Origin of the sequence: Streptomyces sp. NPDC047315 (assembly GCF_040643215.1) — a bacterium.
Taxonomy (GTDB): domain Bacteria; phylum Actinomycetota; class Actinomycetes; order Streptomycetales; family Streptomycetaceae; genus Streptomyces.
In genome coordinates this window covers 1-57,523 of sequence record NZ_JBEYTZ010000032.1, presented here as the reverse complement: position 1 = coordinate 57,523, position 57,523 = coordinate 1, and the positions used below count along the sequence as shown (strand labels likewise).

Here is a 57,523-nt window from a genome sequence, read left to right as displayed (position 1 = left end):
CGTTGGGCGCGGTGATGCGAAAGGTGAAGTACGCCTTGTCCGAAGGGTGGTCGTTGGAGGGGAAGACGCGGTGGCCGGCGTCGGCCTGGTTCGCCATCGCGAGGCCGTCGGCGGTGCGCACCCAGCCACCGGTGCTGGCCTGGCCGCCGGGGTCGCTGGTGTGTCGGACCGTCACGCGCATCCGGGTGCCGGGCTCCAGGGTCCGGTCGGGCTGTACGACCAGGTCCTCCTGGACCGAGGCGAAGTCCGCCGGCCGGCCGTTGACCTCCACGGTGTGCACCGTGCCGTGGGTGAAGTCCAGGTTGACGCGCTCCAGTCGGTCCGTGACGCGGGCGTCGATGGTGGTGACCGCTTCGAGCGGCCGGGTGTTGCTGCCGCCGTAGGTGAAGGCGAGGTCGTACGCGACGACGTCGTAGCCGGGGTTGCCCAGCTGGGCGAAGAGCGTGTCGCCGATGCCGAGCGCAACCGGCTCGGGCGGCGGGAGGGCCGCGGCGACGAGGGCTGCTGAGACGGCGGCGAGCACCCCGGCACGCAGCGTCCTGCGGGCGGGGCGGCGGATGGTGGGCGGCATGTGCAACCGCTACCCGCGGCGCGCCGCCGGGGTGCGTCGGCGCGCACGGTGCCACCCGAACGAGATCAGCCGGTGGCGGCCGGATGCTGGGTGCGGCTGACGTCGTACACGCCGGCGACGTCCCGCATGGCGCGGATCAACGCGGGAAGCCCGGCGGCGTCGGGCAGTTGCAGGGTGTACGTGTGCCGTACGCGCTGCTGGCTCGGCGGCTCCACGGTGGCGGAGACGATGGCGGCGCCCTCGGTGGCGATGGCCTCGGTGAGGTCGGCGAGCAGCCGGGGGCGGCCGAAGGACTCGGCGACGAGGGTCACCCGACAGCCCGTCGCGTCACCCCACCGCACGGGGACGGGGGCGCGGTCGAGTGACCTCATCCGGGAGACGGCGGGACATTGGTCGCGGTGGACGGTCACCACTCCCCCGCGTACGGAGAAGCCGGTGACGGCGTCCGGCGGCACCGGGGTGCAGCAGCCGGCGAGCCGCACGGTCGCGTCGGCGTCGGGCGGGTCGACCACGATGCTCACGGCGGCGGGGCGGTCGTCGGAGTCGGCAGCATCGGCGGCTTCGGCGGCTTCGGGGTTGAGGGCGGTGAGGGCGGCCCTGCGGGGCGCGGCGGCGGGCGGCTGCGCCAGGTCGGGGTGGGCTTCGACCCAGGCCGTGATGGCGATGCGGGCGGCCGGTGTGCGGGCGTGGTCGAGCCAGTCGGGCGCGGGCCCCGACGCGGCCTCCTGGGCGCCCTTGGGGGCCCCGTCGGCGCCCCTGAGGTCGTCGTCAACGGCGAGGAGCAGGTGCACGGTGTCCCCGTCCTTCAGGACGGTGCCCAGGGACGCGAGGCGTCCGTTGACGCGCGCGCCGATGCAGGAGTGGGCGCCTTCCCCGTACTGGGCGTACGCGGCGTCCACGCAGGAGGCGCCGGCGGGCAGGCCGAGGATGCGGCCGTCGGCGCCGTAGACGGTGATCTCGCGGTCCTGGGCCAGGTCGGCGCGGAGCGAGGTCCAGAAGGCGTCGGAGTCGGGGGTGGCCTGCTGCCACTGGAGGAGGCGGGAGAGCCAGCCGGGGCGGGTGGGGTCGACGCGCTCTCCGTCGGCGTCGGTCGGCGCGGTGCCAGTCGGCCCGGGGCCGGTCGGTCCGCTGCCGGCAGGTTCGGTCCCGGTCGGTCCGGTCGGTCCGGTGTCGGACGGTGCGGTTCCGGACGCTTCGGTTCCGGACGGCTCGGCGGATGCGTAGGGGTTGCCCAGGGCGATCACGCCCGCTTCGGCGACCCGGTGCATCTGGTGCGTACGGATCAGGACTTCGGCGACCGCGCCCTGCGGACCGGCGACGGCCGTGTGCAGCGACTGGTACAGGTTGAACTTGGGGGCGGCGATGAAGTCCTTGAACTCGGAGACCACCGGGGTGAAGCAGGTGTGCAGCTCGCCGAGGACCGCGTAGCAGTCGGCGTCCTCGGTGACCAGGATCAGCAGCCGGCCGAAGTCCGTGCCGCGCAGCCGGCCGCGCTTGGTGCTGACCCGGTGCACGGAGACGAAGTGCCGCGGTCGGATCTGCACCTCGGCGGTGATGCCGGCGTCCTTGAGCACGGCCGCGATCCGCTCGGCCGTGGAGTCGAGGTCGGCGCCTGCCGCGGTGTTCTCGGCGATGAGGACGCGGGTGCGCTCGTACTCGTCGGGCTGGAGGATCGCGAAGACGAGGTCTTCCAGCTCGGTCTTGAGCGCCTGCACTCCGAGGCGTTCGGCCAGCGGGATCAGGACGTCCTGGGTGACCTTGGCGATCCGGACCTGCTTCTCGGGGCGCATCACGCCGAGCGTGCGCATGTTGTGCAGCCGGTCCGCCAGCTTGATCGACATCACCCGTACGTCGTTGCCGGTGGCGACGAGCATTTTGCGGAAGGTCTCGGGCTCGGCCGCCGCGCCGTAGTCCACCTTCTCCAGCTTGGTGACGCCGTCGACCAGATAGCCGACCTCGCTGCCGAACTCCCGTCTGACCTGGTCCAGCGTCACTTCCGTGTCCTCCACGGTGTCGTGGAGGAGAGAGGCGGTCAGGGTGGTGGTCTCCGCGCCCAGTTCGGCGAGGATCAGGGTCACCGCGAGGGGGTGGGTGATGTACGGCTCGCCGCTCTTGCGGAACTGGCCGCGGTGGGACGATTCGGCGAGGAGGTACGCCCGGTGCAGCAGCGTCAGGTCCGCCTCGGGGTGGTGGGCGCGGTGGACGTCGGCGACGTGGCCGATGGCGTCGGGAAGTCGGTCGCGGCCGGCCGGGCCGAGGAGCGCGGCACGCCCCAGCCTGCGGAGGTCGATCCGGGGTCGGCCGCGACGGCGGCTGTGGGCACCGGGGTTGGCGGCCTCTGCACTCATGGGGGGTACCTCCGGGCGGCAATCGACCGGCGGTTGGAGGTGCAGGCGTGCCCTCCGGGCCGGTGCTTGATGCTACCGAGCCCACCACGTGGAGCAGTCCCGCTCTCGCCGAGCGTGAACCGGATCACCCGTTCGAGCGAAGCTCTATCCGACTGTGGTTTCAGCGGGTTCGGCACGTTAGGCACGTTCGGCACGTTTGACGGGTTAGGCGCGTTCGACGGTCGCGAGCAGGGCGGCGGCCAGCCGACCGGTTGCGACGATCACGGCGGGTCCGCTCATCTCGACCTCCCCGTCCGGCCGCTCCGTGATCACCAACCGCCCGCCGGGCAGGTCGACGCGGTACGTGACGGGGACCCCGGTCCGCGCGGGGTCGACGCCGTCCCGGCGCGCCGCCGCGACGGCGACCGCGCAGGCGCCCGTGCCGCAGGAGCGGGTCTCGCCCGAGCCGCGCTCGTGGACGCGCAGGGCGACGTGCCGCTCGCCGCGGTCGACGACGAACTCCACGTTGACCCCGTCGGGGTACACGGCGGCGGGGGCGAAGGCTGGCGCGGAGTACAGGTCGCCGGCGTGGGCGAGGTCGTCGACGAAGGCGACGGCGTGGGGGTTGCCCATGTTCACGTTGCGGGCGGGCCAGCTGCGGCCGTCGACCGTGACGGTGACGGAGTCGTCGGGCAGGGTCGCCCGGCCCATCCGGACCGTGATGTCACCGCCGTGGGGGTCGTGCGCCGGGCCCTTCGCGATGTGAACGCGCTTGACCCCGCCGCGGGTGGCCACGGCCAGGTCGCCGGCGTCGACGTGGCCGGCGTGCTGGAGGTAGCGGGCGAAGACGCGGACGCCGTTGCCGCACATCTCGGCGATCGACCCGTCGGCGTTGCGGTAGTCCATGAACCACTCGGCCTGGTCCGCCATGGACCGCGCTTCGGGGTGGGCCGCGGACCGTACGACGTGCAGCACGCCGTCGCCGCCGATGCCGGCGCGGCGGTCGCACAGCCGGGCCACGACGTCGGCGGGCAGGTCGAGGGCGTTGTCCGGGTCCGGGACGATCACGAAGTCGTTCTCGGTGCCGTGGCCCTTGAGGAAGGCGACCGGCTGCGGCTCGGCGGCCGGGGGACGGAGGCGGGCCGGGTCCTGCGGGGGCGGCGAAGGCTGTGCGGTGGTCACGCCGTCCATCGTACGAGTGACCGGGCGGCGCGGTCGTACGCGTCGGGGACCGGGACGGCGGGGCCCACCGGACCCGTGCCGCGGGCGGCGGCGGGCGCGGGCGCTGCGGCGGGCTCCGCCGGCGCAGACGGGGTCAGCTTGGCCGGCCCAGCTTGGTCGGTTCAGCTTGGTCGGTTCAGCGCAGGCGGGCTACGCGCCAGACGGCCAGCGCGACCAGCAGGAGGCCGAAGCCGACGTAGAGCGCGAGGATCCGCCAGTCGGGCCGCTCGCCCGAGCCGCGCTGCGGCAGCCCCGGCCAGGTGTGCCCCACTCGACGGGCCGCCATCACGCCCCAGCCCGCGGCACAGCAGCTGATCAGCAGGCCGAGCATGGCGACCACGGGGCCGCCGTCGCCGGAGCCGAAGGCCAGCGGGAAGGCGAACATCAGGGATCCGACCGCGGCGAGCATGACGATGGGTGCGAGCTGCCAGATCCGCAGCCTGCGCACGGGGCGCAACTCGACCTCCACCTCGGCCTCGTCGGCGACCAGCTCCTGCTCGTCGGGGCCGTCGGGGCTCAATCCGGGCACGCCCTCAACCGCCCGTGGCTGCTGCTCGGTGCCGTGAGGGCCGGCCTCCATCGCCACGCGCCCTCCCCACTCGGACTCCACGTCAATCGATGCTCGATGATGGCACGGTCGGAGATACCTGAATGACGGGCGTGGCGTCCCGATGCCATCACGTGATCAGGCTGTAACCGCTCGTTCGATCAACGCCAGGGCCCGTCGCGGAAGTTCCCCTCGGTCCTCGACTGCTCCACTGAGCCAATGCACCCTCGGATCCCTCCTGAACCACGAATCCTGACGGCGCGCGAAGCGCTTGGTGGCGCGCACGGTCTCGTCGCGCGCCTCCTGCTCGGTGCACTCTCCCGCGAGCGCCGCGAGGATCTGCTGGTAGCCCAGGGCCCGGGAGGCCGTACGCCCCTCTCTGAGCCCCTGCGCCTCCAGCGCGCGCACCTCGTCGACGAAGCCCGCGTCCCACATGAGGTCCACACGGCGCGCGATGCGCCCGTCGAGCTCGGGACGGGCCACGTCGACGCCGATCTGGACAGTGTCGTACACGGCGTCGTGCCCCGGCAGGTTGGCGGTGAAGGGCCGGCCCGTGATCTCGATCACCTCCAGCGCCCGGACGATGCGACGGCCGTTTCCGGGGAGGATGGCGCGGCCGGCCTCGGGGTCGGCGGCGGCCAGCCTGGCGTGCAGCGCGCCCGGCCCCCGGGCGTCCAGTTCCGCTTCCAGCCGGGCGCGGACGGCCGGGTCGGTGCCGGGGAACTCCAGCGCGTCGATGGCGCCGCGCACGTACAGCCCCGAGCCGCCGACGAGGACCGGGGTGCGGCCCTCGGCCAGGAGGCGGTCGATCTCCGCCCTGGCGAGGCGCTGGTACTCGGCGACGCTCGCGGCCTCGGTGACGTCCCAGACGTCCAGCAGGTGGTGGGGCACGCCGCCGCGCTCGTCGGGCGTCAGCTTGGCGGTGCCGATGTCCATCCCCCGGTATAGCTGCATGGAGTCGGCGTTGACGACCTCCCCGCCCAGGTGCCGGGCGAGGAAGACCCCGAGATCGGACTTTCCGGCCGCGGTGGGGCCGACGACGGCGATGACCCGCGGTGCGGGGGCTGCGCTACTCACCGTCCCAGTCTCCCAAACCCGCGGCGATGTCCCCGAACGAGCGAGGTGACGGCCCGTGCGGGGCTTCGTTGCCTGTTGCGAGGTGGCGAGCGCCGGTCGGCGGACGCCTGTGACCGGTCGTTCCCGGGCGGCGCGAAGGGCGCCCCGGGCGCCGGCGGCCCTCGCCCGCACGAGCAGCTGCCGCACGAGTACCTGATGGAGTTTTCAATGGGTGTTTTTTCATGGTTCAGCCGCAAGCCGAAGGGCTCTTCGGCCGGGTCGTCCTCCGCGGAGGCGCAGCCCCCGTCCGCCGGAGCGGACGGCTCCGGGGAGGAGTCCCCGGCCGCGTCGGAGCCGACCGCAGGACAGCCCTCGGTGACCGGTGCGACCGGCAAGACCGGTGGGACCAGTGAGTCCGGCAAGACGGGTGAGACCGGGGCGACGGAGGATGCCGGGGAGTCCGGCGCCCCGGATGCTCCGGGCGCCGAGGGTGCCGAGGGTGCTTCGGGGGTCCCCGGCGCTGCGGGGGTGGACATCCCCCGTCAGCAGTCGGCGGGGGACGCCGCGGACAGCGAGGCCGGGGAGAGTGCCCGGAAGTAGCCGTACGGACATGTCCCGGAGCAAAACGGGCAGTGGTTTGTCACACTGGATGTCAGCAGTCGCTCACGAGGGAAGGTGGCCCATGGGCCTCATGGACACGCTGAAGGCCAAGCTCGCCCCGGCCAAGGAAAAGGTCTCCGACCTCGCGCAGCAGCATGGGGACAAGATCGAGCACGGTCTGGACAAGGCCGCGAAGGCGGTCGACTCGCGGACCAAGGGCAAGTACAGCGACAAGATCGACACGGGCACTGGCAAGGCCAAGGAAGCACTGGGGCGCATCGCCCACAAGGGCGACGGCGACAACCCGCCGCCGTCCCAGTCTCAGCCCCCGTCTTCGCCTCCGCCGGCCGCCTGAGCCGAAGGCGTACGGCACTATGGCGCCCTGACGACGGATGAGGGCCGCGCGGCACGATGTTGCGCGGCCCTCAAGCGTGTCCGGGGCGGCCAAGGCGTGGGTTAGGGAACGGCCCTCGGTGCGGCGTCCGCCTCATTGCGCCGTCCAGGAGGAGACGAAGTAGCCGACGCCGTAGGGGGCGTCGTCGTACAGCAGCCGCCCGGTGAGCCCGGTCCCTTCGGCGGCCCCGGCGAGCACCTGCCAGGCCGCGCGGCCCGCGGCCTTCAGTTCGTACGCGAGCGAGGCGTCCAGCGCCCGCAGCGCGTCCGGGTCGGCCCCGGCGAGGGCGCGTGCCACGGCGGCGTCGTGGTCGGCGGCGCGTTCGTCCAGGTAGCCCGGTGCCTTCAGGCTCCGGCAGGCGCTCGCGTCGCCCATCGCCAGCAGGGCCACCCGCCCGGCCCGCCCGGCGATCTTCCTGCCGTCCTCGAAGCACTGATCGGGCGTCGCCCGCTCGTCGACTCCGACGCCCTCCACCCGAGTGGCCCAGTGGGCCTCCTGGAGCAGCCAGGCACCGACGGCCAGCGCCGGGGGCAGCTGGGCCTGCCGCGGTTCGGCCGGGGCGGCGGTACCGAGGCGTACGTCGAGGTCGACGCCGAAGCCGCGGAAGGAACCGACGGTTCCGGCAGGGTACGGTCCGGCCGCGTCCGCGGCGGTCGGGCCGACCACCACCAACACCTCGGGCCGGGCCGCCGCGAGCGCCGAGACGGCCCGTGCACAGGCGTCCCTGGCCGCGTCGAGCTCGGGCGCGGCACCCGAGGCGACCTCGGGCACCAGCAGCGGCGGACAGGGGCACACGGCAGCGGCGACAAGCATGATCGGCAGCCTAATGCGGTAGCGCGCTCCTCATGCGCCGTGGCCGGCCGCGCACGGTTCGAACCGGCGGCGCACGGTCCAAAGAAGTACGGCCGCCGGTCCCGTAGCGGTCCCGTAGCCGGGTCAGTGCGCGGCGCAGCCCGGCGTGGAGGCCGCCGGCAGCGGGGCCGGGACGCCGATTGAGGGCAGGCCCAGCATGACGCCGGCGGGCTTCGCCGCCTGCGTCTCGTTCCGCTTCTGCCAGGCGTCGCCCGCGCGCGTACGGCGGACGGCGGACACCTCGCCCTCGGCCAGCAGGTGGTGCGGGGCGGCGTAGGTGATCTCGACCGTGACCACGTCGCCGGGGCGCACCTCCTGGTCCGGCTTGGTGAAGTGGACGAGCCTGTTGTCCTGGGCGCGGCCGGACAGCCGGTGGGTGGCGTCGTCCTTGCGGCCCTCGCCCTCGGCGACCATGACGTCCAGGGTCCGGCCCACCTGCTTCTTGTTCTCCGCCCAGGAGATCTCCTCCTGGAGGGCGACCAGCCGCTCGTACCGCGCCTGGACGACCGCCTTCGGGACCTGCCCGTCCATGGTGGCGGCGGGGGTGCCGGGGCGCTTGGAGTACTGGAAGGTGAAGGCGTTCGCGAAGCGGGCCTCGCGGACGGTGTACAGGGTCTGCTCGAAGTCCTCCTCGGTCTCGCCGGGGAAGCCCACGATGATGTCGGTGGAGATGGCCGCGTGCGGGATGGCCTCGCGCACCTTGTCGATGATCCCGAGGAAACGCTCCTGCCGGTACGAGCGGCGCATCGCCTTGAGGACCGTGTCCGAGCCGGACTGGAGCGGCATGTGGAGCTGGGGCATCACGTTCGGCGTCTCGGCCATCGCGGCGATCACGTCGTCGGTGAAGTCGCGGGGGTGCGGCGAGGTGAAGCGGACGCGCTCCAGCCCCTCGATCCTGCCGCAGGCCCGCAGCAGCTTGCTGAACGCCTCGCGGTCGCCGATGTCGGAGCCGTACGCGTTCACGTTCTGGCCGAGCAGGGTGATCTCGCTGACGCCCTCGGCGACCAGGGCCTCGATCTCCGCGAGGATGTCGCCGGGCCTGCGGTCCTTCTCCTTGCCGCGCAGCGCGGGCACGATGCAGAAGGTGCAGGTGTTGTTGCAGCCGACGGAGATGGAGACCCAGGCCGCGTACGCGGACTCGCGGCGGGTGGGCAGGGTTGAGGGGAACGCCTCCAGGGACTCGGCGATCTCGACCTGCGCCTCCTCCTGGACGCGGGCGCGCTCCAGCAGGATCGGCAGCTTGCCGATGTTGTGGGTGCCGAAGACGACGTCGACCCAGGGCGCGCGGGTGACGATCGTCTCGCGGTCCTTCTGGGCGAGGCAGCCGCCGACGGCGATCTGCATGCCGGGGCGCTGCGCCTTCTTCGGGGCGAGCCGGCCGAGGTTGCCGTAGAGCTTGTTGTCGGCGTTCTCGCGGACCGCGCAGGTGTTGAAGACGACGATGTCGGCGTCGCCGTCGGAGCCCTCGGCCGCCCGGACGTAGCCGGCGTCCTCCAGCAGGCCCGAGAGGCGTTCGGAGTCGTGGACGTTCATCTGACACCCGTAGGTACGGATCTCATAGCTTCGGGTAACGCCCACTTCGTCCACCGCTCCAACCCGGTCACTGCTGCTGGTCATGTCACAAGGGTAAGGCGCGCCAGCGGCGCCACCTTCACGGCTCCGCTGGCCGCCTCGGCCGCCGGAGGCCCCGCCCGGCCGCCCGGCCACGGCCTCGGTCGCCGGGGTGCCGCATCGGAAGCGGACGTTCCCCCTCTGGCGTCTCCTCGCCAGCACCTGGTCATCACGGTGAGTGAACTGGCAGGATCGCAAGCATGTTCATGAGTCGCCTTCGCATCGGCCGTCGCCGCGTGCTGGCCGCCTGCGCGGCGGTCCTCGCGGTGTTCGGAGTGCTGTTGTGGTGGCTGCTGCCGCTCGGGGAGTCCGAGCCCCGCGGGTCGGTCACCTTCAGCACCGGCGTGCGCGACGGCGTCTATCAGCGGTACGGCGATCTGCTGAAGGACGTCCTCGCCGAGGACCTGCCGAAGGTGGACATAGAGCTACGGACGAGCGAGGGCTCCCAGGAGAACCTGGCCCGTGTCGCATCCGGCGAGGCGGACTTCACCATCGCCACCGCGGACGCGGTCGCGAAGTACCAGAGGGACGGCAAGGAGGGCGCGGACAGATTGCGCGGTTGCGCCCGGTTGTACGACGACTACGTGCAGTTGGTGGTCCCCGCCGGGTCGCCCGTGCGGGGGGTGGCGGATCTGCGCGGCAAGCGGGTGGGCGTCGGCCAGAACGGCTCCGGGGTGCGGCTGATCGCCGATCGGCTGCTGGAAGCCGCGGGGCTCGATCCGAAGAAGGACGTCAAGCCCGTGCCGAACGGCATCGACACCGTTCCGCAGCTGCTGGAGGGCGACCACATCGACGCCTTCTTCTGGTCCGGCGGGCTGCCGACGCTCGCGGTCCAGGCCCTGTCCGAGCGCTTTTCGATACGGCTGGTGCCGCTGGAGCGCGATCTGATCGAGAAGGTGCACGCCACCGGCGTCCCGACCAGCCACTACCGGTCGGCCGTGATGCCGCCCGACCTCTATCCGCTGGCGCAGAGCGGCCTTCCGGTGAATTCGATGGCGGTGGCGAATCTGCTGGTGACCACCGAGCGAATAAACCCGGACCTCGTGGAGGGCCTGACCCGGACGGTGATCAAGAGCCGTGACGACATCGGGAACACCGTGCACCCGGCCCAGCTGGTCGATCTGAGGACCGCGATCTACACGGCTCCACTGTCGCTTCACGACGGAGCACGGCGGTACTACCGCTCGGTCAAGCCGTAGCCACAGCCGTAGTCGCAGCGGTAGCCGTAGCCATGACCGCTGGCGCGGTTGTGATCATGACCGGGTCGGTCGAGCGAGGGCCTCGGGCCGAAGGACGCGGGCCGTCAGCGGTGTCAGCGGTGTCAGCGGTGTCAGTCGGCTCCGTGCGCCGCGCCCGGGGGCGGGGTGCGGGGGACGGTGAGGGTGACCCTCAGCCCCTGGGGCTCGTGGTGCTCGTAGGCGATCCGACCGCCGCCGGCGGAGAGGAGGGCGCGGGAGATGGAGAGGCCGAGTCCGGATCCCTTGACGTTCTGGTGTCGGCCGCTGCGCCAGAAGCGGTCGCCGATGCGTGCCAGTTCGTCGTCCGTCAGACCGGGCCCGCCGTCGGTGATCACGATGCTGCACGTGGTGCCGTGGGAGGCCGCCGTCACGGTGACCGACGCTCCTCCGGGGGTGAACTTCACCGCGTTGTCGATCACCGCGTCCAGCGCGCTGGACAGCGCGATCGGGTCCACCCACGCGGTGACCGCGCTTCCGTCGTCGCCGAGGTGGACGCCCTTCTCCTCCGCCACGGGGCGCCAGGCGGCCACGCGTTCGGCGGCCAGTTCGCCGATGTCGGCGAGTTCGAGCGTGGCTGACGAGTGCTCGGCGAGCGCGAGGTCGAGCAGGTCGTCCAGGACCTGGGCGAGTCGGCGGCCCTCGGTGCGGACCGAAGCGATCTCTCGGTTGCCCTCGGGCAGTTCGAGGGCGAGGAGTTCGATCCGCAGCAGCAGGGCGGCGAGCGGGTTGCGCAGTTGGTGCGAGGCGTCGGCGACGAAGGCCCGTTGCTGTTCGAGCACGCCCTCGACGTTGTCGGCCATCTCGTTGAAGGAGCGGGCGAGTCGACGGAGTTCGGGAGGGCCGCTGGCGGCGGCGACCCGGGAGTTGAGCTGGCCGGTCGCTATGTCGTGGGTGGCCGCGTCCAGGACGCGCACCGGCCGCAGCACCCACCCGGTGAGCCGGAAGGCGGCGCCGACGGCGAGCAGCATGGCCGCGCCCTCGCCCGCCGCGATCAGGGCCCAGCCCCGCAGGATGCGCTCGCGCAGGTGGTCGGTGGGCGAGTCGGTGAGCACCACGGCGACGACGTCCCCGTCCCGTACGACGGGTGAGGCGACGACCAGCCGGCCCTTCAGCTGCCAGGGCCAGACCTGGGGCGGGTCCTGGCTGCGCCGGCCCGTGAGCGCCTCGCGGAACGCCTTCTGGCCTTCGCCGGCCGAGGGCACTCCCCACCACTCGGGCGCCTTGGCCATGGCGGAGGTGCCATTGCGGAGGAAGACGCCGACGTTGATGTCGTAGGTGGCGTGGTAGCGGTTGAGTTGGTCTTCGAGGGTGGCGCTGCGTTCGTCCATCGCGGTCGGGGTCTCCGAGACGAACTGCGCGAGCGCCGCGAACCGTACGGTGTCGTCGATCCGGTCGACCACCACCTCCTGCTGCTGCGCGGCGGCGACGCTCACGGCCAGGGGGAAGCCGAGTGCGAGCAGTACGCCCGCCATGAGCACGATGAGCAGCGGGAGGAGGCGGGTACGCACCGGGCGGTCAGCAGGCGGGCTCGACGAGGCGGTAGCCCACGCCGCGCACGGTCTCGATCAGCGCGGGCATCCCCAGCTTGGCGCGCAGGGAGGCCACGTGCACTTCGAGGGTGCGGCCGGTCCCCTCCCAACTGGTGTGCCAGACCTCGCTGATGATCTGTTCCCGGCGGAAGACCACCCCCGGCCGCTGGGCGAGCAGCGCGAGCAGGTCGAACTCCTTGCGGGTCAGCTGGACGACCTCGTCGTCGACGCTGACGCGCCGGGTGGGCAGTTCGATGGTCATCGGGCCGAGTCGAAGCGCGTCGTCGCCGGCGCCGCCCCCGGCCGGGGACGGCTCGTCGCCCGCCGAGGTGCGCCGGGCCACCGCGTGGATGCGCGCCAGCAGTTCGCCGGTGTCGTACGGCTTGACGACGTAGTCGTCGGCGCCGAGGTTGAGGCCGTGGATGCGGGACCGCACGTCAGCGCGGGCCGTCACCATGATCACCGGGGTGGCGGTCAGCTTCCGCAGCTTTCCGCAGACCTGGTAGCCGTCCTGGTCGGGCAGGCCCAGATCGAGCAGGACCACGCCGAAGGGCGGCTTGCCGGGGTGGGCGGTGGGCAGGACGGCGCGCAGCGCCTCCTCGCCGTTGCGTGCGTGCACGACGTCGAACCCGTGCCGGGCGAGGATGTCGGACAGGGCCGCGGCGACGTGGTCGTCGTCCTCGACGAGCAGCAGCCTCATGGCCCCCCTCGGTCAGTGGTCCCGTGACCCGGTCGGTCCGCGATCCCTCAGTTGCTCTTCCCGGTGCACGCCATCGCGTACCCCCGGCATCAAGGCCGATTCTCTGGCAGGGAGTCAAGAGAGATTCGACCCCCGGCCGCTTTCCGTTATCCACCCGGTACGCCGGCGGCCACCGCCCTCACGCATCGTGTCCGCACGAGGCCAGATCGTTATGCTCAATTTCCGCTCAGATGTAATGACGCTGGTCGCACCGCGTCACTACTGTCCTCCCAACCGAGGAGGACGGAGCTGTGGGCCGATGAGCGGAGTGTCTGTGTCCAAGGGTGCCGGGGACGCCGTTCCCGCCCAGGGCGACCTGGTCGTACTGAGCAATGTCAACAAGCACTTCGGTGCGCTGCACGTGCTTCAGGACATCGATCTGACCATCGCCAGGGGTGAGGTCGTGGTGGTCATCGGGCCTTCGGGGTCCGGCAAGTCCACCCTCTGCCGCACCATCAACCGCCTGGAGACGATCGACTCCGGGTCGATCGCCATCGACGGCAAGCCGTTGCCGGCCGAGGGCAAGGAGCTTGCGCGGCTGCGTGCCGACGTGGGCATGGTGTTCCAGTCGTTCAACCTCTTCGCGCACAAGACCGTGCTGGAGAACGTCATGTTGGGCCAGGTCAAGGTCCGCAGGACGGAGAAGGGCGCCGCCGAGAGCAAGGCGCGCGAACTGCTGGACCGGGTCGGCGTCGGCTCGCAGGCCGACAAGTACCCCGCCCAGCTCTCCGGTGGTCAGCAGCAGCGCGTCGCGATCGCCCGCGCCCTGGCGATGGACCCCAAGGTCATCCTCTTCGACGAGCCCACTTCGGCGCTCGACCCGGAGATGATCAACGAGGTGCTGGAGGTCATGCAGCAGCTCGCCCGGGCCGGGATGACGATGGTCGTGGTCACCCACGAGATGGGGTTCGCCCGTTCCGCGGCCAACCGCGTGGTGTTCATGGCCGACGGCAGGATCGTCGAAGAGGCCACGCCCGACGAGTTCTTCAGCAATCCGCGCAGCGATCGGGCCAAGGACTTCCTGTCGAAGATCCTGCACCACTGACGCACGACTGACGCACCACGCCACCTTTTCTGACGCAGCCGGCCCCGCGCCCGCGCTTCCGCGGCGGCGGGCCGGCCGCGCCACCCAAGGACCCGTCGGCCGACACGGCGGTCCGGCGCCCCAGCCACCCCGGCGCCGGACCGTACCGGCCTTCCGTGCCGAACACCGTGCCGGCCGACGCATCGGCTCAACGATCGGCGAACCACGACGCAAGGGATGTTCACCATGAAGCTCCGCAAGGTTTCTGCGGCCGTCGCCACGGTCGTGACCCTCTCGCTGGCCGCGACCGCGTGCGGCGGCAGCGACGACGACTCGGGCAGCGGCGGCGGCAAGATCAAGATCGGGATCAAGTTCGACCAGCCCGGCATCGGTCTGAAGACCCAGGACGGCAAGTACACCGGCTTCGACGTCGACGTCGCCACGTACATCGCCAAGGAACTGGGCTACGAGGCCAAGGACATCGAGTGGAAGCAGACCCCGAGCGCCCAGCGGGAGACGATGCTCGCCAACGGTGACGTGAAGTTCATCGCCGCCAGCTACTCGATCACCGACCAGCGGAAGGAGAAGGTCGACTTCGCCGGCCCGTACCTGCTGGCCCACCAGGACCTGCTCGTCCGCGCCGACGACACCTCGATCACCAAGGCCGAGGACCTCAACGACAAGAAGCTCTGCTCGGTCACCGGCTCCACCTCGGCGCAGAACATCCAGAAGGAGATCGCCCCCAAGGCCGACCTCCACCCCGTCGGCGGCTACTCCGAGTGCCTGACCGGTCTGGAGAACAAGTCCGTCGTTGCGCTGACCACGGACGACTCCATCCTGGCCGGTTACGCCGCCCAGAAGGAGCACCAGGGCAAGTTCAAGCTCGTCGGTCTGAAGCTGAGCAACGAGAACTACGGCATCGGCATCAAGAAGGGCGACAAGGACCTCCAGGACAAGATCAACAAGGCCCTGGAGAAGATGAAGGCGGACAAGTCCTGGGACAAGTTCGTCGCGGCCAACTTCGGCCCGGCGGGCTACAAGAACGAGCCCGCGCCGGAGATCGGCAAGCTCAGCTGAGCCAGCGGTGACGTGCCGCCGGCCCACTCCGGCCGGCGGCCCTGATCCCCTCCTTCCGAACGTTCCGACCAGGAGAGATCGCGGGTCAACGTGTTCGACTTCCTCGATTCCGGGCAGTACGACCTGCTCGACGCGTTCTGGGTGACGGTGAAGCTCACCGTCTACTCGGCAATCGGTTCCCTGATATGGGGAACCCTGCTGGCCGGCATGCGGGTCGGCCCCGTCCCCCTGATGCGGGCCTTCGGCACCGGCTACGTCAACGTCGTCCGCAACACCCCCCTGACGGTCGTCCTCATCATCTGCTCCCTGGGGCTGAACCAGACGTTGGGCGTCAACCTCGGTGCGGACAACTTCAAGGACATCGGCTTCCGGATGGCCGTGCTGGGCCTGGTCGCGTACACCGGCACCTTCGTGTGCGAGGCGCTGCGCTCCGGCATCAACACCGTGCCCGTCGGACAGGCGGAGGCCGCCCGGGCCATGGGGCTCGGCTTCTTCCAGGTACTGACCCTGATCGTGCTGCCCCAGGCGTTCCGCGCGGTCGTCACTCCGCTGGCGAACGTGCTGATCGCCCTCACCAAGAACACCACCGTGGCCTCGGCGATCGGCGTCGCCGAAGCGTCGGCCCTGATGAAGACGATGATCGAGAACGAGGCCGACGCACTGATCGCGGTCTTCGCGGTCTTCGCGTTCGGATTCCTCGTCCTGACCCTGCCCACCGGTCTGGTGCTGGGCTGGGTCGCCAAGCGCGTGGCGGTGAAGCGATGACGTCCGTCCTGTACGACGAGCCCGGCCCGAAGGCGAAGCGGCGCAACGTCCTCTACACCGTCGTCTTCCTGGCGGTGTTGGCCCTGGTGGTCTGGTGGGTGCTGTCCACCATGGCCGACAAGGAGCAGTTGGCGTCCGAGAAGTGGAGTCCGTTCGTCAACGACTCCAAGGTCTGGTCCACCTTCCTGCTGCCCGGGCTCTGGGAGACGGTGAAGGCCGCGGCCATCTCCGTGGTGATCGCCCTTCCGCTCGGCGCCGCGCTCGGCATCGGCCGGCTCTCCGACCACGCCTGGGTGCGGGTCCCCGTCTCCGCCGTGGTCGAGTTCTTCCGCGCCATGCCGGTGCTGCTGCTGATGCTCTTCGCGTACCAGGCGTTCGTGGAGTTCTCCGACCTGGAGTCGGACATCCGACCGCTGTACGCGGTGGTCACGGGTCTGGTGCTGTACAACGCGTCCGTCATCGCCGAGATCGTGCGCGCCGGCATCCTCTCGCTGCCCACCGGGCAGTCGGACGCGGCCAAGGCCATCGGCATGCGCAAGGGCCAGATGATGACGTTCGTCCTGCTGCCGCAGGCGGTCACGGCGATGCTGCCCGCGCTGGTCAGCCAGCTCGTGGTCATCGTGAAGGACACCGCCCTCGGTGGCGCGCTCCTCGGGTTCACCGAACTTCTGTACCAGCACCGGGCGATCACGGCGAACTACGGCGCCAACACGATCGCCACGCTGACGGTCATCTCCCTCCTCTTCATCCTGCTGAACTTCCTGCTGACCTCGTTCGCGAGCTGGCTGGAATCGCGGATACGCCGGGGGAAGAAGAGCACCGGCGCGGTCGTGAACCGGGAGGAGTTGGAAGCGGGCGGCGTCGTCGACGCGAAGCCCTGACGCGGAAGCAGGTCATCCCCGCCCGGGCCGCGATCGACCAGCGGCCCGGGCGTGGCGGAATCCAGGAGGCGGTGGCGCGGCGGCGCCACCGCCTCCTGGTGTCCGGGCACCACCGCCGCGGAGGTCTTGGACCGGCTGCCCCAGGAAGCGTCATCCGCCCCGGTGGCTGACATCCGTCCTACGAACCACCGTTCGGCTCCTCGGGCCTCCCCCGTCCTGCCACACCGCACGCCCCTCCCCCGCATCGGGCTTTCCCGAGCTCAGACGCCCCGCCGCCCCCGTACGGACCAGTGGCCGCCATGCCGCTCCCGGGTCACTTGACGCAGGCACCCCCAATCGGTTGCATACGTTCTGTGATCGCGCACCGGGGCTCCCCCGCACCCATCCCTACGACGACGCCGACGACCTGCTGCACGCCCCTGCGAGCCCGGGGAGCCGCGCCGTGGACCCGGTGATCGTCGTCGGTGCGGGTCCGGTCGGACTGGCACTCGCGCTGGCACTCGCCCAACAGGGCGTGTCGACCGTCGTGCTCGACGAGGGCGGCGGCGGTGACGACCCGCGCCCCGCGCGCACCGCCGTCCTGCGCCCCGACACGGCGGCCCTGGTGGAACGGCTCGGCTGCGCCACCGTCCGTGACGAGGGCGCCCGGTGGACCGGCTGGCGCACGATGCGCCGGAAGCAGGAGTTGCGCCGGCTGCCGCTCGGCGCCGAGACCGTCCCCTCGCCGCTGCACATCCCCCAGCACGCCCTCACTCGCGGGCTGCGCGCCGCAGCCGCGGCCGAGGAGTCGGTGGAACTCGTCGTCGAGAGCCGGGTGGACGCCCTGGAGCAGGACGCCGACGGCGTCACGGTGCACACCCGCGGCCCGAAGGGCACGTGGTGGCGCGGCAGTCACGTGGTCGGCTGCGACGGCGCCCGGTCGACCGTGCGCAAGCTGCTCGGCGTCCGCTTCCCCGGGCGCACCGCCGTCGAGCGGCACGCCGTCGCCACCCTGCGCACCGAACTGCCCTGGCCCGACGAGGTGGTGCTGCACCGTCAGCCGCCGTGGCGCGGCAGCGGCAGCGAGATCACGGCCCGTCCGCTGCCGGACGACGCCTGGCGGCTGGACTGGCTGCTGCCGCCGGACGGCGAACTGGTCACCCCCGACGCCCTGGTGACCCGGGTCCGCGACACCCTCGCGGGCTGGTGCGACGGCAGCACCCCGCCGTACGACCTGCTCGACACCGGCGTGTACACCGTGCACCACCGGCTGGCGCGGCGCTGGCGGGTGGACCGGGCCTTCCTGGCGGGCGACGCGGCGCACCTGGTGGGCGCGCTCGGCACCCAGGGCCTCGACGAAGGGCTGCGGGACGCGGAGAACCTGGCGTGGAAGCTGGCGCACACCTGGCACCACGGCGGATCGCCCGCCCTGCTCGACAGCTACCAGTCCGAGCGCCGGGCCGCGGTCGCCGCCCGACTGCGCGCCGCCGACCACGCCCTGCCGGCGCTGCGCGGCACCAGTGCGCTGCGCGCCTATCTGCCGGGTGCGGCGCGCGGGCACGACGCGCTGCTCACGGAAGCGCATCTGGGGCAGGGGCCCCTCGGGGCGCTCCCGGTGCACGCGCACTCCCCCCTCGCGCCGGAGCACTCCCCCGCCCACGTCCGCACCGCCACGGAGACCGGTGCCGTGGTGGAGGACGTACGGGTGACCACCCCCGACGGGACGAGCGCACGGCTGCGGGACCGGCTGGGCCAAGGGCAGTTGCTGGTCCTGTTGGTCGCCCCCGGCACGGGCGTGTGGGACCGCCGGCACTGGCAGAGCGCCGGTGTGATGCCGAGGCTCGCGGCTGCGGTGTCCGCGCTGCCCGTGCGGGCCGAACTGCTGGTGACGGAGGAGTACCCGGGTGCTTCGGCGCACGCGGTGCTGCTGGTCCGGCCGGACGGCCACCTGGTCGCGGCGTTCGCGGGGGTGCGGCCCGCGGAGTTGTACGCGGCGGCGGACGCGGCCCGCGGCGGTGCGCCGGCCCCGGCCCCAAGTGACCGTACCGCGGACGTCAATTGACCCTCCGGTGAGTAGCGTGGTGTACTCCCGAGCATGACCGGCACCGACGTGCGCCTGTGGCGGAGGGTCCACATGGACTTCCTCCGGTACGCGGGCTGCCTGTGTCGACCGTCCTGCTGACTTCGCTCCCCCGCGTCTGACGTGCGCGGGGACTCCTCGTCATCCGCGCGCCCCGCGGGTCGCTGCGCCGCACCCCTGCGCGCCCTCCAGCGAACTCCCAGGACGGTACTCCGTGTCCCAATCAATTCCGCGTTCCACGCCCCGGGCCACCGCCGCGGCGTCGACGACCGCGACCGCCGCCCCCACCGCCGCCGAGCTGCTCGACTTCGTACGGAGCGCGGCGGCCGACCCCGAACTGATCGCCTCGCTCCCCCTCGATCCGCAGGGCCGCACCTGGGTGCGGCTCGACGGCCCGGGCGGCAGCGAGGCGTGGCTCATCGGCTGGCCGCCCGGCACGGGCACCGGCTGGCACGACCACGCCGAGTCCGTCGGAGCGTTCGCCACCGCGGTGGGCGGGCTGACGGAGCACTCGCTGGCCGTACGGCTTCCGGCCAGCGGGTGGAAGACCCTCGAACTGAGCGAAGGGCTGGACCGCGAGCGACGGCTGGCCTCGGGTCAGGGCCGTGCCTTCGGCCGGCACCACGTCCACGAGGTGCTCAACGAATCGTCCGAGCACGCCGTCTCTGTCCATGCGTACCATCCGCCGCTGCCGCTGATCCGACGGTTCAGCCGCACCGGCCCCGTGCTCCGTCTGGAGCAGGTCGAACGTCCGGAGGACTGGCAGTGACCACACCTTCCCCGTCCGTGCCCGAAGGGGCCGTCGGCATAGACGAGCTCCTGGAGCGGGTCCGCGAGCAGTTGGACCGGGTGGAAGCCCGACGCGCCTTCGACGAGGCTGCGGCCGGCGCCCTCCTGGTGGACACCCGCTACGCGGCCCTGCGCGATCGGGACGGTCTGATCCCGGGCGCTCTGGTCGTGGAGCGCAACGAGCTGGAGTGGCGGCTGGATCCGCAGGGCAGCCACCGCGCGCCCGAGGCGGTCAGCCACGACCTGCGGGTGGTGGTGATCTGCAACGAGGGGTACGCCTCCTCCCTCGCGGCGCTCTCCCTGCGGCAGCTCGGGCTGCACCGTGCGACGGATCTGATCGGCGGCTTCCAGGCGTGGCGGGCGGCGGGCCTTCCCGTCACCACCGGAGCCGCTCCCTCCACCACGGCCGATTCTTCGCCGAACGCCGTGGTGTCCTCCCCGGAGGATTGACGGCGCCCGCCGTGCCTCAGCCTCCGCCGTCCTTCCCGCCCCCGGCGCGAAAAGCGGTGGAGGCCGGCCGGTGGTCACCGCGGCGGGTCACCAGGGCTCCGGCAGATCGTCGAGGTCCTGCTCGCCCTCCTCTTCCAGGGCCTGCCGGACCACCTTGAGCGCCAGACCCTCGCCGTAGCCCTTGCGGGCCAGCATGCCGGCCAGCCGTCGGATGCGCCGGTCGCGGTCGAGCCCGCGGGTGGCCCGCAGCTTACGGGCGACCAGTGCACGGGCGGTCTCCTCCTCGCGCTCCGAGTCGAGCTGGCCCACCGCCTCGTCGACGAGTGCCGGGGCCACTCCCTTCGTCCGCAGCTCACGGGCGAGGGCGCGGCGGGCGAGCCCCCGGCTGTGGTGCCGCGACTCGACCCACGCCTGGGCGAACGCGGTGTCGTTGATCAGCCCCACGTCCTCGAAGCGCGAGAGCACGTCATCGGCCACCTCCGGAGGGATCTCCCTCTTGTGGAGCGCGTCCGCCAGCTGCTTGCGGGTGCGGGGCGTCCCGGTGAGCAGGCGCAGGCAGATCGCCCGCGCCCGCTCAGCCGGGTCCTGGGGCGACAGCTCCTTCTCGGCCCTCGACGAGTCGGCGCTGTCGCCCGGCCATTCGGTGCGCCGGGTCACGCTCAGCCCTTGGTCGCCGCCGCCTTGGCCGTCTTGGCCTTGGTGGCGGGAGCGGGCACCGACTTCGTGTCAGCGGCCGGGGCCGCCGCCGCGCCCGCCGCTTCGCCGCCGGACTCGCCGGCAGCGGCCTCGGGCCGAACGCCCACGCCCAGCTTGTCCTTGATCTTCTTCTCGATCTCGTTGGCCAGGTCGGGGTTGTCCTTGAGGAAGTTGCGCGCGTTCTCCTTGCCCTGGCCGAGCTGGTCGCCGTCGTAGGTGTACCAGGCCCCGGCCTTGCGGACGAAGCCGTGCTCCACGCCCATGTCGATCAGGCCGCCCTCGCGGCTGATGCCCTGGCCGTACAGGATGTCGAACTCGGCCTGCTTGAAGGGCGGCGCGACCTTGTTCTTCACGACCTTGACGCGGGTGCGGTTGCCGACCGCGTCCGTGCCGTCCTTCAGGGTCTCGATGCGGCGGATGTCGAGCCGCACGGACGCGTAGAACTTCAGGGCCCGGCCACCGGTCGTGGTCTCCGGGGAGCCGAACATGACGCCGATCTTCTCGCGGAGCTGGTTGATGAAGATCGCGGTCGTCTTCGACTGGTTCAGCGCGCTGGTGATCTTCCGCAGCGCCTGGCTCATCAGCCGCGCCTGGAGACCCACGTGCGAGTCGCCCATCTCGCCCTCGATCTCCGCCTTCGGCACGAGGGCCGCGACGGAGTCGATCACGATCAGGTCGAGCGCGCCGGAGCGGACCAGCATGTCGACGATTTCGAGCGCCTGCTCGCCGTTGTCCGGCTGGGAGAGGATGAGGGAGTCGATGTCGACGCCCAGCTTCTTCGCGTACTCCGGATCGAGGGCGTGCTCGGCGTCCACGAAGGCGACGGCGCCGCCGGCCTTCTGCGCATTGGCCACGGCGTGCAGCGTGAGGGTCGTCTTACCGGAGGACTCGGGTCCGTACACCTCGACGACGCGGCCACGCGGCAGTCCGCCGACGCCGAGCGCGACGTCCAGCGCGGTCGATCCCGTGGGGATGATCTCGATGGGCTCGTTCGGCCGCTCGCCCAGGCGCATCACCGCGCCCTTGCCGAATTGGCGTTCAATCTGTGCGAGTGCGGCGTCGAGCGCCTTCTCGCGGTCGGTTCCTGCCATGGGTTCCACCCGATTTGCTTGTGTCGATCGCTTCACGTCAAAGACGCTAACCCCTGCCACTGACAACGGGCCCCGACGCCCGTCCCGCCTGTGGACAACTCTCCGGTGAAGCGCGGCGCCGGAGCCCCCATGAGAATGGATGTTCGATTTTGGTGTCAAGCACCCCCACCCGGCACGCCGCCGGTCGAGTGATCATGGTGGACGGACCGTCCCGAACGGCGGACCGCACCACGAACGAACGAGCGGGAGCGTGCACACCATGCGGGAACACTCGGAGACCGAGCAGGGCGGCCCCGACGCGGACGGGCTGATCGTCTTCTTGAACGGCACGTCGAGCTCCGGCAAGTCGAGCATCGCCCGGGAGCTCCTCACCCTCCTCGACGAGCCCTACTTCCACCTGCCCGTGGACGCCTTCCACGCCATGCGCTCCCAGCCCCAGCTGACCCCCGCCGAAGTCGACGACACCCTCAAGCGCACCTGGCGGGGGTTCCACCGCGCGGTCGCGGGCATGGCGGCGGCCGGCAACAACGTGGTCGTGGACCACGTCCTGAGCGAACCGTGGCGGCTGGCGGACTGCCTCGCGCTGTTCCCGCCCCACCGGGTCGTCCTGGTGGGCGTCCACTGTTCGCTGGAGGAGCTGGAGCGCCGGGAGGCGGCCCGCGGCGACCGTCCCGCCGGGCTCGCGGCACGGCAGATCTCCCGCGTGCACGCGCACGGCACGTACGACGTGGAGTGCGACACGAGCACGGCGACCCCGCTCGACTGCGCCCGACGCATCGCACGGTTCCTCCCCGAGCGGCCCGCCCCCACCGCCTTCCAGCGGCTGCGGCAGCAGCACGCCCTCTGACGGAGCAGTCGACCGCACGACCGCCCACCCGCCCGGCCGCTCCCCCCGAGCCGCCGGGCCGGCCGGGCCCGGCTCATACCGGCCGTTGCGGCGGAGAACGTCAGCGGGCACTACTACGCTGCCTTCCACGTTCGTGATCTGTGAGGGGGGACCTCGCGATCGCCTGTACCCACACGTATTAGCGCGAGGTGATGTGCCATGACGTCCGCCGGTGCAGCGGAGGCGACTCCGCCCGAGGCGAACAGCTTCCAGGTCGATCTACGCGGTCTGGTCGACCTGCTCTCCCACCACCTGTACTCCAGCCCCCGGGTGTACGTCCGCGAGCTGCTGCAGAACGCCGTGGACGCGGTCACCGCGCGGCAGGCGCTGCACCCCGACGTACGGGTCCGCATCAGACTCTCCAGCTCGGCGGGGGGCGTCTCCATCGAGGACAGCGGCATCGGGCTCACCGCCGATGAGGTCCACACCCTCCTCGCCACCATCGGCCGCAGCTCCAAGCGTGGCGGCGAGCACGGCCTGGAGTCGGCCCGCCGGGAGTTCCTGGGCCAGTTCGGCATCGGCCTGCTCGCCTGCTTCGTCGTGGCCCGCGAGATCCGCGTGGTCACCCGCTCCGCCCGGACTCCCGACGCCGCCCCCGTGGAGTGGCTGGCGTCCGACGACGGTTCGTACACCGTGCGCACCCTGCCCGACGACGCCCGGCCCGAGCCCGGCACGACGGTGCACCTGGAGCCGCGCCCCGGCTCCGAGGAGTGGACGCGCCCGGACCGGGTCGAGGAGCTGGCCCGCGACTACGGCTCCCTGCTGCCGTACGACATCGTCTTCAGCGCGGACGACGGCACGGACGGCGGCGCGGAGCGCCCGATCACCGACCGGCCCGCCGTGTGGGACCGCGAGTACGCCTCCCCCGCGGCCCGCCGCGTCGCCCTCAACGGGCACTGCGCGAAGCTGTTCGGCTTCACCCCGCTGGACTCCATCGACCTCGACCTCCCGGTCGCCGGGGTGCGTGGCGTCGCCTACGTACTGCCGGAGCCCACCAGTCCGGCGCACCGGGCCGGGCACCGCACGTACCTCAAGGGCATGCTGCTGACCGACCGCGCGGACAACCTCCTGCCGGAGTGGGCCTTCTTCGTCCGCGCCGTCGTGGACACGGACACGCTCCGCCCCACCGCCTCCCGGGAGAACCTGTACGACGACGAGACGCTCGCCGCCGTGCGCGAAGCCCTCGGCGGCGCCGTCCGGCAGTGGCTGACGGAGCTGGCGGCGAGCGACCCGCAGCGGCTGGCCTCCTTCCTGAGCGTGCACCACCTGGGGGTGAAGTCCCTGGCGCGGCACGACGCGGAGCTGTTCGAGCTGATGCTGCCCTGGCTGCCGTTCGAGACCAGCGACGGCCAGCTGAGCCTGGACGAGTTCACCGCGGCCCACGGCGAGGTCCACTTCACCCGGACCGTCGAGGAGTTCCGCCAGATCGCCCCCATCGCCGCCGCGCACGGCCTGGGCGTGGTCAACGCCGGCTACACCTACGACGCCGACCTGCTCGCCCTGCTGCCGACGGTCCGCCCCGCCGTCAAGGTCACCGAGCTGGACGCGGGCGCCGTCACCGAACGCCTCGACCCGGTCGCCACCTCCGCCGAGCTGGCCCTCGCCTCCTTCCTGGCCACCGCGCGCACCCGGCTGGACCCGCACGGCTGCGACGTGGTGCTGCGCGCCTTCCAGCCGGTGACGATGCCCGCGCTCTTCCTCGACGACCGCCAGGCCCGCCACGAGCGGGACCGCGCCACCGCCCAGGAGAACGCCGACTCGCTGTGGAGCGACATCCTCGGCTCGCTGCGCAGTGCGGCGCCCAGGGCCCGGCTGGTGCTGAACCACAACAATCCGCTGATCCGCCGGGTCGCGGCGCTGCCCGACCCGGAACTGACCGCCACGGCGGTCGAATCGCTGTACGGCCAGGCGCTGCTGATGTCGCAGCGACCCCTGCGCCCCGCCGACTCCACCCTGCTCAACCGGGCCTTCCTCGGGCTCTTGGAATGGGCGACCCTCTCCGCCGTCCAGGGCACCACCCCCCGGGAGGACCAGCCGTGACCGCTCCGATGTCCCCGATGTCCCCGCAGGAGATCCGTCAGGGCCTCTTCGAGAACGCGGGCGCACCCCACGGCTCGGCGCGGGTCACCCGTGCCGAGTTCCTGTCGGCCGCCGCCGAGACGACCGGTGAGGCCGATCTGTTCCGCCAGTCCCTCCAAGGGCTGGTCGACGCGTACGAGTACAGCTCGGAGCGCACCAAGATGGTGGTGCCCTTCGCTCGGCTGCTCCAGGAGTACGACCGCGACCCGGCCTCCTTCGCCGCCCACGAGGCCCGCAGCCTGTACTGGCGGTTCAAGTGGGTGGCCGGCGGCATCGTCGAGTCCCCCGACATCCCGCTGGCGTCCGTGGACCGCTGGCTGGTGGACATGGAGCGGCGCTACCGGCTGGCCGGCTACAGCGAGCGCGCGGTGCGCCAGGCCGAGTTCTACCTGGCCGACGCGACCGGGGACACGGACCGGATGGAGCGTGCGGTGGCCGGTTGGATGGCCGCCGAGCGGGACGAGATGAGCGACTGCCACGCCTGCGAGCTGAACACCCAGGGGTGGTACCGCTCGCGCCGGGGCGAGGACGCCGAAGCGGTGCGGATCTGGGAGCCCGTACTGGCCGGTGGGCTGTCCTGCATGGAGGAGCCGCACCGGGTGCTCGCCCACTCCCTGCTGCCCCTGGTCCGCCTCGGCCGCGCCGGTGAGGCGCGCGCCCACCACCTGCGCGGCTACCGCATGGCCCGCGGCAACGAAAGCCTGTTGCGCTCGATCGGCGAGCACATCGAGTTCTGCGCCCTGACGGGGAACGAGTCGCGGGGCCTGGAGATCCTGGCCGAGCACTCGGCCCACCTCGGCCCGCTCGGGGACGTCGAGTCGCAGCTGGAGTTCACCGGCGGCATCCTCGTCCTGCTGCGGCGGCTGCGGGAGCTGGGGCTGGTGGACCGGGCCACCGTCCCCTACCGGGGCTCGGTCCGCACCGTCGGGGAGCTGTACGAGCTGTTGCACGCGGACGCCGCGGCGATCACGGCCCGCTTCGACGCGCGCAACGGCAACGCGCTCGTGTCGCGGCGGCTGACCGAGCGGATCGCGCAGCAGCCGCTGTTGGACGCGTTGCCCCTCGGGGTGCGCAGCGCCGCGCTCCCGCCCGCGCCGCAGGGCGCCCCGGCGGCCTCCCGCACCCCGGTGCCGAAGGACGCGCCCGCCGCGGCTCCGGACGGCGCGGGCGGCTTCGCCGAGCTGGTCGAGCGGGCGCGCGCCGCCCGGGCGGAGGGCCGTCCCTCGGCCCGCGCCCTGTGGGCCGATGTGGCGCGCCGCATCGGGGCGGAGTCCGGACACCCGTCGGATCCGGCGCTGGCCGCGGACGTCCTGGAGTTCCGGGCGATGACCGCGCTGCACGCCGGGGAGCCCCGGGCGACCGCCATGTTCACCCGGGCCGCGGAGTCCCAGCGGGCGGCCGGTCAGGAGAGCCGGGCGGCCTTCGCCGACCTGGCGGCGGCCGGCAGCGCGGTCGAGCTCGGTGCGCCTGCCGAGGAGATCCGTGCGCTGCTCGCCGCGGCCGTGCGTTCGGCCGGGGAGCTGCCCGCTACGGATCCGCTGCGCCCGCGCCGCACCGCGCTCGCCGAGTTGACGGCCCTGCGGATCGAGGCGTTCTTGACGGCGGACGAGCACGCGGGGGCCGCCCGGCGCCACGGCTCGGAAAACGGGGACAGGGCCGGGGACAGGGCCGGGGCCGGGGCCGACCAGAAGCTGGACACCGGCCTGGTGACCGCGCTCCAAGACTTCATCGCCGCCCGGGACGACGCCGATCCGCCGCACGGCACGGTGGACGTCATCGGCCAGGCGGAGTTGGACCTCGCCCGGGCCCTGCTGTCCGCGGGGGACCTGCGCACGGCGGAACCGCTGCTCGCCTCCGCGGCGGGCCACCAGATCGCCGGTGGCCGCCCGTGGGAGGCGTGCCAGCCGCTGTCGATGCGCGCCAGCGTGCTGGCCGCCATGGGCGACCTGGCGGCTGCCGAAGCCAGTGCCCGGGCCGCCCTCGGCCACTCCGTCGAACTGGTCGACCCGGAGGAGCAGTCGTCCGTACGGCTGACGCTCGCGGACGTCCTGCTGGAGCGCGGCGACGGGGCCGAGGAGGCGGCGGAGCACGCCCTTGAGGCCACGCATTGGCTGGACCAGGCGGGGCTGGCTGCGACGTCCGGCGCCCGCGCGCGCACGGTGCTGGCCCGGGCGTACGCGGAGGCGGACCGGACCGTCGAGGCGGTGGAAGTACTGCATTCGGTGCTGCCCGACCTGGTCGCGGCGCACGGCGAGGACGAGGTCGTCCAGGCGCGGCAGTTGCTCGGCCGGCTGCTCCAGGAGCTGAACGACCCCAAGGCCGCGGCCGAGCAGTTCCTGTTGGGCGCCGAGGTCACCAAGGGGTGGGAGGACGTCCGCGCGCAGGCGACGCTCGCCAATTCGGCGGCGGACGCGCTCTCGGCCGCGGGCCTGAGCAGCGAGGCGCGGTCGGCGTACGAGCAGTCGTTGGAGCTGTGGCGGCGGGCCGGCGGCCATCCCGTCGCAGAGGTGCGGGTGCTGCGCTCGCTGGCGTGGCTGGCGGTGGAGGGCGTCGACCACGACGACGAGGACGACGATGAAGACGGGATGGACGGGGGAGACGGCCAGGGCCCGGTCCGTGTCGCAGCGGCGTACGCCCGCGCGCAGACGCTGATGGACGAGGCGTTCGGGGTGCTCCGCGACCTCGACGCCCCCCAGTGCCGCTACGAGTGGGCGCAGACCTGCCAGCAGCTGGCCCGGCTCCTCGAAGAGGAGCTGTACGGCCGCGAAGAGGCGGAAGACGACCTGCCGGGGCCCGACCTCCAAGAGCGCGGGGCCGTCCGGGAACGGGCGCTGCGGCTGACGCTGGAGGCGGCGGAGGTCTTCGCCGAGTTCGGCGGGGCGGCGTTGCGGGACCGCTTCCAGTCCCTGGTGCGCGCCGCGTGGACCGAGCAGGAGTTGGGGCGCGCGGCGGAGGCCGAGGCGCGGCTCACGACCCTGATCGCGGAGCTGTCGGAGCAGGAGGGCGCGGAGGCCGAGGAGCTGATGCACCAGGCCGAGCAGATACGCGACCGGATGTGACCGGCGCCGGAGCCCGGTGAACACAGAGGCGGGGTGAGTAACGGGTTCGAGTCGTCCCGTCACTCACCCCGCCCCGCGGTTCTTGGGTGCCGCCGCGAGCTGGGTCAGACCCCTTCGTCTGGCTCCGGCTGCGGCTGGGCACGCCGTATCCCCGGCACTCCCTTGATCCGCTTGAGGAGCTGTCCGCCGTACCGCTGGTGGCCCTGCACCCGGGGGTCGTCGGTCACGTCGTACCGCCTCACGTACGCCCCCAGGAACGCCTGGAGCGTGGCGACGGCCGGGATCGCGATGAGCGCGCCCACCGCCCCCATCAGGGCCGTGCCGGCGATGACCGAGCCGAAGGCCACGGCCGGGTGGATGTCGACCGTCTTGGAGGTGAGCTTGGGCTGGAGGACGTAGTTCTCGAACTGCTGGTACACCACGACGAACCCGAGCACCCACACGGCGTACCAGGGATCGACGGTGAAGGCGATCAGCATCGGCAGGGCGCCCGCCAGATAGGTGCCGATCGTCGGGATGAACTGCGACACCAGGCCGACCCAGACGGCCAGCGCCGGCGCGTAGGGCACTCCCAGGATCTCCAGCAGGACGAAGTGCGCCACGCCGGAGATCAGCGCCATCAGACCGCGCGAGTAGAGGTAGCCGCCGGTCTTGTCGACGGCGATCTCCCAGGCGCGCAGCACCTCAGTCTGCTTGGCCGGCGGCAGCACGGAGCACAGCGCGCGCCGCAGCCGCGGGCCGTCCGCGGCGAAGTAGAACGAGAAGAGGAAGATCGTCAACAGTCGGAACAGCCCGCCCAGCACGGTGGCGGACACGTCCAGGACCCCGGTCGCGCTGTTCTGGACGTAGCTCTGCAGCCAGTCCGAGCGCAGCACGCTGTCCTGGACCTCCACCCGCGACAGCTCCGTCTTGAAGGTCTGGTTGATCCAGTTGATCACCGAGTCGAGGTACTTGGGGAAGTCGTCGACCATGGTCACGATCTGGTCGGCGAGCATCGACCCCAGCAGGACGACGAAGCCGACGGTCGCGACCAGGATCCCGAAGAAGACCAGGAAGGTGGCGACTCCCCGCCGCATGCCGCGCGAGGCCATCCGCCCCACGGCCGGCTCTATGGCCAGGGCCAGGAAGAAGGCGATCAGGATGTTCGTCAGCAACCCGATGAGCTGGTGGAACGCCCAGCTGCCGAGCTGGAAGCACGCGTAGAGCGCCAGCGCGAGCACGATGGCCCGGGGCAGCCAGCGGGGCATGCGCACCGGGCCGAGCGCACCGGCCGCAGCGGGCGGCGGCGGCGCGTTGGGCGGGGTCGCGCCTTCGGACGGTGCGTGCTCGTGCGGAGCGCGTTCGGACGGGGCGTGTTCGCGGGGCTCGTCGGGGCCGGGCGCGGCGCGGCCCTCGGCCGTCCGCGTCGCGGTGCCGCCGCCGGTCGGGCCGCAGCTCACGCCCTGTGCGGGCACGGCGAGCCGGCCGGCTGCCGCGTCTGTGCCATTGCCGCCGGCGCCGCGTCCGTCGTGCTCGCCGCGTCCGCGCGGGGCCCGATCTTCGTCGGGCTCGTTCTCGTCATGCTTGTCGCTCTTCGGGGCCACCGGGCCAGTGTCGCGTACGTTCGGCCCGATCGAAGAGCCGGCCCGGCGCCGGACGCGCCCGGGGCGCTTCACCGCTTGTCGGCGGGAACGTCCACCGCGACGCAGACCGCGCGCCACACCGTCTTGGCCTCCCAGCCCGCGTCCAGCGCCTCGTGCACCGTCCGCCCGCCGAGTTCGGCCATCACGTGGTCCCGTGCGAAGGAGTCGGCGTAGCCGGCCCCGAAGTGGTCCGCCATCCGCTCCCAGAAAATCGTCAACCGCATGACGTCAGTATCCCGCCCCCGGGGGTGCGCCGGTCGTCTCCCGTGCTGCGGGCGTCCCGGGCGCCTACGGTCGGGGCATGGCTGACACCGGAACGGCTCCCGCGCCCCCGCCGTCGTCGTCCCTGGCCCGCGCGGAGCACTTCGTCTGGCTCACCGCCCGCGTCCTGGAGCAGCGGCGCTTCGCCCACCACTTCCTCGGCGGCGGTGCGGACGCCGTCGAGGCCGCCCTGTCGCCGTACCTCAACGACGACGGGGGCTACGGCCACGCCCTCGAACCCGACCTCCGCGGTCCGGTCAGCCAGCCCCTGCACACCGCCCACGCACTGCGCGTCCTCGACTCCATCGGCCGCTGCGGCGGGCTGCGCGCGGAGCGCCTGTGCCGCTACTTCACCGGGGTGTCGACGCCGGAGGGCGCACTGCCCGCGATCCACCCCTCCCAGCGCGGCTATCCGACCGCTCCGTTCGTCCCGGTCGTCGACGATCCCCCGGGGTCGCTGCTGACCACCGGCCCGGTGGTCGGGTTGCTGCACCGCAACGAGGTGTGGCACGCCTGGCTGTTTCGGGCCACGGACTTCTGTTGGGCCGCCGTCGAGTCCCTGGAGCGGTCCCATCCGTACGAGGTCGAGGCGGCGGTCGCCTTCCTCGACGGCGTCCCGGACCGGGCCCGCGCGCGGACGGCCGCCGACCGTCTGGGGCAGCTGGTGCGGGAGCAGCGGTTGGTGGTGCTCGACCCGGCCGCGGCCGACGGTCAGCCGGTCGCCGACGGGTACGCCCCGGGCGAGCACCACTACGCGTACGACTACGCCCGCACGCCCCACTCACTGGCCCGGTACTGGTTCACGGACGAGGAGATGGCCATCGGCCTCGACCATCTGGCGGGTGAGCAGCGCGAGGACGGCGGCTGGCCCCTCACCTGGCGGCAGTGGGCCCCGGGCACGGCGCTGGAGGCCCGTCCGATCGTGACGATCGAGGCGCTGCGGACCCTGCGGGCGTACGGGCGCCCCATCAAAGAAGGCGCCGGAGGCCCGGTGCGCCCGGCGACCGACGCCTAGCACGGGTGCTTGCGCGTCAACCGCCGATCGCCCGTACGCCCGCGGTGACCAGCACGGCCGCAGCGACGACCACGAGGAAGGGCGCCCGCAGGACCAGTGCCACGGCTGCCGCGGCCACCCCGGCGGCCCGGGCGTCGATCACCAGGGAGCCGGCCGTGCTGAAGGTCTGCTCGGCGGTGAGCGCGGCCAGCAGGGCGACGGGCAGGAGCGCGGCCAGCCGTTGGACCACGGGCCGCTCCAGGGCGTTCGCCGGCACCAGGAGGCCGGCCAGTTTGACGACGTAGCAGCCGACGGCCGTCACGGCTATCGCGATCCAGACGCTCATCGGTCTTCCCCCTCCGGCAGTTGCTCCGCCCGGTCCTTAGGTTCGTTCGTGCCGCGGCCCGTGAACCACAACACCGCGGGCGCCGCCAGGGCCGCGATCAGCACGGGCACCCCGGCCGGCAGCACGGGCAGCAGCCCGAGCACGAGCAGGACGGCGAGTCCGGCCACCACGCGCTCGGTCGTCGTCCGCAGCATGGGGGCCAGCAGCGCCAGGAAGACCGCGGGGCCGGCCGCGTCGAGCCCCCATGCGTCGGTGTCGCCGATCGCCTCGGCACCGAGCGCGCCGAGGAGCGTGGTCAGGTTCCACAGGACGTACAGCGTCAGACCGGTCACGGTGAAGCCGAGCCGTATGGAGCGCCGCGTCGGCTGGGCGAGCGCGACCGCCGCGGTCTCGTCGATGACCCAGTGGGCGGCGAACGGGCGTACGGCGCGGGGCAGCGCGAGGAGCTGCGACAGCCGCAGCCCGTAGAAGGCGTTGCGCACCCCGAGGAAGAAGGCACCGGCCGCCGCCGTCAAGGGGTTGCCGCCCGCTGCCAACGCTCCGACCAGCGCGAACTGTGACGCGCCGGTGAAGACGAGCAGGCTCAGCGCACACGCCTGGAGGACGGTGAGGCCCGAGCCGGCCGCCGTGACGCCGAAGGCGAAGCCGGACAGCCCGACGGCCACGCCGACGCCGAGGGCGTCCCGTACGACGGCCGAGTCCGGCTTGGCCGCGGCCTCGTGGGCGCGCGCGATGGGCTCGGGCGGGCCGCTGTCCGGTGGTGCTGTCGTCTCTGCCATGCCTCGGACGGTACGGCCGACCGCCGCCGGTCGTCTTGTACGTTATTGCGCTCCGGGCGCGCGGGGAGCGCCCGGAGCCGCGGGGTGGCTCACAGCGGCCCCGCGCGCTCCTTGCGGTACGCCCCCGGCGGCACGCCCACGATCCGGGTGAAGTGCCGGTTCAGGTGCGGCTGGTCGGTGAAGCCCACCGCGGACGCCACCTGCGCCGGCGGGTGCCCCTGCGCCAGGAGGAGCTGGGCCCTGCGCACGCGCGCGTCCGTCAGCCAGGTGTGCGGCGGCATGCCGTACTCGGCCTTGAAGGCCCGCAGCAGCGCGTGCGGGCTCGCCCCGACCTCGCGCGCCAGCAGCTCCAGGGACGGCGGCTCGGTCATGCGCGCCTCCAGCAGCGCCCGCGCCCGCCCCGCCGCGCGCCGCCCGGCGGCCTTGGGCGTACGGGCCGGCAGCCGGGTGCCGTGCTCGGTGAGCAGACGGGTGACGGCGGACCGCAGCAGGATGTCGGCGGCCAGGGCGTTGCCGGCGTCGGCCGCGTCGTACGTCCCGCGCAGCAGCCGGGCCGCGTACGGGTCGTCCGCGACGGGCGAGGAGAAGCCGGGGGTGCCGCGCAGCGTGCTGATCTCGGCGACGATCTCCCGGACGGTGTCGGGCTGCGGGTAGAGGGCGATGTAGGCCCAGCCGTCGGGGTGCCCGGAGCGCGCGGCGTGGGGCTCCTCGGGGTCGAGGGTCATCACGGAGCCGGGCAGCACGTGGAACCCGCCGCCCTGCACCCGCATGTCCTCCACGCCGCGCAGGACGGTGGCGAGGAGGTAGCTCTCGTGGCTGTGGCGGGGGAAGGTGTGGCTGACGTACCGGGCGCGCAGCAGGTCGAGGCCGGCCAGTGCCTCGTACCGCCAGTGCCTCGCCGACTCCTGCCGCTGCCCCGCGGGCCCGTTCATGCCCCCATTGTGCGCCCGACGCGTCACCGCTGACCTGCGGGTCCGCCGGGCGGACGGTCGGCGGCAGGGGCGGGCGGGGGCCGATTGTCAGTGGTGCGGTGCACGATGGGGGACATGGCCGGCAATGCGCTCGACTCGTTCTCTCCCGCGACCCGGGGATGGTTCGCGGGGGCCTTCAGCGCGCCCACGGCCGCGCAGGACGGCGCGTGGCGGGCGATCGCGGAGGGGTCCGACGTCCTCGTGGTGGCTCCGACGGGCTCCGGCAAGACGTTGGCGGCCTTCCTCGCCGCGCTGGACCGGCTGGCGTCCACGCCGCCGCCGGCGGATCCAAGGGCGCGCTGCCGGGTGCTGTACGTGTCCCCGCTCAAGGCCCTCGCGGTCGACGTGGAGCGCAATCTGCGCAGCCCGCTGACGGGCATCCGGCAGGAGTCGGTGCGCCTCGGGCTGCCGGAGCCCGACGTGCGGGTCGGGATCCGCTCGGGCGACACCCCCGCGGCCGAGCGCCGCGCCCTGGCCACCCGCCCGCCGGACATCCTGATCACGACGCCCGAGTCGCTGTTCCTGATGCTGACCTCCGCCGCGCGGGACGCCCTCGCGGGCGTGGAGACGGTCATCGTCGACGAGGTGCACGCCGTCGCCGGCACCAAGCGGGGTGCGCACCTGGCGCTCTCGCTGGAGCGGCTGGACGAGCTGCTGCCGCAGCCGGCCCGGCGCATCGGCCTGTCGGCGACCGTGCGGCCGGTGGACGAGGTGGCCCGCTATCTGTCGCCGCAGCGGAAGGTGGAGATCGTCCAGCCGCCGTCGGGCAAGGAGTTCGACCTGTCGGTGGTCGTCCCGGTGGAGGATCTGGGCGAGCTGGGCGGCTCCCCCGCCACCGACGCCCCCGGATCCCCCGGCGGCGACCGCCCCTCGATCTGGCCGCACGTGGAGGAGCGGATCGCCGACCTCGTCGAGGCCCACCGGTCGACGATCGTCTTCGCGAACTCGCGCCGGCTCGCCGAGCGCCTGTGCAACCGCCTGAACGAGATCGCCTACGAGCGCGCCGTGGGCGAGCCGCTGGCGGAGGGCGCCCCGCCGGCCGAGGTCATGGCCCAGTCGGGGGCCGCGCGCGGTGCGCCGCCCCTGATGGCCCGGGCGCACCACGGCTCGGTCTCCAAGGAGCAGCGGGCGCTGGTCGAGGAGGACCTGAAGGCCGGCCGGCTGCCGGCCGTGGTCGCCACCTCCAGCCTGGAGCTGGGCATCGACATGGGCGCGGTGGACCTGGTCGTCCAGGTCGAGTCGCCGCCGTCGGTGGCGTCCGGGCTCCAGCGCGTGGGGCGGGCGGGCCATCAGGTCGGCGCGGTCTCCCGCGGCGTCGTCTTCCCCAAGTACCGGGGCGATCTGGTGCAGGCCGCGGTGGTCACCGAGCGGATGCGGACCGGCGCGATCGAGGCGCTGCGCATCCCGGCGAATCCGCTGGACGTGCTGGCGCAGCAGCTCGTCGCGATCGTCGCCCTCGACAGCTGGCAGGTGGACGACCTGCTCGCGCTGGTGCGGCGGGCCGCGCCCTTCTCGTCCCTGCCGGAGTCCGCGTTCACGGCCGTGCTGGACATGCTCGCCGGGCGCTATCCCTCCGACGCGTTCGCCGAGCTGCGCCCACGCGTGGTCTGGGACCGGGTCGCGGGGACGGTCACGGGCCGCCCCGGCGCGCAGCGCCTGGCGGTCACCTCCGGCGGCACGATCCCCGACCGCGGTCTGTTCGGCGTCTTCCTCGCCGGCAGCACCTCGGAGAAGGGCGGCGGCGGGCGGCGCGTCGGCGAGCTGGACGAGGAGATGGTGTACGAGTCCCGGGTGGGCGACGTCTTCACGCTGGGCACCTCGTCCTGGCGCATCGAGGACATCACCCGCGACCGGGTCCTGGTGACCCCGGCGCCCGGGGTGCCGGGCCGGCTGCCGTTCTGGAAGGGCGACCAGCTCGGCCGGCCGTTGGAGCTGGGCCGCGCAGTGGGCGCGTTCCTGCGGGAGGTCGGGGCGCTCACCCCGGAGGACGGACGGCTGCGGCTGCTCGCCGCTGGTCTGGACGCCCTGGCCGCGGAGAACGTCCTCGCGTATCTGGACGAGCAGCGCCGGGCCTGCGGCCACGTCCCCGACGACCGCACGATCCTGGTGGAGCGCTTCCGGGACGAGCTCGGTGACTGGCGGGTGGTGATCCACTCCCCGTTCGGCGCCCAGGTGCACGCGCCCTGGGCCCTGGCGCTGGGTGCCCGCCTCGCCGAGCGCTACGGGATGGACGCGCAGGTCATGCATGCCGACGACGGCATCGTGCTGCGGCTGCCGGACGCCGATCTGATGGGGCTCGACCTGCTCGACCAGGACCCGGCGCACCTGGACACCACGTTCGACGGCGACCAGGCTCCGGTGGGCGCCGCCGACACCGTCTTCGACCACGGCGAGATCGGTCAGGTCGTCACGGACCAGGTCGGCGGCTCGGCGCTGTTCGCCGCCAGGTTCCGCGAGTGCGCGGCGCGCGCCCTGCTGCTGCCCCGGCGCAATCCCGGAAAGCGCACCCCACTGTGGCAGCAGCGTCAGCGCGCCTCCCAACTGCTCCAGGTGGCGAGTGAGTTCGGCTCGTTCCCGATCGTCCTGGAAGCCGTGCGGGAGTGCCTTCAGGACGTGTTCGACGTCCCCGGGCTGACGGAGCTGATGGGCGACATCGAGGCGCGTCGGGTGCGCATGGTCGAGGTCACCACCAGCGAGCCGTCGCCCTTCGCCCGCTCCCTCCTGTTCGGTTACGTCGCCCAGTTCCTGTACGAGGGTGACTCGCCGCTCGCGGAGCGGCGGGCCGCCGCCCTCTCGCTGGACTCCCGGCTGCTCGCGGAGCTGTTGGGCCAGGCAGAGCTGCGCGAGCTGCTCGATCCGGACGTGCTGGTCGCACTGGAGCAAGAGCTCCAGTGGCTCACGGACGACCGCAAGGTGAGGGACGAGGAGGGCGTCGCCGACCTGCTGCGGATCCTCGGTCCGCTCACCGATGCCGAGTTGGTCGAGCGCGGCGCGGATCCGCAGTGGGCGCGGTCCCTCGCCGCGGCCCGCCGCGCGATCCGCGTCCGGATCGCCGGCGAGGACCACTGGGCGGCGATCGAGGACGCGGGACGGCTGCGGGACGCCCTCGGCACGGCGCTCCCGGTGGGCGTGCCGGAAGCCTTCACCGAGCCCGTCAAGGATCCGCTCGGCGACCTCCTCGCCCGCTTCGCCCGTACGCACGGCCCGTTCACCTCGGCGCAGGTCGCGGCCCGCTTCGGCCTGGGCGCGGCGGTGACGGACGGCGCGCTGCAGCGCCTGGCGGCGGGCGGCCGGGTGGTGCGGGGCGAGTTCCGGCCGCATCTGGTGGCGCACGACGCCCTGGGCGCTCCCGCGTCCGAGCTGGAGACGGGGCAGGAGTGGTGCGACGCGACCGTGCTGCGGCGGCTGCGGCGCCGTTCGCTGGCGGCGCTGCGCCAGGAGCTGGAGCCCGTGCCGCCGGCGGCGCTGGCCACGTTCCTGCCCCAGTGGCAGCACTTGGGCGGCGGGCACGGCCTGCGCGGCATCGACGGTCTCGCGCGGGCGGTCGAGCAGTTGCAGGGGGCCGCGGTGCCCGCGTCCGCGTTGGAGAAGCTGATCCTGCCGTCCCGCGTGCAGGGCTACTCGCCCACCTTGCTCGACGAGCTGACCACCACCGGCGAGGTGGTGTGGGCGGGAGCCGGTTCGCTGCCCGGCAAGGACGGCTGGGTCTCGCTGTACCTCGCGGACGCGGCGCCGCTGCTGCTGCCCGCGCCCCACCCGTTGGAGACGACCGCGCTGCACGACGCGGTCCTGACCGCCCTCGCCCCCGGCTACGGCCTCTTCTTCCGCCAGATCGCCGACCAGGTCCGGGCCACCACCCACCCCGACGCCACCGATCCGCAGCTTGCCGATGCGATCTGGGACCTCGCCTGGTCCGGGCGGTTGACCAATGACACGCTCGCCCCGCTGCGCTCCCTGCTCGGCTCGGGCCGCACCGCGGGCTCCACCGCCCACCGCGCGAGACGGACCGTGCCCCGCGGGCAGTACGGCGGGCTGACGGCCGCGGCCCGTCCGGCGTCCCGCGGCGGCCCGCCGACGGTGAGCGGCCGTTGGTCGCTGCTGCCGCCCCCGGAGGCGAACCCGACGCAGCGCGCCCACGCCCTCGCGCGCACGCTCCTGGACCGGCACGGCGTGGTGACCCGCGGCGCCGTCGCCGCCGAGGGCGTCGAAGGCGGCTTCTCCGCCACGTACCGGGTGCTGTCCGCCTTCGAGGACAGCGGCCAGGCCCGCCGGGGGTACGTCGTCGAGGGGCTGGGGGCGGCCCAGTTCGCGATGGACGGCGCGGTGGACCGGCTGCGCGCGGCGGCCACCGCGCGCGAGCGCGGTGACGAGCACGCCGCCCCGCGGGCCGTGGTGCTGGCCGCCGCCGACCCGGCGAACGCCTACGGCGCGGCGCTCTCCTGGCCCGATCCGCCGGACGGCGCCGGCCACAAGCCCGGCCGCAAGGCGGGCTCCCTGGTGGTCCTCGTGGACGGCGATCTCGCGCTCTACCTGGAGCGCGGCGGCAAGACGCTGCTGGCCTGGCCCGAGCCCGATTCACCGGCGCTGCACAGCGCCGCGCAGGCGCTGGCGGAGGCGGCGCGGGCGGGCGCGCTCGGCACGGTCACCGTCGAGCGGGCGAACGGCTCGTCCGCACTGACCTCGCCCTATGCCCGCGCGCTGGAGACGGCCGGCTTCCACGCCACCCCGAGGGGCCTGCGCCTCAGACCGTGACCGCCGCGGGACCGCGCCCGGGCCCGTTCGTCGACCATCATGGATGTCATGCCCGAAGGAGACACCGTCTGGCTGACCGCACACCGTCTGCACTCCGCCCTCGCCGGCCAGCTGCTGACCCGGTTCGACCTGCGCGTACCCCGGTTCGCCACCGTCGACCTGACCGGGCGGTCCGTCCGCGAAGTGGCCGCGCGGGGCAAGCACCTGCTCATGCGGTTCGACGACGGCCTCACGCTCCACTCCCATCTGCGGATGGACGGCGCCTGGCGGGTGTTCGCCGCGACCGAGCGCTGGCGCGGCGGCCCGGCGCACCAGATCCGCGCCGTCCTCGGCACTGCAGCCCACACCGCCGTGGGCTACCGGCTGCCGGTGCTCGACGTCCTGCGCACCCGGGACGAACCGCAGGTCGTCGGCCATCTCGGGCCGGACCTGCTGGGCCCTGACTGGGACGCGTCGACGGCGCTGGCGAACCTCATCGCCGACCCCGCCCGCCCCCTCGGCGACGCCCTGCTGGACCAGCGCAACCTCGCCGGCATCGGCAACGTGTACCGCTCCGAGCTGGCGTTCCTCGCCAGGGTGACGCCCTGGCTGCCGGTCGGCGAGCTGCCGGAGGGGATCGCCCCGCGGCTCGTCGCCACCGCCCACCGGCTCCTCGAAGCGAACAAGCGCACCTTCGACCGCCGTACGGTCCCCGGCACCGCCCGCCCCCTGCTGTACGTGTACGGCCGGCGCGGCGAGCCCTGCCTGCGCTGCGGCACGCCCGTACGCAAGGCTGCCCAGCGAGAGCCGCGCCGCGGCGCCGCAGGCGCGGAGCCCGACGACGGCGAGCGCGTCACGTACTGGTGCCCCGGCTGCCAGTCGGGACCCCGAAGCCCGTAGCCACGCCCCGGCACACCACCCGCACACCACCCGCACCGGGTAGTTGACGGTGCGTCAGATCCGGTCGTACGGTCCCGACATGACCCTCGCCGCGTACGACCTCACCGGCCGGTCCGCGCTCGTCACCGGCGCCGCCAGCGGCATCGGCCGCGCCTGCACCGCGCTCCTCGCCAGCGCCGGAGCGACGGTCCACTGCGCGGACGTGGACGAGGACGGCCTCGCGGGAACCCGGGCGCTGATCAAGGACGCGGGCGGCACCGCGTACGTCCACCCCCTGGACGTCACCGACCGCAGCCGCGTGGAGGCCGTGGTCGCCTCCGCCGTCCGCGCCTCACGACGCCTCGACGTCCTCGCCGCGGTCGCCGGCGTCATGCACAGCAGCCCTGTCCTCCAGACCCGCGACGAGGACCTCGACCGCGTCATGGCGGTCAACTTCAAGGGAGTGCTGTACGCCTGCCAGGAATCCGCCCGCGCCATGATCGCGGCGGGCACGCCCGGCTCCCTCGTCACGATGGCCTCCGGCGCCGTGGACGCCGCGAGCCCCGACCTGCTCTGCTACAGCGCCGCCAAAGCGGCCGTCGTCCAACTCACCCGGACCCTGGCCACCGAACTCGGCCCGCACCGCATCAGGGTGAACGCCGTCGCCCCGGGCTGGATCCGCACCCCCATGACCGACCGCCACGACGCCGAACTCCAAAGCCGCGCCGAAGCCGCCATCACCAAGATCACCCCGCTGCGCCGGGTGGGCGGGCCCGAAGAAGTGGCGCACACGGTGCTCCACCTGGCCTGCGACGCCAGCGCCTTCACCACGGGCCAGATCATCCGCCCGAACGGCGGCGTCGCCATGCCGTGGTGAGGGCCCCGTTCCGCAGCCGGCCGGCGCCGCCGCGTCCGGTGAAGGCCGTCACGTGGACCGGCAGCAGGCTCAGCCCCCATCCACCGGCGGCGACCGCGCCCTCCACCAGACCGGCCCGCTCGGGCACCAGCAGCAGCCGCAGCACCGCCCACCACCACAGCGCGCCGCCCACGAAGGCGGCCAGTGCGAGTCCGAGGGCACCCACGGGCACGCGCACGAAACCGCGTCCCGCCATGGCTGCCTCCCTCCGGACCACGCTAGGTCGTGTCTTCACCCACAGGGAGGGCGCACCGGAAGCAGACCCGGCGCGCACGCCCCCGGAGCACTACGCGCCCCGACGACGCCGACGCCGACACCGAAGCCGAGGCCAACACCAACACCGGCACCGGCACCGGCACACCCGCACCAGGAGCCGCCCCGGCCCCCTGCTGGCGTCACACGCTCTCCGCCTGGAACATCCAGGCATGCTTTTCGAGGTCCGCAGTGAGCCCGATCAGGATGTCCTGGCTCACCGGATCCGGGTCCCCGGTGGCCGCGATGCGCTCCCGCAGCCGCGTAATCACCGCGCCGAGCGCGTCCACCAGGATCCGCACCGCGTCGGTGTCCTTGACCCAGCCGTCCGGCACCCCGCGGATCGCGCTCTGCGACGCCACCGTCGCGGCCCGCCCGTCCGGCGGAACGCCGATCGCGGAGCAGCGCTCCGCCACGGTGTCGGAGTGCATCCGCGCCGTGTCCACGACCTCGTCCAGTTGGAGGTGGACGGAGCGGAAGCGCGGCCCCATCACGTTCCAGTGCACCTGCTTGGCCACCAGCCCCAGGTCCACCAGGTCCACGAGCGCGCCCTGGAGCGCCTCTCCGACCGTCTTGAGGTCGGCGTCGGACAGCGGGCTCTTCACGACAGACATGCGTCCTCCACTCGGTTTCCGGTCCGCTCCCTCTCACCATGACATAGCACCTGAGAGGGAACATTTCGACAGTGGGCCCCTGCCCCGGATCACGCGGGGAAACCCCCGGTACCGACCGAGAAAGTCCAGCGCCGCCCGTGGAAGTCCCGGCGCCGCCCGTGGAAGTCCCGGACGCGAGAAAGCCCCGGTCGTCCGATCCCGCGTGCGAGCACGTCGTGATCGGACGACCGGGGCTCAAGCCAGGGTCGAGGTGCGCGTCAAGCCGCGACGACGTCGACGGCCTCCGCCGGCGCCTTGATCGTCACGCGCTCCGTCGGCACGCCGGACACCGACGTCACGGAGACGGTGTTCAGCATCGGGCGCACCGGCGCGGGCACCGGTTCGCTCGCCGCCGCCGACGCGGCCAGCTCGGCCAACGAGAGCTCGTCGCTCACTTCCCTCATGAGCTCGGACATCCGTACGTCAAGCGCGTCGCAGATCGCGGAGAGCAGCTCGGAGGAAGCCTCCTTCTGCCCCCGCTCCACCTCGGAGAGATAGCCGAGCGAGACTCGGGCGGACGAGGAGACTTCGCGCAGAGTACGGCCCTGGCGCTGGCGCTGCCGACGCAGCACGTCACCCAGCAGGCGACGGAGCAGAATCATCGGTGGCTCCCTCCTCGGACCGCGTAGCCGCATCCTTCACGCCCCACCGTACCGCCTCGCGCTGCGGCCGTGCGGGGAGCGATGACGTGTTCACTCAGGGCTGTAAACATCAATTCCCCCCGTTCTGTTCCGTATCCTTTGCCCGCACCGTGCCGTGCAGTTCACCCAGGAGCAGTTCCAGCACGCTCCGTACACTCTCTTTACGGATTTCCGCCCGGCTGCCGTTCAACCTCAGCGCCGTCACTTTCTCGCTCCGGTCCGGCCCGGACACGGCCACGAAGACCGTGCCGACCGGTTGTCCGTCCTGGGCGTCGGGTCCCGCGACGCCCGTCGTCGCCAGACCCCAGTCAGCCCCCATCCGGGCCCGTACACCCGCTGCCATCTGCAACGCGACCGTCGGATCCACCGCGCCGCGCTCGGCCAGAAGGGTCGCGTCGACCCCGAGGACGTCCCGCTTCAGGGCCGTCGCGTACGCCGTCACCGAACCGCGGAAGGAGCGCGATGCGCCCGGCACCCCGGTCAGCTCCCCGGCCACCAGGCCGCCCGTCAGGGACTCGGCGACCGCCAGGGTCTGACCACGCTCCGCAAGCAAGTCCAGAACGCGCGCCGCGACCGTGCCGTCCGCCATCGGGTCCCTCACCGCCCGCCGGCCGCCGCGCCGTGCTCCTTGGCGAGCCCCCTGCGCCGCAGCAGGATCGCCTGTCGCACGTAATCCAGACCGGTGACGACGGTCAGCACGACCGCGAGCGCCATCACCCAGAAGCGCAAGGTGGCCAGCGGCCCGACGAGCGCGAGTACGTACATGCCGACCGCGGTGCCCTGCGCGAGGGTCTTCATCTTGCCGCCGCGACTGGCCGGAATGACTCCGTGCCGGATCACCCAGAACCGCATCAGGGTGATCCCCAGCTCGCGGAAGAGGATCACGCCCGTCACCCACCACGGCAGGTCCCCGAGGACGGAGAGGCTGATCAGCCCCGCGGCCATGATCGCCTTGTCCGCGATGGGGTCGGCGATCTTGCCGAAGTCCGTGACCAGGTTGTACGTACGGGCCAGATGGCCGTCGAAGACGTCGGTGATCATGGCGACGGCGAACGCCGCCCAGGCCCAGGCGCGCCAGACGGGGTCGTAACCGCCGTCCTGGAACAGCAGGACCACGAAGCCGGGCACCAGCACCAGCCGGAGCATGGTGAGGATGTTGGCGATGTTCCACAGGCTGGCCTGATTGACGGCCGCAGCGCCGAGCTTCCCCCCGGGCGCGGGGCGACCGGGCCTGCCGGTGCCACCCCCCGCGGATGCCGGCACTCCGGTCATCTGGCCGCCTCCTCGCCCACCGCGCGTCGACCGCCCTCCCGGGCCGGCCCGCGGGCGCCCAGGGCGGTGGCCCCGTTCACCAGCGCGTCCAGGGCCGAGGTCCCGCCCACGGCCGCGGCGCCACCGGACGGCGCCGGGGCCTCCTGCGGCAGGCCGACGTACTCGGCCACCAGGTCCACGCCCTCCGTGGCGACGACCTTCGCCAGCACCATCCGGCCGGGCTCAAGGCCGTCCGTCGAGGTGAAGACGGTCTGTCCGTCCGTCTCGGGCGCCTGGTGGGCGCCGCGCCCCACCGCGGGCTCCTCGCCGTCGTCAGCCCCCGAGGAGACCGACTCGACCAGCACCTCAAGGGTCTCCCCCAGCCGCTCCTCGGCGCGCTGCGCGGTCAGCTCCTCCGCCAGCCGCGACAGGTGCGCCAGCCGCTCGGCGACGACGTCCGCGGGCAGCTTGTCCTCGTACGTCGCGGCCTCCGTGCCCTCCTCGTCGGAGTAGCCGAACACGCCGATGGCGTCCAGCCGTGCATGGGTGAGGAAGCGCTCCAGCTCGGCGAAGTCCGCCTCGCTCTCGCCGGGGAAGCCGACGATGAAGTTGGAGCGCACGCCGGCCTGCGGCGCCTTGCCGCGGATCGTCTCCAGCAGTTCGAGGAACCGCTCCGTGTCGCCGAACCTGCGCATCGCCCGCAGCACGCCCGGGGCGGAGTGCTGGAACGAGAGGTCGAAGTAGGGCGCGACCTTGGGCGTGGAGGTGAGGACGTCGATCAGCCCGGGCCGCATCTCCGCGGGCTGGAGGTAGCTGACCCGTACGCGCTCGATGCCGTCGACGGCCGCCAGCTCCGGCAGCAGCGTCTCCAGCAGCCGGATGTCCCCGAGGTCCTTGCCGTACGAGGTGTTGTTCTCGGAGACGAGCATGATCTCCTTGACGCCCTGCTCGGCCAGCCAGCGGGTCTCGCCGAGGACGTCGGCGGGGCGCCGGGAGATGAAGGAGCCGCGGAAGGACGGGATCGCGCAGAAGGTGCAGCGCCGGTCGCAGCCGGAGGCGAGCTTCACGGACGCGACGGGGCTGCTGCCCAGTCTGCGGCGCAGCGGGGCGCGCGGACCCGATTCGGGCGCGACGCCCGCCGGCAGGTCGGCGAGGTCCGCCGGCGAAGGAGTCGGCTCTTCGGCGGTCGTGCCGTGTCCCGGCAGTGCCACACCGGTGGCCGCCTGCCGCTCCACCGGGCTCAGCGGCAGCAGCTTGCGCCGGTCGCGCGGGGTGTGGGCGGCGTGGACCCCACCGCTGAGGATGGTCTGGAGGCGGTCGGAGATGTCGGAGTAGTCGTCGAATCCGAGGACTCCGTCGGCTTCGGGCAGGGCGTCGGCCAGCTCCTTGCCGTAGCGCTCGGCCATGCAGCCGACCGCGACCACGGCCTGGGTCTTGCCGTGGTCCTTGAGGTCGTTGGCTTCCAGCAGGGCGTCGACGGAGTCCTTCTTCGCGGCCTCGACGAAGCCGCAGGTGTTGACGACGGCGACGTCCGCGTCGGCGGCGTCCTCGACCAGCTCCCAGCCGTCCGCTGCCAGACGGCCCGCTAGCTCCTCCGAGTCCACCTCGTTACGGGCGCAGCCAAGAGTGACAAGGGCGACGGTACGGCGTTCGGGCATGGGCTCAAGACTACTTCGTCCCGAGCCGCGCCCTCTCCCCCAGCCCGTCCAACCAGGGAGTACGCGCCGTGGCCGGGGTCCCTGCCGCCTGGTGCCGCCGCTGGAGCCGGTCAGCCTGCCTCGGGGTCACCCTTCGTGTACGACACCCGTTCGACCTGGCCGAGCCGGAAGTCGTCCTCGATCTTCTTGCCGTTGACGAACAGCTCGATCGCGCCCGCGTTGCCGAGGATGAGGTCGATGCGCCGGTCGTCCTGGAAGGTCTTGGTCTGGCCCTTGTTCAGCGTCCCGTCGAAGATCTGCTTGCCGGTGGCCGACTTGGCCTGGATCCAGCTCCGCTTGTCGACCACGGTCAGCTTCACGGTGACCTTGTCCGCGGGCGCCCCTGCGATCGCGGAGTCCGAGGGCACCGGTGCCGGGGCGTCCGTCCGTCCCTTCGACGGTCCCGCGCTGCCGGAGGCCGACCGCTCGGCCTCCGGCCCCTTGGCGATGGGGCCCTTGTCGGCGCCCTCGTCGCCGCCGGAGAAGAGGGTGAAGCCGACGAAGCCGACGACGGCGACGATCGCGGCGACCATGGCCGCGGTCCAGTTGGGGCGGCGCGGCTCGGGGCGGATGCGCTCGGCTTCGAACAGCGGGGCGGCGGGGGTCGGCGCGGGCCGCCCGCCGTGCTCGGAGTCGTACTGCTCGACCAGCGGATCGGGGTCGAGCCCCACGGCGCGGGCGATCATGCGGATGTGTCCGCGGGCGTAGACGTCGCCGCCGCTGCGGGAGAAGTCCTCCTGCTCGATCGCCTGGAGGATGGGGACCCGGACGCGGGTGGTGGCGCTGACCTCGTCGACGGTCAGGCCGGCCGCGACGCGGGCCTGTTGGAGGACTCGGCCGATGGGCGGCCGGTCGTCTTGGGCGGAAGGCCGGTCGTCTTCGGGGAAGTTGCCGATGGACACGGGGGCGCCTTTCGAGCGTGTAACCACCTGCTGGAGGTTCAGTCTACGGGTGGTGCGAAAGGGTGGGGCAACCGGGCGGCGGGACTTTGTACGCCATCGGAATGGCCGGTGCACCCGGAGCGTCGGGACCGGTCTATCCTGCCCCTCCTCCCAACTTGACGTCACAACAAGGGAAACGGTTGCTCGACCGTCGAACGCGGTGCCGACGGCCGCGGAGCGCGAAGTTCCGCGGGGTCGTGCCGCCCGTCTCCGGCGTGTCGCGTCCGGGCCCGGCCGCGACCTGCGCGCTCCGCCCGTCGCTCAGGCGGACTCGCCGCGGATCACGGCCAGCACCCCGTCCAGTTCGTCCGGCTTCACCAGTACGTCGCGCGCCTTGGAACCCTCGCTCGGCCCGACGATGTTGCGCGACTCCATCAGGTCCATCAGCCGCCCCGCCTTGGCGAAGCCCACGCGCAGCTTGCGCTGGAGCATGGACGTGGATCCGAACTGGGTGGACACCACCAGCTCCGCCGCCTGGCACAGCAGGTCCAGGTCGTCGCCGATGTCCTCGTCGATCTCCTTCTTCTGCTTGGAGCCGACGGTGACGTCGTCGCGGAAGACGGGCGTCATCTGGTCCTTGCAGTGGCGTACGACGGCGGCGACCTCGTCCTCCGTCACGAACGCGCCCTGCATGCGGGTGGGCTTGTTCGCGCCCATCGGCAAGAAGAGGCCGTCGCCCTTGCCGATCAGCTTCTCCGCACCGGGCTGGTCGAGGATGACCCGGCTGTCGGCGAGCGAGGAGGTGGCGAACGCGAGCCGGGACGGCACGTTCGCCTTGATCAGGCCGGTGACGACGTCGACGGACGGCCGCTGGGTGGCGAGGACGAGGTGGATGCCGGCCGCGCGCGCGAGCTGGGTGATGCGCACGATGGCGTCCTCGACGTCCCGCGGCGCGACCATCATCAGGTCCGCCAGCTCGTCCACGATCACCAGCAGGTACGGATACGGCTGGAGGTCGCGTTCACTGCCCTCGGGCAGGGTGACCTTGCCGGCGCGGATGGCCTGGTTGAAGTCGTCGATGTGGCGGAAGCCGAAGGCCGCGAGGTCGTCGTAGCGCAGGTCCATCTCGCGCACGACCCACTGCAGGGCCTCGGCCGCCCGCTTGGGGTTGGTGATGATCGGGGTGATCAGGTGCGGGATGCCCTCGTACGCGGTGAGCTCGACCCGCTTGGGGTCGATCAGCACCATCCGGACGTCCTCCGGGGTCGCCCTTATCATCACCGAGGTGATGAGGCAGTTGATGCAGGAGGACTTGCCGGAGCCGGTCGCGCCGGCGACGAGCACGTGCGGCATCTTGGCGAGGTTGGCCATCACGTAGCCGCCCTCGACGTCCTTGCCGAGCGCCACCAGCATCGGATGGTCGTCCTCGGCCGCGTCGGCGAGCCGCAGCACGTCGCCGACGTTCACCATCTCCCGGTCGGTGTTCGGGATCTCGATGCCGACCGCGGACTTCCCGGGGATGGGCGAGATGATCCGGACGTCCGGACTGGCCACGGCGTACGCGATGTTCTTGGTGAGCGCGGTGATCCGCTCGACCTTGACCGCGGGCCCCAGTTCGACCTCGTAGCGGGTGACCGTCGGACCGCGGGTGAAGCCGGTGACGGCGGCGTCGACCTTGAACTCGGTGAAGACGTTCGTCAGCGAGGCGACGATGGCGTCGTTGGCGGCGCTGCGCGTCTTGCCGGGACCGCCGCGCTCCAAGAGGTCGAGCGAGGGCAGCGCGTACGTGATGTCACCGGCGAGTTGCAGCTGTTCGGCCCGCGGCGGCAGCGGCCGGTCCCCGGCGGGCGCGGGCTTGGTCAGGTCCGGTACGGCCGACGAGGAGTCCGCGGCGGGCTCGGCCGCCTTCGGCCCGTCGGCCGACTGCGGTTCGCGCGCGGGCGGCACGGGGGACGCGGCCCGGCGGATGTCCGCGGTGACGTCCTTCGTCAGATCGGCGACCAGCGGCGACGGCGGAAGGCCGTTGTACACGGCGCCGTCCAGCGCGGCGGCGGCAGCCGCGGCCACGTCCACGGCGTCCATCGGCCGGTGCATCGCCGGCTGTACGGAGCCCCGGCGCGGCCGGCGCCGCTGCGACAGCTCCTCGGACTCCGCCTCGTCGGCGTCGAAGGAGGCGTCCGCGGGGCCGCCGCGGCGGGTGGCGGTGCGCCGCCCCCGGCCGGCGGGCACGGCCTCGCGCCACTGCTCGTCGTAGCGCCGGTCGTCGTCGCTGTCGTACGCCCCGTCGGCGTCGCCCGGCTCGTGCAGGGGCTGGACCAGGCCCAGCTTGACGCCGAGGAGGCGAAGCCGTTGCGGAATGGCGTTCACGGGCGTCGCCGTCACCACGAGCAGCCCGAAGACCGTCAACAGCACCAGCAGCGGAACGGCCAGCACCTCGCCCATCATGAAGATCAGCGGCTTGGCGGCGGCCCAGCCGATGAGGCCGCCGGCGTCCTGCATGGCCTCGGTGCCGTCGTCGCGGCTCGGCGAGCCGCAGGCGATGTGGACCTGGCCGAGGATTCCGATGACGAGCGCGGACAGGCCGATGACGATCCGGCCGTTGGCCTCCGGGCGCTGCGGATAGAGGAACAGGCGCACCGAGATCGCGCCCAGCAGTATCGGCACCAGCAGGTCGAGCCGGCCGAAGGCGCCGGTGACCAGCATTTCGACGAGGTCGCCGACCGGGCCGCGCAGATTCGACCAGGTGCCCGCCGCGACCACCAGGGCCAGCCCGAGGAGCAGCAGCGCGAGGCCGTCCTTGCGGTGCGCGGGGTCGAGGCCCTTCGCGCCGCGCCCTATGCCGCGGAACATCGCGCCGACGCCGTGCGCGACGCCGACGCCGACCGCCCGCACCAGCCGGTACACGCCGCCGGTCGGCGACGGTGCCGGCTTGGGCGCGGGCTTCTTCGCCGCGGCCTTCTTCTTGGCCGGTGCCTTCTTCGCAGGCGACGCCTGGGCGGGCTTCGCCGTCTTCTTCGCCGCGGGTTTCTTGGCGGCGGACTTCTTCGCGGGCGCCGCCTTCTTGGCGGCGGGGGCACCGTTCGTACGGCCGGGGCGCGGCTTTTCGGTGCCCGACGTGCCCTGGGAACCCTTGCCGGACGTACGTGAGGCCATGGGGGTGAGGTTACCGGTGTGGACGGCGGTGGACACGCGTGCCCACCGCTTCACCCCAACGTGTCGCCTTGCCGCGGCGCGAAGGTGACGTCCGCTCAGCCGGACCGGTACGGGCGCGGCCCGGGAGTTTCGGCAGCCCGCCCGGGGGGGTCGGCTACAGCGGCGGGGAGGGAGCGCCGCCGGTGCCCGGCTCCAGGGCGTCCAGCGCCCTGCGCAGCCCGGTCAGTTTGCGCTCCAGATGGGCCGCGGTCGCCACGGCCGCCGCGTCGGCGGATTCGTCGTCGAGCTGTTTGGACAGGGCTTCGGCCTGCTCTTCGACGGCCGCGAGGCGTGCGGAGAGCTCGGCGAGGAGCGCCACGGGCTCCCGGCCGAGGGCGCCCGTCACGCCCTGACCGCCGCCTTCGAGCTGGAGGCGCAGCAGCGCTGCCTGCTCGCGCAGTTGGCAGTTCTTCATGTACAGCTCGACGAAGACCGAGACCTTCGCGCGCAGCACCCACGGGTCGAACGGCTTGGAGATGTAGTCGACCGCGCCCGCCGCGTATCCGCGGAAGGTGTGGTGCGGACCGTGGTTGATCGCGGTGAGGAAGATGATGGGGATGTCGCGGGTGCGCTCCCTGCGCTTGATGTGCGCGGCCGTCTCGAACCCGTCCATGCCGGGCATCTGGACGTCCAGCAGGATGACCGCGAAGTCGTCCGTCAGCAGCGCCTTGAGCGCTTCCTCCCCGGACGATGCCCGCACCAGCGTCTGATCGAGCGCGGAGAGAATGGCCTCCAACGCCAGCAGATTCTCCGGCCGGTCATCGACCAGGAGGATCTTGGCCTTCTGCACCATGCCCCGTCCTCCTCGCCCCGGATTGGGGTCTCCCCGACTCCTTGAGCACGGGAAACACACCGGGCGCCGCCCCGGGGGACGGCTCCCTTACGCCGCCCGCCCTTGTGCCGGTCATGGTAGCCGCACCCCGCCTGTCGCCACACCCTGTCACTGCGATGTCACAGTGCCCGGAGCTGAAACGGACGGCGAGACGAAAACGTTCCCCGAAAACCACCGTCGCACACACCTTCAGGCAGAGTCAGTCAGGAACCGACACGGAAACGACATGGAACGGCAGCGTTTCCGTCGTCGCGCGATCACGCCCCGGTCACCGCGGTCACTGTTCGTGCATCCAGTGCTCCATCACGGACAGCAGGTGGTCCGGGTCCACCGGCTTGGTCACGTAGTCCGACGCGCCCGACTCGATGGCCTTCTCCCGGTCGCCCTTCATCGCCTTCGCGGTGAGCGCGATGATCGGCAGCCCGGCGAACTGCGGCATCCTGCGGATCGCCGTCGTCGTCGCGTAGCCGTCCATCTCGGGCATCATGATGTCCATCAGAACGACCGTCACGTCGTCGTGCTGCTCCAGGACTTCGATGCCCTCCCGGCCGTTCTCCGCGTACAGCACCGACAGCCCGTGCTGCTCCAACACGCTCGTGAGCGCGAAGACGTTGCGGATGTCGTCGTCGACGATCAGCACCTTCTCGTTGTCGAAGACGTAACTACGGCGCGGCTCCGACGGCTCCTGGGCCGCGGGCGCCTGCGGCCCCCGGCCCGACGGGGAGCCGAGGTGCGGCACTCCGGCCGGCACCGACACGGCGCCGTTGGAGCTGACGCCGGCACCCGTCGCCGTACTCGGTGCACTGCCCGTGCTGCCCGTGCTCGGCAGCGCCGGCTTCTCCGGCAGCCCGCTCAGCGCCTTGCGGCGCCTGCGGAACAGCGCGCCGGGCCCGGCGTCACCCGGCAGGATGCGCTCCGGCCGCTCCAGCGGAACGCCGGCCTCCGCACCCTCGCCGCCGTGCCCGCCCTGGCCCTGCGTCGGCTGCTCGACGGGGTGCAGCGGCAGGTACAGCGTGAACGTCGAGCCGCGGCCGGGTTCGCTCGCCGCGTGGATCTCGCCGCCGAGCAGTCGCGCGATCTCCCGGCTGATGGACAGCCCGAGCCCCGTGCCGCCGTACTTGCGGCTCGTCGTCCCGTCGGCCTGCTTGAACGCCTCGAAGATCACCCGCATCTTGCCGGCCGCGATCCCGATCCCGGTGTCGGTGACGGAGAACGCGATCAGGTCCGAGTCCGCGTCCTGGAGCGAACCGCCCTCCAGCAACTGCTCCCGGATGGACTGCGGCACGTCCGCGCCGGCCGGCCGGATCACCAGCTCCACCGCGCCCGAGTCGGTGAACTTCACCGCGTTCGACAGCAGGTTGCGCAACACCTGCAACAGCCGCTGCTCGTCGGTGTGCAGCGTCGCCGGCAGCTCCGGCGACACCCGTACGGAGAAGTCCAACCCCTTCTCCGCGGTCAGCGGCCGGAACGTGGCCTCCACGTAGTCCACCAGCTGCACCAGCGCGATGCGGGTCGGCGACACGTCCATCTTGCCGGCCTCCACCTTCGACAGGTCGAGGATGTCGTTGATCAGCTGCAGCAGGTCGGACCCCGCGCCGTGGATCGTCTCGGCGAACTCCACCTGCTTCGGCGAGAGGTTGCCCTCCGCGTTGTCCGCGAGCAGCTTCGCCAGGATCAGCAGCGAGTTCAGCGGGGTGCGCAGCTCGTGCGACATGTTCGCCAGGAACTCGCTCTTGTAGCGCATCGAGACCGCGAGCTGCTCGGCGCGCTCCTCCAGCACCTGCCGGGCCTCTTCGATCTCGGTGTTCTTCACCTCGATGTCCCGGTTCTGCTGGGCCAGCAGCTCCGCCTTGTCCTCCAGCTCGGCGTTGGAATCCTCCAGCGCCCGCTGCCGGTTCTCCAGCTCCGCCGAGCGCTCCCGCAGCTGCTCCGTCAGCTCCTGCGACTGCATCAGCAACACCTCGGTCTTGGTGTTCACGCTGATGGTGTTGACGCTGGTGGCGATCATCTCGGCGAGCTGGTTGAGGAAGTCCCGCTGGATCTGGGTGAACGGCTGGAACGACGCCAGCTCGATCACGCCCAGCACCTTGCCCTCGAAGAGCACCGGCAGCACGATCACGTGCGCCGGCGGCGCCTCACCGAGCCCGGAGGAGATCTTCAAGTACCCCGGCGGCACGCTGACCTGGACCGTCCGCTTCTCCTCGGCGGCCGTCCCGATCAGCGTCTCCCCCGGCCGGAACGAGGTCGGCATCAGCCCCGCCGAGTAGCCGTAGCTGCCGCGCATCTGGAGTTCGTACGACGTCTCCTCATCGCCCGGCACCTCCGACACCCCGCCCGCCGGCATGGCCAGGAAGAACGCGCCGTGCTGCGCCGAGACGACCGGCGTCAGCTCGCTCATGATCAGCGAAGCCACGTCGTCGAGGTCGCGACGGCCCTGCATCAGACCGGAGATCCGGGCCAGGTTGCCCTTCAGCCAGTCCTGCTCCTCGTTGGCGAGGGTGGTGTCGCGCAGCTTGGCGATCATGGTGTTGATGTTGTCCTGGAGGACCTGGATCTCACCGGCCGCGTCCACGTCGACCTTGAGGTTCAGATCGCCACGTGTCACCGCGGTGGCCACGGCGGCGATCGCCCGCACCTGACGGGTGAGGTTGCCGGCCATCTCGTTCACCGACTCCGTCAGGTCCCGCCAGGTGCCGTCCACGTCCCGCACCCGGGCCTGCCCGCCGAGCTGACCGTCCGTGCCCACCTCGCGGGCCACCCGGGTGACCTCGCCGGCGAACGACGACAACTGGTCGACCATCGTGTTGATCGTCGTCTTCAGTTCGAGGATCTCGCCCCGCGCCTCGATGTCGATCTTCCGCGTCAGATCGCCCTTGGCGATGGCGGTGGTGACGGTGGCGATCTGGCGCACCTGCCAGGTGAGGTTGGACGCCATCGAGTTCACCGACTCGGTCAGGTCCTTCCAGGTGCCCGACACGCCCGGCACCTGCGCCTGCCCGCCCAACTCGCCCTCGGTGCCCACTTCCCTGGCCACCCGGGTGACCTCGTCCGCGAACGACGACAGCGTCGTCACCATGGTGTTGACGGTCTCCGCCAACTCGGCGAACTCGCCGCGCGCCTCGACCGTCACCTTCTTCGTCAGGTCGCCGTTGGCGACGGCCGCGGACACCCGGGCGATGTTCCGCACCTGGTTGGTCAGGTTGTTCGCCATCAGGTTGACGTTGTCGCTGAGGTCCTTCCAGATGCCGGTGACGCCGCGCACCCGGGCCTGACCGCCCAGCACTCCCTCCGTGCCCACCTCGCGGGCGACCCTCGTCACCTCGTCGGCGAAGTCGGAGAGCTGGTCGACCATCGTGTTCACGGTCGTCACCAGTTCGAGGATCTCGCCCTTGGCATCGACGGTGATCTTCTTGGACAGGTCGCCCTTGGCGACCGCCGTGGTGACCTCGGCGATGCTCCGCACCTGCGAGGTCAGGTTGTTCGCCATCGAGTTCACCGACTGGGTGAGGTCCTTCCAGGTGCCGGAGACGCCCTGGACCTCGGCCTGCCCGCCGAGCATGCCCTCGGTGCCGACCTCGCGCGCCACCCGGGTGACCTGCTCAGCGAAGTTCGACAGCTGGTCCACCATCGTGTTGATGGTGTTCTTCAACTCAAGGATCTCGCCCCGCGCGTCGACCTCGATCTTCTGCGACAGGTCACCGCGCGCCACCGCCGTGGCGACCTGGGCGATGTTGCGGACCTGACCGGTGAGGTTGCCGGCCATGCCGTTCACGGAGTCCGTCAGGTCGCGCCAGACGCCGGCGACGCCGGGCACCTGTGCCTGACCGCCGAGCCGGCCCTCGGTGCCGACCTCCCGGGCCACCCGGGTCACCTGGTCCGCGAACGCCGACAGCTGGTCCACCATCGTGTTGATGGTGTTCTTCAACTCAAGGATCTCGCCCCGCGCGTCCACGTCGATCTTCTGCGACAGGTCACCGCGCGCCACCGCCGTCGTCACCTGGGCGATCTGCCGCACCTGCCAGGTCAGGTTCCCCGCCATGAAGTTCACGGAGTCGGTCAGCTCGCGCCACGTGCCGCTGACGCCGTCCACCCGCGCCTGACCGCCGAGGCGGCCCTCGGTGCCCACGTCCCGCGCCATCCGCGTGACCTGCTCGGCGAACGAGGAGAGCTGCGCCACCATCGTGTTGACGGTGTTCTTCAACTCCAGCATCTCCCCGGCCACGTCCACCGTGACCTTCTGCGACAGATCGCCGTTCGCCACCGCCGTCGTCACCTGGGCGATGTCCCGCACCTGACCGGTGAGGTTGCGGAACGCGGTGTTCACCGAGTCCGTGAGGTCCTTCCACGTCCCCGCCGCGCCCGGCACCCGCGCCTGGCCCCCCAGCCGGCCCTCGATGCCGACCTCCCGGGCCACCCGGGTCACCTCGGAGCCGAAGGACTGGAGCTGGTCCACCATCGTGTTGACGGTGTTCTTCAACTCCAACATCTCCCCGGCCACGTCGACGGTGACCTTCTGCGACAGGTCGCCGTTCGCCACCGCCGTGGTGACCGCCGCGATGTCCCGCACCTGAGTGGTCAGATTGCGGAAGACGGTGTTCACCGAATCGGTGAGGTCCTTCCACGTCCCCGCCGCGCCCGGCACCTGCGCCTGCCCGCCGAGCAGCCCCTCGCCGCCGACTTCGCTGGCGACCCGGGTGACCTCGTCGGCGAACGTCCGCAGCGTCTCCGTCATCTGGTTCACGGTCTCGGCGAGCTGCGCCACCTCGCCGCGCGCGTTCACCGTGACCTTCTGCGTCAGGTCGCCGTTCGCGACCGCCGTGGTCACCTCGGCGATCGCCCGCACCTGCGACGTCAGATTGCCGGCCATCATGTTGACCGAGTCGGTGAGGTCCTTCCACACGCCCGCGACGCCGGGCACCTCGGCCTGACCGCCCAGCTCGCCCTCGGTGCCCACCTCGCGCGCCACCCGGGTCACCTCGGACCCCAGGGACTGGAGCTGGTCCACCATCGTGTTGACGGTGTTCTTCAGCTCCAGCATCTCCCCGGCGACGTGCACCGTGACCTTCTGCGACAGGTCGCCCTTGGCCACGGCGGTAGTGACCAGCGCGATGTCCCGCACCTGGGCCGTCAGCCGCTGCGCCATGGTGTTGACGGAGTCCGTCAGGTCCTTCCAGGACCCGGACATCCCCCGCGCCTGCGCCTGCCCGCCGAGCTTGCCCTCGGTGCCGACCTCCAGGGCGACCCGCGTCACCTCGTCCGTGAACGCCGACAACTGGTCGACCAGGCTGTTGACCGTACGCGCGACCTTCAGGAACTCGCCGCGCAGCGGTCGTACGACCCCGTCCGCGCCCTCCGAGCGCAGCTCCATGCGCTGCACCAGGTCGCCGTCGGCGACCGCTGACAGCACCCGGCCCACTTCGGACACCGGCCGCGCGAGATCGTCCACCAGGGCGTTCGACGCGTCGATCGCCGCCGCCCAGGAGCCCTCGCAGGCGCCCGTGTCCAGGCGCTCGGTCAGCTTCCCCTCGCGCCCGACGACCCTGCGGACCCGGGCCAGCTCACCCGTGAGGTGGAGATTGCGGTCGGCGACCTCGTTGTAGACGGCCGCGATCTCGGCCATCACGTCGTCGCCCGACACGGTCAGGCGCTTGCGGAAGTTCCCGTCGCGCATGGACGTCAAGGCGGTCAGCAGCCGGTTGAGGGCCACCGCGTCCACCTCGACCGTCCCATTGCTACGGGACCGTCCGCCTTTCGCGCGCGTGTTCTTCCCACGCGCCGCCACGCCAGACTCCACCGTGTCCCTCCCGCAGGGGTTGACCGTACTGCTCGGGTCCTTGTCAGAGTGCCCGAGCCCGCATCGGATGCGTGCCCAGTGTTTCACCCGTGCCGAACCAGGCCATAACAGTTCGGCAGCTTCGCATAGCGTCCCCGCCCCCGGAGGGCGGAAACAGCGGCGACCGGCATCCGCTCGGACTGCGAAGGTAAGTAACCTGGCATCCGGCTGTCCAACCGCCCCGGTCCGCCCGGCCAGGGCGACCAGGGCGCAAGTACAGGACCGGGCACCGGGAGGGGCAGGCCGATCATGGCAGAGCCGGGCGTCGAGACGCGTACGAGGAGTTCAGTGATCACCGCTCGGGCCGCCGCCACCTTCGACCCCGTCGGGCGGTCCGTGGCGACCGCCCGCGCCTTCGTCCGCGACACCCTCCAGGGCTGGGGCCACTCCGACATCGTGGACGACGCCGTCGTCCTGACCAGCGAACTCGTCACGAACGCGGTGATCCACGCCGGCACCGCGGCGGACGTGCTGTGCCTGCGCACGGAGGACGGCGTCCGCATCGAGGTCGGCGACCGCTACCCGGAGCGCGAGATCCCCATCCAGGGCAGCCACGTCCTCGCCCCGCTCGACAGCGAGAACGGCCGCGGGCTGCTGCTGTGCTCCGCCCTCGCCTCCCGCTGGGGCGTCGAGTACGCGCCCACCTTCAAACAGGTCTGGTTCCAGCTCGACCTGCCCGAACGGCCGGTCGGCACCCGCTCAGCCGGCCCGGTCCTGCCCACCCCGATGCTGCCCGTCGCGGACGAACGCGTCCGCGTCGCGGTCGTCCAGATCGACCGCCACGGCACCATCGCGAGCTGGAACGAGGACTCCGAGCGCCTCTTCGGCTACCCCGCGGACCAGGTCATCGGCAAGCCGCTCACCGACTTCGCCGCCTGGCCGCACACCCCCGGCATCGGCACCGGCATCGCCGAAGCCCTCCAGCTCTCCCGCTGGGAAGGCAGCTACGGCATCCGGGACACGGACGGCCGCGTCGTCCCCGTGTACGCCTCCCACCTGCGCGTACGCGACACGAACGGCGAGCCGTCGACGGTCTGCCTGCTGGTGCGGGACGAGGAGCGCGCCGTCCTGCAGACCCCGCAGCGCGTCGCCGTCACCGAGACGGGCAGCGAGCCCCACAGCGCGGACCCCTTCGAGGTCTTCATCGGCTCGCCCGCCCCCGACGACCTCGACGGCCTCCTCCAGCGGACGGTGGAGCGCGCCCGCGACATGCTCGACGGCGACGCCGCGTTCCTGCTGCTGGCCACGGACGACGAGACCGAGCTGGAGGTACGGGCCACCACCGGGCTCCCCTCGGCCCGCCAGCGCTTCGCCCGCGTCCCCGTCGAAGCCGGCACCGGACGTTACGGCTCCGCCCGGATGCCCGCCGTCCACGACGACCTCACTTCGGTGCCCGGAGCCGTACCGCTGCTCAACACCACCGGGATGCGCTCCGTCGTCACCGTCCCGCTCAAGGTGGAGGGCCGTCTCACCGGCTCCTTGGGCGTCGCGGCGGAGGCCGCCGGCCGGTACACGAACGAGGAGGCGCTACGCCTCCAGTTCGCCGCCGACCGCATCGCGCTGGCCGTCGAGTCCGCCCGGCTCGGGGAGCTGGAGCGGCTGCGCCGCGGCTCGCTGTCCTTCCTGGTCGAGGCGTCCGACCTGCTCGCCGGCACGCTCGACCGCGACCAGACCCTCGCGCTGATGGCGCAGATGACGGTCCCCACGCTCGCCACCTGGTGTGCCGTCTACACCATCGCCGACCAGGCGTCGGACCCGTACCTCAGCTATGTGCTGCACGAGGACGAGGACCGCATCGACGGCCTGAAGGCCCTGCTGTCGAAGATCTCCCCGCCGGACCCGGTTCCGACGCCCGGCGCCCGCGTGTGGCACGTGCCGGCCCGGGCGGCTCAGGAGGCGGCCCTGCAGACGTCCAAGCGCGAGCTGGGCCTCGGCTCCTCCTCGCCGGTCTCGTCCGGCATTGCCACCACGCTGGCGACCGCAGCCGCGGTCGGCGGGGAAACGGTCGTGCTTCCGCTGGTGGCCCGCAACCGCGTGATCGGCATGCTGACCCTCGGCAAGCCGTCCGACGACCACTTCCGCCAGGAGATCCTGGAGCTCGCCGAGGACCTGTCCCGCAGAGCGGCCCTGGCGCTGGACAACGCCCGCTTGTATTCGGAGCGGGTCGCCATCAGCCAGTCGCTGCAGCGCAGCCTGCTGCCGCCGGAGTCGCCGCAGATCCCGGGCGTCGAGGTCGAGGTGATCTACCGCGCGGCCGGCGAGGGCAACGAGGTCGGCGGCGACTTCTACGACGTGTTCCCCATCCGCGACGGCGCGTACGGCTTCGCCATCGGCGACGTGTGCGGCACGGGCCCGGAGGCCGCCGCGGTCACCGGCCTCGCCCGGCACGCCCTGCGCCTGTTGGCCCGCGAGGGCTTCGGCGGCCCCGCGGTCCTGGAGCGGCTGAACGCAGCCATCCTCGACGAGGGCGCCCGCAGCCGCTTCCTGACGCTGCTCTACGGCGAGCTGTGGCCGCAGGAGGACGGCAGCGCCCATCTGAAGGTCGTGTGCGCGGGTCATCCGCTCCCGTTGCGCCTGCGCCAGGACGGCACCGTGGAGTCCGCCGCGGAACCGCAGCCGCTGCTCGGCGTCATGGAGGACCTGGAACTGTACGAGCAGATGGTCACCCTCGACCCGGGCGACGTCCTGCTGTGCGTCACGGACGGCGTCACCGAGCGCCGCGAGGGCTCCCGCATGCTGGGCGACGACGGCCTGGCCGAAGTCCTCACCACGTGCACGGGGCTGACGGCGGGTGCGGTGGCCTCCCGCGTGCTCCGCGCGGTGGAACGCTTCGCGGCGGAACCGGCATCGGACGACATGGCGATCCTGGCGATGCGCATCCCGGAGCCCCGCAAGGGCTGACTCCGAGCTCCGAAAACGACAAAGGCCCCCGCCATTGGGCGGGGGCCTTTGTCGTACTGAGCCCCAATACGGAATCGAACCGTAGACCTTCTCCTTACCATGGAGACGCTCTACCGACTGAGCTATTGGGGCCTGCTGCGCTGTGGCAACGAGGTAAATCATACCCTGAGTTGGGCGGTGCTCCGAACCATCTGAGCCGTCCGAGCTCGAAGGCCACCGACGGCGGCCCCAAGGGCTCTCAGGAACACAAAAGGCCCCGGAAATGCGGAAAGGGCCCCACACCTCAGTGTGGAGCCCTCTCCTCAAAAATTGTTCGGCGGCGTCCTACTCTCCCACAGGGTCCCCCCTGC

The 57,523-nt window shown here is 72.3% G+C and carries 44 protein-coding genes, 1 tRNA gene and 1 pseudogene (1 of these 46 cut by a window edge); 19 read left to right on the top strand and 27 right to left on the bottom strand.

What is annotated here, in order from left to right; all coding sequences use genetic code 11:
• The 5 genes from ABZ842_RS30440 to miaA form a co-directional block, all read right to left on the bottom strand.
• A protein-coding gene (locus ABZ842_RS30440; RefSeq protein ID WP_361543831.1) for a M1 family metallopeptidase crosses the window boundary here: on the bottom strand, positions 1-571 show its 5' end (the start). 905 nt of this gene lie to the left of the window's left edge; the window shows 571 of its 1,476 coding nt (coding positions 1-571); it begins with the start codon at positions 569-571; its stop codon lies off the left edge, out of view.
• 65 nt (positions 572-636) lie between these two features.
• Positions 637-2,919, bottom strand: coding sequence for an HD domain-containing protein (locus ABZ842_RS30435; RefSeq protein ID WP_361543828.1), 2,283 nt, complete (start codon positions 2,917-2,919; stop codon positions 637-639).
• Positions 2,920-3,123: 204 nt separating this feature from the next.
• On the bottom strand, positions 3,124-4,089 hold the full coding sequence (gene dapF, locus ABZ842_RS30430) for a diaminopimelate epimerase (RefSeq protein WP_361543826.1): 966 nt from the start codon (positions 4,087-4,089) through the stop codon (positions 3,124-3,126).
• A gap of 166 nt (positions 4,090-4,255) precedes the next feature.
• Positions 4,256-4,699: a hypothetical protein gene (locus ABZ842_RS30425; RefSeq protein WP_361543932.1), complete on the bottom strand. Its 444-nt coding sequence runs from the start codon at positions 4,697-4,699 to the stop codon at positions 4,256-4,258.
• Between the two features lie 105 nt (positions 4,700-4,804).
• The gene (gene miaA / locus ABZ842_RS30420) at positions 4,805-5,743 is read right to left on the bottom strand and encodes a tRNA (adenosine(37)-N6)-dimethylallyltransferase MiaA (protein WP_361543824.1); all 939 of its coding nucleotides are present in this window, start codon (positions 5,741-5,743) and stop codon (positions 4,805-4,807) included.
• Positions 5,744-5,950: 207 nt separating this feature from the next.
• On the opposite strand from miaA, the gene ABZ842_RS30415 reads away from it, so the two are divergent.
• Positions 5,951-6,322, top strand: a complete 372-nt coding sequence (locus tag ABZ842_RS30415) for a hypothetical protein (RefSeq protein ID WP_361543821.1) — start codon at positions 5,951-5,953, stop codon at positions 6,320-6,322.
• An 82-nt stretch (positions 6,323-6,404) separates the two neighbouring features.
• Positions 6,405-6,677: an antitoxin gene (locus tag ABZ842_RS30410; protein WP_361543818.1), complete on the top strand. Its 273-nt coding sequence runs from the start codon at positions 6,405-6,407 to the stop codon at positions 6,675-6,677.
• Between the two features lie 132 nt (positions 6,678-6,809).
• On the opposite strand, the gene ABZ842_RS30405 is transcribed toward ABZ842_RS30410, so the two are convergent.
• Positions 6,810-7,529 (bottom strand): class III extradiol dioxygenase subunit B-like domain-containing protein, encoded by a 720-nt coding sequence (locus tag ABZ842_RS30405; protein ID WP_361543815.1) that lies wholly within the window; start codon positions 7,527-7,529, stop codon positions 6,810-6,812.
• Between the two features lie 123 nt (positions 7,530-7,652).
• Positions 7,653-9,185, bottom strand: a complete 1,533-nt coding sequence (miaB, locus tag ABZ842_RS30400) for a tRNA (N6-isopentenyl adenosine(37)-C2)-methylthiotransferase MiaB (protein ID WP_361543812.1) — start codon at positions 9,183-9,185, stop codon at positions 7,653-7,655.
• Positions 9,186-9,379: 194 nt separating this feature from the next.
• Between miaB and ABZ842_RS30395 the strand changes: the two genes are divergently transcribed.
• A complete protein-coding gene (locus tag ABZ842_RS30395; RefSeq protein ID WP_361543809.1) occupies positions 9,380-10,378 on the top strand; it encodes a TAXI family TRAP transporter solute-binding subunit in 999 nt (332 codons plus the stop codon).
• Between the two features lie 131 nt (positions 10,379-10,509).
• Here the strand turns inward: ABZ842_RS30395 and ABZ842_RS30390 are convergent, their stop codons facing one another.
• Entirely contained in the window at positions 10,510-11,925 is a 1,416-nt protein-coding gene (locus ABZ842_RS30390; RefSeq protein ID WP_361543806.1) for a HAMP domain-containing sensor histidine kinase, read from the bottom strand.
• Between the two features lie 7 nt (positions 11,926-11,932).
• Entirely contained in the window at positions 11,933-12,646 is a 714-nt protein-coding gene (locus tag ABZ842_RS30385) for a response regulator transcription factor (RefSeq protein WP_361543803.1), read from the bottom strand.
• A 298-nt stretch (positions 12,647-12,944) separates the two neighbouring features.
• On the opposite strand from ABZ842_RS30385, the gene ABZ842_RS30380 reads away from it, so the two are divergent.
• From ABZ842_RS30380 to ABZ842_RS30345, 8 genes are all read left to right on the top strand, one after another.
• A complete protein-coding gene (locus ABZ842_RS30380) occupies positions 12,945-13,730 on the top strand; it encodes an amino acid ABC transporter ATP-binding protein (RefSeq protein ID WP_361543800.1) in 786 nt (261 codons plus the stop codon).
• Between the two features lie 225 nt (positions 13,731-13,955).
• Entirely contained in the window at positions 13,956-14,786 is an 831-nt protein-coding gene (locus ABZ842_RS30375) for a glutamate ABC transporter substrate-binding protein (RefSeq protein WP_361543797.1), read from the top strand.
• Positions 14,787-14,876: 90 nt separating this feature from the next.
• Complete coding sequence (locus tag ABZ842_RS30370; protein ID WP_361543794.1) at positions 14,877-15,551, top strand: amino acid ABC transporter permease; 675 nt, start codon at positions 14,877-14,879, stop codon at positions 15,549-15,551.
• Entirely contained in the window at positions 15,548-16,432 is an 885-nt protein-coding gene (locus ABZ842_RS30365) for an amino acid ABC transporter permease (RefSeq protein WP_361543791.1), read from the top strand. The genes ABZ842_RS30370 and ABZ842_RS30365 overlap by 4 nt, the downstream gene beginning before the upstream one ends.
• A gap of 442 nt (positions 16,433-16,874) precedes the next feature.
• Positions 16,875-18,473, top strand: a complete 1,599-nt coding sequence (locus ABZ842_RS30360; RefSeq protein WP_361543788.1) for an FAD-dependent monooxygenase — start codon at positions 16,875-16,877, stop codon at positions 18,471-18,473.
• Positions 18,474-18,506: 33 nt separating this feature from the next.
• Positions 18,507-18,593 (top strand): putative leader peptide, encoded by an 87-nt coding sequence (locus tag ABZ842_RS30355; RefSeq protein ID WP_361543929.1) that lies wholly within the window; start codon positions 18,507-18,509, stop codon positions 18,591-18,593.
• A gap of 124 nt (positions 18,594-18,717) precedes the next feature.
• Positions 18,718-19,260, top strand: a complete 543-nt coding sequence (locus tag ABZ842_RS30350) for a cysteine dioxygenase (protein ID WP_361543926.1) — start codon at positions 18,718-18,720, stop codon at positions 19,258-19,260.
• Positions 19,257-19,730, top strand: coding sequence for a rhodanese-like domain-containing protein (locus tag ABZ842_RS30345; protein ID WP_361543785.1), 474 nt, complete (start codon positions 19,257-19,259; stop codon positions 19,728-19,730). The genes ABZ842_RS30350 and ABZ842_RS30345 overlap by 4 nt, the downstream gene beginning before the upstream one ends.
• An 87-nt stretch (positions 19,731-19,817) precedes the next feature.
• Here ABZ842_RS30345 and recX read toward each other — a convergent pair whose 3' ends face one another.
• Both recX and recA read right to left on the bottom strand, forming a co-directional pair.
• Positions 19,818-20,387, bottom strand: a complete 570-nt coding sequence (gene recX / locus ABZ842_RS30340) for a recombination regulator RecX (RefSeq protein WP_361543782.1) — start codon at positions 20,385-20,387, stop codon at positions 19,818-19,820.
• A gap of 2 nt (positions 20,388-20,389) precedes the next feature.
• On the bottom strand, positions 20,390-21,517 hold the full coding sequence (gene recA, locus ABZ842_RS30335; protein ID WP_361543779.1) for a recombinase RecA: 1,128 nt from the start codon (positions 21,515-21,517) through the stop codon (positions 20,390-20,392).
• 259 nt (positions 21,518-21,776) lie between these two features.
• Between recA and ABZ842_RS30330 the strand changes: the two genes are divergently transcribed.
• The 3 genes from ABZ842_RS30330 to ABZ842_RS30320 all read left to right on the top strand — a co-directional run bounded on the left by ABZ842_RS30330 (position 21,777) and on the right by ABZ842_RS30320 (position 27,541).
• A complete protein-coding gene (locus ABZ842_RS30330; protein WP_361543776.1) occupies positions 21,777-22,364 on the top strand; it encodes an AAA family ATPase in 588 nt (195 codons plus the stop codon).
• A 198-nt stretch (positions 22,365-22,562) separates the two neighbouring features.
• Positions 22,563-24,443, top strand: a complete 1,881-nt coding sequence (locus ABZ842_RS30325; RefSeq protein WP_361543773.1) for an HSP90 family protein — start codon at positions 22,563-22,565, stop codon at positions 24,441-24,443.
• The gene (locus tag ABZ842_RS30320; RefSeq protein WP_361543770.1) at positions 24,440-27,541 is read left to right on the top strand and encodes a tetratricopeptide repeat protein; all 3,102 of its coding nucleotides are present in this window, start codon (positions 24,440-24,442) and stop codon (positions 27,539-27,541) included. The genes ABZ842_RS30325 and ABZ842_RS30320 overlap by 4 nt, the downstream gene beginning before the upstream one ends.
• Positions 27,542-27,645: 104 nt before the next feature.
• On the opposite strand, the gene ABZ842_RS30315 is transcribed toward ABZ842_RS30320, so the two are convergent.
• Together ABZ842_RS30315 and ABZ842_RS30310 are read right to left on the bottom strand one after the other, a co-directional pair.
• Complete coding sequence (locus ABZ842_RS30315; RefSeq protein WP_361543923.1) at positions 27,646-28,788, bottom strand: AI-2E family transporter; 1,143 nt, start codon at positions 28,786-28,788, stop codon at positions 27,646-27,648.
• Between the two features lie 404 nt (positions 28,789-29,192).
• Positions 29,193-29,387 (bottom strand): DUF3046 domain-containing protein, encoded by a 195-nt coding sequence (locus tag ABZ842_RS30310; protein WP_361543767.1) that lies wholly within the window; start codon positions 29,385-29,387, stop codon positions 29,193-29,195.
• 77 nt (positions 29,388-29,464) lie between these two features.
• On the opposite strand from ABZ842_RS30310, the gene ABZ842_RS30305 reads away from it, so the two are divergent.
• Complete coding sequence (locus ABZ842_RS30305; protein WP_361543764.1) at positions 29,465-30,439, top strand: hypothetical protein; 975 nt, start codon at positions 29,465-29,467, stop codon at positions 30,437-30,439.
• 16 nt (positions 30,440-30,455) lie between these two features.
• On the opposite strand, the gene ABZ842_RS30300 is transcribed toward ABZ842_RS30305, so the two are convergent.
• The 3 genes from ABZ842_RS30300 to ABZ842_RS30290 all read right to left on the bottom strand — a co-directional run bounded on the left by ABZ842_RS30300 (position 30,456) and on the right by ABZ842_RS30290 (position 32,475).
• Entirely contained in the window at positions 30,456-30,764 is a 309-nt protein-coding gene (locus ABZ842_RS30300) for an AzlD domain-containing protein (protein WP_361543761.1), read from the bottom strand.
• A complete protein-coding gene (locus tag ABZ842_RS30295; RefSeq protein ID WP_361543758.1) occupies positions 30,761-31,543 on the bottom strand; it encodes an AzlC family ABC transporter permease in 783 nt (260 codons plus the stop codon). The genes ABZ842_RS30300 and ABZ842_RS30295 overlap by 4 nt, the downstream gene beginning before the upstream one ends.
• Before the next feature lie 89 nt (positions 31,544-31,632).
• Positions 31,633-32,475: an AraC family transcriptional regulator gene (locus tag ABZ842_RS30290; protein WP_361543755.1), complete on the bottom strand. Its 843-nt coding sequence runs from the start codon at positions 32,473-32,475 to the stop codon at positions 31,633-31,635.
• 114 nt (positions 32,476-32,589) lie between these two features.
• Here ABZ842_RS30290 and ABZ842_RS30285 point away from each other — a divergent pair, with 114 nt between their 5' ends.
• From ABZ842_RS30285 to ABZ842_RS30275, 3 genes are all read left to right on the top strand, one after another.
• Positions 32,590-37,266: an ATP-dependent helicase gene (locus ABZ842_RS30285; protein ID WP_361543752.1), complete on the top strand. Its 4,677-nt coding sequence runs from the start codon at positions 32,590-32,592 to the stop codon at positions 37,264-37,266.
• Between the two features lie 48 nt (positions 37,267-37,314).
• Positions 37,315-38,145 (top strand): DNA-formamidopyrimidine glycosylase family protein, encoded by an 831-nt coding sequence (locus tag ABZ842_RS30280; RefSeq protein WP_361543749.1) that lies wholly within the window; start codon positions 37,315-37,317, stop codon positions 38,143-38,145.
• 79 nt (positions 38,146-38,224) lie between these two features.
• On the top strand, positions 38,225-39,001 hold the full coding sequence (locus ABZ842_RS30275; RefSeq protein ID WP_361543746.1) for an SDR family NAD(P)-dependent oxidoreductase: 777 nt from the start codon (positions 38,225-38,227) through the stop codon (positions 38,999-39,001).
• Here the strand turns inward: ABZ842_RS30275 and ABZ842_RS30270 are convergent.
• From ABZ842_RS30270 to ABZ842_RS30225, 10 genes and pseudogenes are all read right to left on the bottom strand, one after another.
• Entirely contained in the window at positions 38,964-39,236 is a 273-nt protein-coding gene (locus ABZ842_RS30270; protein WP_361543743.1) for a hypothetical protein, read from the bottom strand. The two genes, ABZ842_RS30275 and ABZ842_RS30270, sit on opposite strands and share 38 nt — an antisense overlap.
• A gap of 199 nt (positions 39,237-39,435) precedes the next feature.
• Entirely contained in the window at positions 39,436-39,906 is a 471-nt protein-coding gene (locus ABZ842_RS30265) for a DNA starvation/stationary phase protection protein (protein ID WP_361543740.1), read from the bottom strand.
• Between the two features lie 257 nt (positions 39,907-40,163).
• Positions 40,164-40,547: a helix-turn-helix transcriptional regulator gene (locus tag ABZ842_RS30260; RefSeq protein WP_361543737.1), complete on the bottom strand. Its 384-nt coding sequence runs from the start codon at positions 40,545-40,547 to the stop codon at positions 40,164-40,166.
• Positions 40,548-40,656: 109 nt separating this feature from the next.
• Positions 40,657-41,175 (bottom strand): nicotinamide-nucleotide amidohydrolase family protein, encoded by a 519-nt coding sequence (locus tag ABZ842_RS30255; RefSeq protein WP_361543734.1) that lies wholly within the window; start codon positions 41,173-41,175, stop codon positions 40,657-40,659.
• Positions 41,176-41,183: 8 nt separating this feature from the next.
• Positions 41,184-41,858 carry a CDP-diacylglycerol--glycerol-3-phosphate 3-phosphatidyltransferase gene (gene pgsA / locus ABZ842_RS30250; RefSeq protein ID WP_361543731.1) on the bottom strand — a complete coding sequence of 225 codons (675 nt, stop codon included), beginning with the start codon at positions 41,856-41,858 and terminating at the stop codon, positions 41,184-41,186.
• A gap of 158 nt (positions 41,859-42,016) precedes the next feature.
• Positions 42,017-43,495, bottom strand: a pseudogene (gene rimO / locus ABZ842_RS30245) (30S ribosomal protein S12 methylthiotransferase RimO); the annotation flags it as partial.
• Between the two features lie 110 nt (positions 43,496-43,605).
• The gene (locus ABZ842_RS30240; RefSeq protein ID WP_361543728.1) at positions 43,606-44,436 is read right to left on the bottom strand and encodes a helix-turn-helix domain-containing protein; all 831 of its coding nucleotides are present in this window, start codon (positions 44,434-44,436) and stop codon (positions 43,606-43,608) included.
• Positions 44,437-44,736: 300 nt separating this feature from the next.
• The gene (locus tag ABZ842_RS30235; protein ID WP_361543725.1) at positions 44,737-47,568 is read right to left on the bottom strand and encodes a DNA translocase FtsK; all 2,832 of its coding nucleotides are present in this window, start codon (positions 47,566-47,568) and stop codon (positions 44,737-44,739) included.
• Between the two features lie 154 nt (positions 47,569-47,722).
• Entirely contained in the window at positions 47,723-48,400 is a 678-nt protein-coding gene (locus tag ABZ842_RS30230) for a response regulator (RefSeq protein ID WP_361543723.1), read from the bottom strand.
• A gap of 316 nt (positions 48,401-48,716) precedes the next feature.
• A complete protein-coding gene (locus tag ABZ842_RS30225) occupies positions 48,717-54,233 on the bottom strand; it encodes a HAMP domain-containing protein (RefSeq protein WP_361543720.1) in 5,517 nt (1,838 codons plus the stop codon).
• Positions 54,234-54,521: 288 nt separating this feature from the next.
• Between ABZ842_RS30225 and ABZ842_RS30220 the strand changes: the two genes are divergently transcribed.
• A complete protein-coding gene (locus ABZ842_RS30220) occupies positions 54,522-57,173 on the top strand; it encodes a SpoIIE family protein phosphatase (RefSeq protein WP_361543717.1) in 2,652 nt (883 codons plus the stop codon).
• A 59-nt stretch (positions 57,174-57,232) separates the two neighbouring features.
• Here the strand turns inward: ABZ842_RS30220 and ABZ842_RS30215 are convergent.
• A tRNA-Thr gene (locus ABZ842_RS30215) sits at positions 57,233-57,305 on the bottom strand.
• Positions 57,306-57,523: the final 218 nt, after the last annotated feature.

What these genes read in the sequence shown, in the direction of transcription:
- ABZ842_RS30315 (WP_361543923.1), bottom strand. Translation starts at nt 28,788, where the DNA reads ATGCCCCGCTGGCTGCCCCGGGCCATCGTGCTCGCGCTGGCGCTCTAC.
- ABZ842_RS30280 (WP_361543749.1), top strand. Translation starts at nt 37,315, where the DNA reads ATGCCCGAAGGAGACACCGTCTGGCTGACCGCACACCGTCTGCACTCC.
- ABZ842_RS30385 (WP_361543803.1), bottom strand. Translation starts at nt 12,646, where the DNA reads ATGAGGCTGCTGCTCGTCGAGGACGACGACCACGTCGCCGCGGCCCTG.
- ABZ842_RS30365 (WP_361543791.1), top strand. Translation starts at nt 15,548, where the DNA reads ATGACGTCCGTCCTGTACGACGAGCCCGGCCCGAAGGCGAAGCGGCGC.
- ABZ842_RS30330 (WP_361543776.1), top strand. Translation starts at nt 21,777, where the DNA reads ATGCGGGAACACTCGGAGACCGAGCAGGGCGGCCCCGACGCGGACGGG.
- ABZ842_RS30380 (WP_361543800.1), top strand. Translation starts at nt 12,945, where the DNA reads ATGAGCGGAGTGTCTGTGTCCAAGGGTGCCGGGGACGCCGTTCCCGCC.
- ABZ842_RS30405 (WP_361543815.1), bottom strand. Translation starts at nt 7,529, where the DNA reads ATGCTTGTCGCCGCTGCCGTGTGCCCCTGTCCGCCGCTGCTGGTGCCC.
- ABZ842_RS30415 (WP_361543821.1), top strand. Translation starts at nt 5,951, where the DNA reads ATGGGTGTTTTTTCATGGTTCAGCCGCAAGCCGAAGGGCTCTTCGGCC.
- ABZ842_RS30270 (WP_361543743.1), bottom strand. Translation starts at nt 39,236, where the DNA reads ATGGCGGGACGCGGTTTCGTGCGCGTGCCCGTGGGTGCCCTCGGACTC.
- ABZ842_RS30300 (WP_361543761.1), bottom strand. Translation starts at nt 30,764, where the DNA reads ATGAGCGTCTGGATCGCGATAGCCGTGACGGCCGTCGGCTGCTACGTC.
- dapF (WP_361543826.1), bottom strand. Translation starts at nt 4,089, where the DNA reads ATGGACGGCGTGACCACCGCACAGCCTTCGCCGCCCCCGCAGGACCCG.
- ABZ842_RS30310 (WP_361543767.1), bottom strand. Translation starts at nt 29,387, where the DNA reads ATGCGGTTGACGATTTTCTGGGAGCGGATGGCGGACCACTTCGGGGCC.
- miaB (WP_361543812.1), bottom strand. Translation starts at nt 9,185, where the DNA reads ATGACCAGCAGCAGTGACCGGGTTGGAGCGGTGGACGAAGTGGGCGTT.
- ABZ842_RS30255 (WP_361543734.1), bottom strand. Translation starts at nt 41,175, where the DNA reads ATGGCGGACGGCACGGTCGCGGCGCGCGTTCTGGACTTGCTTGCGGAG.
- ABZ842_RS30285 (WP_361543752.1), top strand. Translation starts at nt 32,590, where the DNA reads ATGGCCGGCAATGCGCTCGACTCGTTCTCTCCCGCGACCCGGGGATGG.
- ABZ842_RS30435 (WP_361543828.1), bottom strand. Translation starts at nt 2,919, where the DNA reads ATGAGTGCAGAGGCCGCCAACCCCGGTGCCCACAGCCGCCGTCGCGGC.
- ABZ842_RS30425 (WP_361543932.1), bottom strand. Translation starts at nt 4,699, where the DNA reads ATGGAGGCCGGCCCTCACGGCACCGAGCAGCAGCCACGGGCGGTTGAG.
- ABZ842_RS30355 (WP_361543929.1), top strand. Translation starts at nt 18,507, where the DNA reads ATGACCGGCACCGACGTGCGCCTGTGGCGGAGGGTCCACATGGACTTC.
- ABZ842_RS30230 (WP_361543723.1), bottom strand. Translation starts at nt 48,400, where the DNA reads ATGGTGCAGAAGGCCAAGATCCTCCTGGTCGATGACCGGCCGGAGAAT.
- pgsA (WP_361543731.1), bottom strand. Translation starts at nt 41,858, where the DNA reads ATGACCGGAGTGCCGGCATCCGCGGGGGGTGGCACCGGCAGGCCCGGT.
- ABZ842_RS30265 (WP_361543740.1), bottom strand. Translation starts at nt 39,906, where the DNA reads ATGTCTGTCGTGAAGAGCCCGCTGTCCGACGCCGACCTCAAGACGGTC.
- ABZ842_RS30260 (WP_361543737.1), bottom strand. Translation starts at nt 40,547, where the DNA reads ATGATTCTGCTCCGTCGCCTGCTGGGTGACGTGCTGCGTCGGCAGCGC.
- ABZ842_RS30220 (WP_361543717.1), top strand. Translation starts at nt 54,522, where the DNA reads ATGGCAGAGCCGGGCGTCGAGACGCGTACGAGGAGTTCAGTGATCACC.
- recA (WP_361543779.1), bottom strand. Translation starts at nt 21,517, where the DNA reads ATGGCAGGAACCGACCGCGAGAAGGCGCTCGACGCCGCACTCGCACAG.
- ABZ842_RS30275 (WP_361543746.1), top strand. Translation starts at nt 38,225, where the DNA reads ATGACCCTCGCCGCGTACGACCTCACCGGCCGGTCCGCGCTCGTCACC.
- ABZ842_RS30325 (WP_361543773.1), top strand. Translation starts at nt 22,563, where the DNA reads ATGACGTCCGCCGGTGCAGCGGAGGCGACTCCGCCCGAGGCGAACAGC.
- ABZ842_RS30410 (WP_361543818.1), top strand. Translation starts at nt 6,405, where the DNA reads ATGGGCCTCATGGACACGCTGAAGGCCAAGCTCGCCCCGGCCAAGGAA.
- ABZ842_RS30295 (WP_361543758.1), bottom strand. Translation starts at nt 31,543, where the DNA reads ATGGCAGAGACGACAGCACCACCGGACAGCGGCCCGCCCGAGCCCATC.
- ABZ842_RS30290 (WP_361543755.1), bottom strand. Translation starts at nt 32,475, where the DNA reads ATGAACGGGCCCGCGGGGCAGCGGCAGGAGTCGGCGAGGCACTGGCGG.
- ABZ842_RS30235 (WP_361543725.1), bottom strand. Translation starts at nt 47,568, where the DNA reads ATGGCCTCACGTACGTCCGGCAAGGGTTCCCAGGGCACGTCGGGCACC.
- ABZ842_RS30395 (WP_361543809.1), top strand. Translation starts at nt 9,380, where the DNA reads ATGTTCATGAGTCGCCTTCGCATCGGCCGTCGCCGCGTGCTGGCCGCC.
- ABZ842_RS30305 (WP_361543764.1), top strand. Translation starts at nt 29,465, where the DNA reads ATGGCTGACACCGGAACGGCTCCCGCGCCCCCGCCGTCGTCGTCCCTG.
- ABZ842_RS30375 (WP_361543797.1), top strand. Translation starts at nt 13,956, where the DNA reads ATGAAGCTCCGCAAGGTTTCTGCGGCCGTCGCCACGGTCGTGACCCTC.